Genomic DNA, 57,671 nt, shown 5'->3' with positions numbered 1-57,671 from the left:
ATTACTATTAACAGTTCGGGGTATTGGCCCTGCCTTTGCCTCCAGGATAATTCGATTTAGAGATCGGTTAGGAGGGTTTTATAAATTAGAGCAACTGAAAGAGGTATATGGCATAGACTCGCTGAAATTTTCCCAGCTACAAGGCCAGCTTTCACTAAACGCCGGACTTGTTCAAAAAATAGACCCGAATACTGCAGGCTTTGAACAATTTAGAAAACATCCCTATCTGACTTATAAACAAATGAATGCGATCATTCAATATCGAAAGCAGCATGGAAATTATCATTCAATTGAAGATTTAAAGAAAGTAGCCATCCTGAATGAAGAAATTATCCGTAAAATTGAGGCATACTTTACATTTTGACTTTATGATCAGTAAGGAACTTGATTTTGCCATTCGGGATATAGCCGACTTTCCAAAACCTGGAATAATATTTAAGGATATAACTCCCATATTAAAAGACGCTAAATTATGCACAGCCGTAATCGATGAGTTTGTTAAACAATTGGAGGGCATTGAAATAGATGTTGTTGCGGGAATTGAAAGCAGAGGTTTTTTATTTGGATTAATGCTGGCTAACAGGTTACAAATACCATTTGTGCCTATTCGGAAAAAGGGAAAACTTCCATTTACTACTGTAGAGGAACCTTGCGAATTGGAATATGGCTCTGCTATTCTTGAGCTACATGAGGATGCCATCATTCCCGGTCAACGGGTATTGATCCATGATGATCTGCTGGCTACAGGTGGTACTGTCAGTGCTGCTACCCGCCTTGTCCAAAAGCTGGATGGAGTTGTGGCCGGTTATGCTTTCGTGATAAGCCTTGATTTTCTGAATGCAAATGATAAACTCAAACAAGTATCTCAGAATATTATTTCACTTGTATCTTATAAATGATCATTATTTTGATACTTTTCACCCTCTCTGATTTCCTCATGTAATAATTGAACCCGAAACCGTTTCGTTCTGATTATTACTGATTATTTTAGTCTTCAAAACTGGCTTCCTTATTGCTATACTTGCATAAATAACCAATTATTTTATGCAATCAATTACAACTCCTGATCTAAACGGGATGAATTTTAATTTAACCGAGAATCAATCAATGATCATCGGAATGGCAAGGGATTTTGCAGAAAAGCATATCCGTCCGCATGTTATGGAATGGGATGAAGCCCAGACATTTCCAATAGAAACTTTTAAAAAATTAGGTGAACTGGGTTTGATGGGAGTCCTTGTTCCTGAAGAATATGGAGGTTCAGGATTGGGGTATTTTGAGTATGTAAGCGTTATTACAGAAATTTCAAAAGTCTGCGGATCTATCGGTTTATCTGTTGCAGCACATAACTCATTATGCACCGGTCATATTATGGCATTTGGTAATGAGGAGCAAAAGCGCCTTTGGTTGCCAAAACTGGCTACTGCTGAATGGATAGGTGCATGGGGACTGACAGAAGCCAATACTGGATCAGATGCATTGGGGATGAATACCACAGCAGTATTAGATGGAGATCATTATGTTGTGAATGGTTCAAAAAACTGGATCACTCATGGTAAATCAGGTGATGTGGCTGTAGTTATGGTCAGGACAGGAGAAAAGGGGGATTCTAAAGGAATATCAGCCCTGGTTATCGAGAAGGGAACTCCGGGTTTTACTCATGGTAAAAAGGAAAATAAGCTTGGAATGAGAGCCTCTGAAACCACTGAGCTTATATTTGATAATTGCCGTGTACCTAAAGAAAATTTATTAGGAAAAGAAGGTGAAGGATTTAAACAGGCGATGTATATTCTTGATGGCGGGCGTATTTCAATAGCTGCATTGTCGTTAGGAATGGCAAAAGGAGCGTTGATTGCTGCAATAAATTACTCAAAGGAACGGTATCAGTTTGGGCAGCCAATCTCCAGTTTTCAGGGTATTTCATTCAAAATTGCAGATATGGCAACAGAGGTTGAAGCAGCTGAACTACTAATTATGCAGGCCGCAGATTTGAAGAACAGAGGCAAAAATGTTACAAAACAATCTGCTATGGCTAAATATTTTGCTTCCGAGGTTTGTGTCAGAACTGCTACGGAAGCTGTTCAGATCTTTGGAGGCTATGGCTATACTAAGGATTTTCCTGTTGAAAAATTTTATAGAGACTCCAAGTTATGCACGATAGGGGAAGGGACATCCGAAATCCAGAAGATCGTTATCGCAAGAGAACTTTTAAAATAAATAAGATCAGAATCAGGGATGAACCATTTTTTATCCCTGATTTTAGAATTTCTATTCATAGGTCCACTCTTTCACTGATGTTAGTTATACACAGCTACATTTATTGAATTGCTCAAAATTCCTGGTTTTGAAAGAGTTATTTTGTATAAATGTATCCAAGCTTACTTTAATCCATGAAATCTGTTTATCAGGTATTTATGGTTTGTGAAGCAAAATTTTAATAAAAATTTTGCAATTTGCTTCTACAAATGAATTTTGCGAGTATTAAATCCAATCTGTTAGGGTCTGTGTTCTTAAACATTACCGATCCTATAAAAAGGGCTAGAATCCATATTCTGTTCTACATGATATTGGTTTCTATAGTGTTCTGCATTGGTTTGTTTTTTGTATATCTAAAGATTGGCCCCCCTTTTCAATTGGTTCGTATTGTCTTTATTCTTATACTTCTATTCTATGGGATATATGAATTGTGGGTCAGACAGAATTATAAACCTGCTTCCCATATTGTTCTTTCAGTACTTGTCATGCTCGTCTGGTCAAATACTTTCCTGGTCAATAACGGAATAAGCATTATAACCATACAATACATTCTGCTTGCAATAACTTGCGGTTTTTATTTACATAATGGTCGCTGGGGAATCTTTTATTCCTTTCTGGCTATTCTGGCACTTGTAATTTTATTTCTTCAGGATGGTGTTACTAAAGTAAACTTATACATTACCAACCGACAGGTCATTAATCCGGTTTTTATTGCCGTTTTAATGATTAATTTTTTTCAGCTGATATTTATTAATTATCATTTTCTGAAGTCTTTACAATCAGCAATAGCTCAACTGGGAAAGGCTCAGCGAGATGAAATAGAGTTGAATAAACAGCTGAAGATAGCGATTGAGATAGCCCAGAATTCGTCTATGGAAAAGACGGACTTTCTTTCGACCATGTCGCATGAGCTGCGTACACCCTTGAATTCTGTTATTGGTATGAGCCATGTGCTTTTGGCAGATAATCCAAGAGCAGATCAGGAAGAAAATCTAAAAGTGCTACATTTTTCTGCAGAAAGTCTGCTGGCATTGATCAATGATATTCTGGATTTCAATAAACTGGAATATAGTAAGATTGAAATGGAGAAGACCGGTTTTAAGCCTGCTGAACTGATTGCGCGAATATATGATGGACTAAAAAACCAATCTGATGAGAAGGGAATAAATTTCATTCTCAATATGGATGATCGCCTGAAAGATCTGGTGGTGATAGGTGATCCTACAAGGCTATTGCAAATACTTTTTAACCTGGTTGGAAATGCAATTAAATTTACTCCAAGAGGTGAAGTTGAATTGTCAATGCACCTATCTGAGGAAGATGATCAAAACATTTCAATTGCCTTTGCTGTAAGGGATACTGGTATTGGTATCAGTCTTGAAAAAAGAGAAATTATTTTTGAACCTTTTGCCCAGGCCTCAGTAAATATTACCAGAAGATTTGGAGGATCGGGACTCGGGCTTGCAATTACGAAACAATTATTGGATCTCCATGGAAGTCAGATAGACTTGAGGAGTGAAGAAAATGCAGGTACTACATTTAAATTCTCGATAAGTTATAAAAAGGCTTCATTAGCTGATATGCCTTCTAAAGTATTGTTTTCTGCCTTTTCAGAATCAACAGAAAATATTTCTTCCTTAAGTATTCTTGTTGCTGAAGATAATGCGATGAATATTTTATTTATGAAAAAGCTCTTTAAAAGCTGGGATATAAAGGCCGATTTCGCTGAAAACGGCAAGGTAGCTCTTGAAATGGCTGAAATAAAATTCTACGATGTTGTTCTTATGGATATTCATATGCCTGTGATGGATGGATATGAGGCATCGAGACGGATACAGAAATTTTATGATGGCAGGGAAAGGCCTGTTATGATAGCACTTACAGCATCAGTTGCCAATGATGTAATTAATAAAATAGACCATGCAGGTTTAGATGATTATATCTCTAAACCTTTTAACCCGAATGAGTTAAAGAACAAGCTGGCTACCCTGTCACGTTTGAAGTTAAGCAAGATAATCTCCTGACCTATTTCTTAGCAGATTTCTCTTTTTTAAGGTAATTATTCGTGGGTATGATCTTTACTATCCCAGTTTGATATTTTTTATTTTCGTATGTCATAAAATTAAATTTTATTGTACATTTGCAATCCAAAACCGAAAGGGGGTATCTGTATATTATGATCATTATTAATGTAAAAGACGGCGAATCACTAGATAAAGCACTTAAGCGCTTTAAAAAGAAATTCGAAAAAACCGGTGTATTGAGAGAACTTCGTAGCCGTCAGGCATACGAGAAAAAATCCATCACTCGTCGTACACAAGTTAAAAAAGCTATTTACAAGCAGGGATTAAACATCGAAACTGTTTAATTTCAATTTAGCATATAATTTCCGAAAACTATTTGTATATTCAAACTATTGGATGTGCAAATAGTTTTTGATGTTTATTGAGCGATTTATACGATACCTGCAATTCGAAAAACGGTTTTCTCCCCATACCGTAACTGCCTACAAAAAGGACCTTGATCAGTTTTCTGAATTTATAGTTTCAGTTGAACCTGAATTGCTGAAAATTACTCATCAGCATATTCGGACGTGGATAGTTAAATTGATGGATCAGGGTATTGAAGCCAGAACGATCAATCGTAAAATATCTGCTCTCCGCTCGTTTTATAAATTCCTGCAACGTGAAGAGCTTATTGAAAATAGTCCGATGATCCATGTCAGGGCTCCAAAGATACCTAAACGATTGCCGGTAGTTATAACTGAGCAGAAGATGGACATTCTGCTTGACGCGAAGGATGTATTCAGTAATGATTTTACGGGTATTCGTGATCGCCTGGTAATCGAACTCTTATACGGTACCGGAATGCGTCTTGCTGAGCTTGTAAATCTGTCAGACAATGACATAAATGTTTATGAACAGCAAATAAAGGTTTTAGGCAAGCGTAACAAGGAAAGGATCATTCCGATCAGTAACTCGCTCGCAAAATTGATCGGGGATTATAAACTTCAAAAATTAAGTCGGAATTTTGACAACAAATCATCGACTCTAATCGTTACCAATGAAGGTAAGAATGTGTACCCGAAGTTTATATACAGAACTGTTAATTTAGTTTTGTCGTTTATTTCAACTCATGATAAAAAAAGCCCTCACATATTAAGGCATAGTTTTGCAACATCATTATTAAACAGGGGAGCAGATCTGAATGCAATCAAAGAATTATTGGGCCATTCAAGTCTTGCAGCGACACAGGTATATACCCATAATTCAGTCGAAAGATTAAAATCGATTTACAAACAGGCTCATCCCAAGGCTTAACACTATTGAAAGAAAAATATTACAAATTAACTACTCAATAAGCTCCGGATTTCGGAGTGATTATATTAATTTTATACAAAAGGAGGCAATATGAAAATCAGAGTGCAATCGATCCATTTTACAGCTGACGTTAAGTTGTTGGATTTTATTCAGAAGAAAGCAGACAAGCTTGATCAATTCTTTGATCAGATCATTAGTGGTGAAGTTTACCTTAAATTGGAGAAAACAGATGATGAAGCAAATAAGATAACAGAAATAAAATTATTGATCCCCGGAAATGATCTTTTTGCAAAAGAGCAATGTAAAACTTTTGAAGAAGCAACCGACAAGGCAGTGGAGTCACTCAGGCGCCAGCTGGATAAACGTAAAGAAAAGTTGCGTTCCCATGCGAATAATCTTAAGTCACTAAGCCTGGCGGACGAAAATTTATAATTTTTTTCGATCATAAACACCTAGTAATAAGGTACTTTTTCGGCAGTCTAAATGACTGTCGAATTTTTTTTGTAAAAAATTTTGTCCAACTCCAAATTTTCGTAGATTTGCAGTCCGTTTCAGAGGGGGTTGTCTCCAAAGGATAATAATCACTGAAAGGAATGGTTCTTTTATATTTTAAAGAATAGGTTTAAAACATTTCGCCTCCTTAGCTCAGCTGGTAGAGCAACTGACTTGTAATCAGTAGGTCATTGGTTCGATCCCGATAGGAGGCTCGGAAATGTTGGGGGGGTTCCAGAGCGGTCAAATGGGACGGACTGTAAATCCGTTACTTCGGTTTCGAAGGTTCGAATCCTTCCCCCCCCACCAAATTTGCAAATTAGCAAATTTGAGAATTATCAAATTAATTCAGTGGTTCATTAGAACGGCTGAAATTTTTGATGATGATTGTTGCCTGATTTGCTAATTAGCTTATTTGCTAATTATCAAATTGATTTGCGGAAGTAGCTCAGTTGGTAGAGCGATAGCCTTCCAAGCTATAGGTCGCGAGTTCGAACCTCGTCTTCCGCTCAAAGGTTTTTTTACCATCTGTTGGTTCATTTAATGTGAATAAAAGAGAGGGTAATAAACCTGAGAGCAAATTAAAAGCCGACGTAGCTCAGCGGTAGAGCACTTCCTTGGTAAGGAAGAGGTCATGGGTTCAAGTCCCATCGTTGGCTCAGCATTGTATATAAGAATAAAACAATAATAAAATTAACCTAACAATTAGTATAAAACAAAATGGCAAAAGAAAAATTTGACCGCAGTAAGCCGCATTTAAATATCGGTACTATAGGTCACGTTGACCACGGTAAAACTACACTTACAGCAGCTATCACAAAAGTGTTAGCTGATGCAGGCTTTTCTGAAGCACGTTCATTTGATTCAATTGACTCTGCTCCGGAAGAAAAAGAAAGAGGTATCACCATCAATACTGCACACGTGGAGTATTCAACCGCTACCCGTCACTATGCTCACGTTGACTGTCCAGGTCACGCGGATTATGTGAAGAACATGGTTACAGGTGCTGCTCAAATGGATGGTGCTATTATCGTAGTTGCTGCTACTGATGGTCCGATGCCACAAACTCGTGAACACATCCTTCTTGCTCGTCAGGTAGGTGTACCTTCATTGGTTGTTTTTATGAATAAAGTTGATATGGTTGACGATCCGGAATTACTTGAATTAGTAGAGATGGAAATCCGTGAACTATTAAGCTTCTACGAATTCCCGGGTGATGATATTCCTGTTATTCAGGGATCTGCTTTGGGAGGTCTTAACGGCGATCCAAAATGGGTTGGTAAAATCATGGAGTTAATGGATGCTGTAGATAGCTATATTCCAATTCCTCCACGTTTGACTGAACTTCCTTTCCTTATGCCGGTTGAAGATGTATTCTCGATCACAGGTCGTGGTACTGTAGCAACAGGACGTATCGAAAGAGGAGTAATTAACTCAGGTGAGCAGGTTGATATTTTAGGTATGGGTGCTGAAAACTTAAAATCTGTTGTTACAGGTGTTGAGATGTTCCGTAAAATATTAGACAGAGGTGAAGCTGGTGATAACGTAGGACTATTATTACGTGGTATTGAGAAGACTGATATCCGTCGTGGTATGGTTATCTGTAAACCAGGTTCTGTTACTCCACACACTGATTTCAAAGCTGAGATCTATGTATTGTCAAAAGCTGAAGGTGGACGTCACACTCCATTCTTTAACAAATACCGTCCACAATTCTACTTCCGTACAACAGATGTTACTGGTGAGATCACTCTTGCTGAAGGTGTAGAAATGGTTATGCCAGGTGATAACGTTACAATCAGTGTAAAACTGATCAATGCGATCGCAATGGAAAAAGGACTTCGTTTTGCGATCCGTGAAGGTGGTAGAACTGTAGGTGCCGGACAGGTTACTGAAATTGTAAAATAAGCAATTTCTTATAAAGGTTAATTCGATAACATAAGTCCACTTGTGGACTTATGTTTTCTTATAATACACGGGCTTAGTTTACAATGTATATTTGTGAACTCGGTTATTTAATAAACGGGAATAGTTCAACGGTAGAATAGAGGTCTCCAAAACCTTTGATCAGGGTTCGAATCCTTGTTCCCGTGCTTACGCTAAATGTAAAATGGCTAACGTAGTAGAGTTTTTAAAAGAATCGTATACAGAAATGACCCAAAAGGTTTCTTGGCCTACCTGGGGAGAATTGCAAAATTCAGCTGTATTGGTATTAATAGCATCCATTATTATTTCACTTGTGATCTTAGCTATGGATGAAACTGCTGGTAATGCATTGAAGATGTTTTATAAATCTCTGGCATAATTAAAGCACTTATGAGCGATCAATTGAAATGGTATGTGGTAAGGGCTGTTAGTGGCAAAGAGAAAAAAGTAAAGCAATATTTAGAGGCAGAAGTTAACCGTCTGGGTATTTCACATCTTTTACCTCAGGTATTGATCCCAATGGAGAAATACTACCAGATGAAAGATGGGAAGAAAATTGCCAAGGAGCGTAATTTTTATCCTGGATATGTTCTAATTGAGGCTTCTTTAGATGGTGAGTTAGAACACGTAATTAAAGGTATCAATAGTGTTATTGGTTTCCTTGGTGATAAGGGAGGCAATGCCGTTCCAATGAGAGCTGCAGAAGTTAACCGTATCCTTGGTAAGGTTGATGAAATGGCCGAACAAGGTGAATCAATGAATGTTCCTTATTACGTTGGTGAAAATGTCAAAGTAATGGATGGGCCGTTTAACGGGTTTACCGGTGTGATTGAAGAGGTAAATGAAGAGAAAAAGAAACTTAAGGTTATGGTTAAGATCTTCGGAAGAAGAACACCACTTGAGTTGAATTATATGCAAGTTGAAAAGGAATAGTACTGAGTACTGAGTACAAAGTATTGAGATATAAAGACGTATAAAATATTATCGGTGAGTGGGTATCTATGTACTTTGTACTAAATACTTGCCAAAGACCTTAAATGTTACTTAGCTTCCACTACGAACATTGAGTTAAAAACAAATAAATAAAAATGGCAAAAGAAGTCGGTGCTTTAATAAAGTTACAGATCAAGGGCGGCGCTGCTAATCCATCTCCACCAGTTGGTCCCGCATTGGGAGCAAAAGGTGTGAATATCATGGAGTTTTGCAAGCAATTCAATGCACGTACCCAAGATAAGCCTGGTAAAGTTTTACCGGTTGTAATCACTGTCTATGTTGACAAGTCATTTGATTTTATCATTAAAACTCCTCCTGTAGCTATCCAATTACTGGATGCAACAGGTTTAAAGAGTGGTTCTGCAGAGCCTAACCGTAAAAAGGTTTCCAGTGTAAGCTGGGATCAGGTTGAAAGCATTGCCAAGGATAAAATGACCGACTTGAATGCATTTACTGTCGAGTCAGCCATGAAAATGGTTGCAGGTACAGCACGCAGTATGGGAATTACCGTTAGCGGTGATGCACCCTGGAACAATTAATTATACAAAATCAGTTTAAGAAGTGGCTAGATTAACAAAAAATCAAAAACAGGCACATTCAAAAATTGAGGCAGGTAAAGCATATACTTTAACTCAGGCTTCGGCTTTAGTTAAGGATATCACAACTACCAAATTTGATGCATCGGTTGACCTGGACATACGCTTAGGCGTAGATCCTCGTAAAGCGAATCAAATGGTAAGAGGTATTGCAACACTTCCTCATGGAACCGGTAAAACTGTCCGTGTTTTGGTACTTTGTACTCCCGATAAGGAAGCAGAGGCTAAAGCAGCAGGTGCAGATTTTGTAGGTTTGGATGAATATATTGCCAAAATAGAAGGTGGATGGACTGACGTTGATATCATTATTACCATGCCTAGCGTTATGGCAAAAGTAGGTAAACTCGGCCGTGTTTTAGGTCCGCGTAACCTTATGCCAAACCCTAAATCAGGAACTGTTACCACAGATGTTGGTAAAGCAGTTACTGATGTTAAAGGCGGTAAGATCGATTTCAAAGTTGACAAAACAGGAATCATTCATACTTCGATCGGAAAAGTATCATTTGATGCTGATAAAATTTATGAAAATGCGTTAGAAGTAATTCAAACCATTTCTAAATTAAAACCATCAGCAGCAAAGGGAACTTATTTCAAGAGTATACACATCTCTTCGACAATGAGTCCGGGAATCGAAATTGAAACTAAATCAGTAGCGGGAATCTAATCATGAGAAAAGAAGAAAAACACGAAGTTGTTCTTGCTTTAACAGAGACGATTGCTGAGTATGGTAATTTTTATATTGCCGACACCGCAAACCTGTCTGTAGCAAAAGTAAATGATATTCGCCGCAAATGTTTCGAGAACGGTATCAAAATGCAGGTAGCTAAAAATAAACTGATCAGAAAGGCAATGGAAGCCTCTGAAGGTGATTTTAGTGAGATGTTTGAAGTACTAAAAGGATCTTCATCTATTTTATTCTCAAAGTCAGCTAATGCTCCGGCTAAGCTGATCAAACAATTGAGAAGAACTGGAGATAAGCCGGTACTTAAAGCTGCATATATCGATTCATCAATTTTCATTGGCGATAATCAGTTAGATGCCCTGGTAAACCTTAAATCTAAGGAAGAATTAGTGGCAGACATCATTGCATTGCTACAATCTCCAGCTAAAAATGTTATTTCAGGCTTGCAGTCTGGTGGTAACAAACTTGCAGGAATTGTTAAAACATTACAAGAAAGAGGTTAACGGGCACCTAAAAGTTCGATTAAATTATTCAAGTACAGAAATTTTAAAATTAAAATAAAATGGCAGATTTAAAATCGTTTGCTGAGCAATTAGTAAACTTAACAGTAAAAGAAGTTAACGAATTAGCTCAAATCCTTAAAGATGAGTATGGTATTGAGCCAGCAGCAGCAGCAGTTGCAGTAGCAGCAGTTGGTGGTGGTGATGCACCAGCAGCAGCAGTAGAGCAAACTTCTTTCGATGTAATATTGAAAGAAGCAGGTGGTTCTAAGTTAGGAGTTGTTAAACTTGTAAAAGACCTTACTGGTCTAGGTTTGAAAGAAGCTAAAGATTTAGTTGATGGAGCACCGAAAGAAGTTAAAACTGGTGTTGATAAAGCAGAAGCTGAATCATTGAAAAAAGCATTAGAAGAAGCTGGAGCAACTGTTGAGATTAAGTAATTCTTAACTCATAAATTATGGTTTAGACCCCGATTTTCGTCGGGGTCTATTGCCATTTGTATAATACCCATTTAATGTCTGATCTACATTGCCGCAATATTGGCACAACAGGTCGCAGTTTATTTACTAAACTAAATTCTCAATCCCTTGGCAAACAAAATTAAGCACAACGAAAGAGTAAATTTTGCTACCAGTAAGCATGTGATGGATTATCCTGATTTTCTGGATGTTCAATTGCAATCTTTCAGGGAATTTTTTCAGCTTGAAACCACTTCAGACAACCGCCATCAGGAAGGTTTGTTTAAAGTTTTCTCCGAAAATTTTCCGATCTCTGATTCAAGAAATATATTCGTTTTAGAATTTCTTGATTACTTCATTGATCCCCCGCGCTATGATATACATGAATGTATTGAGCGTGGTTTAACGTATAGTGTTCCTCTAAAGGCTAAGCTTCGCTTATCTTGTAATGATGCGGAACACGAAGATTTTGAAACAATAGTTCAGGATGTTTATTTGGGAACCATCCCTTATATGACTCCTAAAGGAACTTTTGTGATAAATGGTGCAGAGCGTGTAATCGTTTCTCAATTACACCGTTCACCGGGAGTATTCTTCGGCCAGAGCCGTCATACAAACGGAACCAAATTATATTCAGCCCGTGTAATTCCATTTAAAGGATCCTGGATCGAGTTTGCAACTGACGTTAATAATGTCATGTATGCTTACATCGATCGTAAGAAAAAATTCCCGGTTACCACCTTATTGCGTGCTATCGGTTATGATTCTGATAAGGACATTCTTGAATTATTTGAATTAGCGGATGAAGTAAAAGTCAGCAAATCTGGTTTGAAAAAAGCCGTTGGCCGTAAACTTGCAGCAAGAGTGCTCAAGAAATGGGTTGAAGATTTTGTGGATGAAGATACAGGTGAAGTTGTTTCAATTGATCGTAATGAGATCATCATGGAACGCGAAACCGTTTTAGAAGACGAGCATATCGATATGATCATCGAAGCTGGTGTTAAGACAATTATCCTTACCAAAGAGGATGCTGTTAACAGCGGTGATTATACCATTATATATAATACTTTACAAAAAGATACTTCAAACTCCGAGAAGGAAGCGGTAGAACATATCTATCGTCAATTACGTAACGCTGAACCACCTGATGAAGAAACAGCTCGTGGTATCATCGATCGTTTATTCTTCTCTGATAAGAGATATGATCTTGGTGATGTTGGTCGTTACCGCATCAACCGTAAATTGAAATTAAGTACTCCTGTTGAAACTAAAGTTTTAACTAAGCAGGATATCATTGCCATTGTTAAGTACCTGATCAAATTGATCAACTCTAAAGCTGAGGTGGATGATATTGATCACTTGTCAAACCGTCGTGTTCGTACAGTTGGTGAACAACTTTACGCACAGTTTGGTGTAGGTCTTGCCCGTATGGCACGTACCATCCGTGAAAGGATGAACATTCGTGACAACGAAGTATTCACACCTACCGATCTGATCAATGCACGTACATTATCTTCAGTGATCAACTCGTTTTTTGGAACGAATCAGTTGTCACAGTTCATGGACCAAACTAATCCTCTTGCGGAGATCACGCACAAGCGTCGTCTTTCAGCCTTAGGCCCAGGTGGTCTTTCGCGTGAGCGTGCAGGTTTTGAGGTTCGTGACGTTCACTACACTCACTATGGCCGTTTATGTACTATTGAAACTCCTGAGGGACCGAATATCGGTTTGATATCTTCTCTTTGTGTTCATGCTAAGATCAACAACCTTGGTTTCATTGAAACTCCTTACCGTAAGGTTTCGGATGGACGTGTTGTAGTTGAAGAACCTGTAATTTACCTTTCTGCAGAAGATGAAGAAGGTAAAACTATCGGTCAGGCAAATGCAGTATACGATGATAAAGGTAATTTTGAAACTCCGCATGTAAAGGCACGTTATGAAGGTGACTTCCCGGTAATTGAGCCTAAGAAGTTAGATTTAATGGACATTGCTCCAAATCAGATCACGTCTATTGCAGCTTCATTGATTCCATTCCTGGAGCATGATGATGCTAACCGTGCATTGATGGGATCCAACATGCAACGTCAGGCTGTACCTTTGTTACGCCCTGAAGCTCCGATTGTTGGTACTGGTCTTGAAGGCCGTGTAGCACGTGATTCACGTACACTTATTAATGCTGAAGGTACAGGTGTTGTTGAGTATGTAGATGCCAATGAGATTCGTATCCGTTATGAAAGAAATGAGGATGACGTTCTTGTATCTTTTGAAGGTGAAGTTAAATCATATCGCCTGATCAAGTTCAAGAAAACTAACCAAAGCACTTGTATCAACCTGAAACCTATCGTAAGAAAAGGTCAGAAAGTTGAAAAAGGACAGGTTCTTTGCGAAGGTTATGCAACTCAGGATGGAGAATTAGCATTAGGAAGAAATCTTAAAGTTGCGTTCATGCCTTGGCAAGGATTTAACTTTGAGGATGCGATCGTTATATCTGAGCGTGTTGTTTCACAGGATATTTTCACTTCATTACATATTGAAGAATTTGAATTAGAAGTTCGTGATACAAAACGTGGTGAAGAAGAATTGACTCCTGATATTCCTAACGTTTCAGAAGAAGCTACTAAAGATCTTGACGAAAACGGAATTATCCGTGTTGGTGCTGAGATCAAAGAAGGTGATATTCTGATCGGTAAGATCACTCCGAAAGGAGAGTCTGATCCTTCACCTGAGGAAAAACTTTTACGTGCCATCTTTGGTGACAAAGCAGGTGATGTGAAGGATGCATCTTTGAAAACACCTCCATCAATTCATGGAGTAGTTATCGATACAAAATTATTCTCACGTGCTAAGAAAACAACTAAACAAGAAGAGAAAGCTCTTATTGAGAAGTTAGATACTAAGCACAATAAAGCAGTTAAGGAATTGAAAGAAACCTTAATTGAGAAATTGTTCATTATTGTGAATGGTAAAACATCACAGGGTGTATTTAATGTGTACAAAGAGCTGCTTGTAGCTAAGGGTGTAAAATTCACCCAAAAGATACTTACAGAACTTGAATACGCAAACGTTAACCCAACTAAGTGGACAACTGATGAGGACAAGAATGAACTGATCAAACAAACACTTCACAACTACAACATTAAGTTGAACGAAGAGCTTGGTGCTTACAAGCGTGATAAGTTTGCGATTAGTGTAGGTGATGAGCTTCCATCAGGAATTGTACAAATGGCTAAAGTTTATGTTGCTAAAAAACGTAAGCTTAAAGTAGGTGATAAAATGGCGGGTCGTCACGGAAATAAGGGTATTGTTGCAAGAATCGTTCGCGATGAAGACATGCCTTTCCTTGAAGACGGAACTCCAGTGGATATAGTTCTTAATCCACTTGGTGTACCATCACGTATGAACCTTGGACAGATCTATGAGACCGTTTTAGGATGGGCTGGAAAAGAACTTGGAATGAAGTTCGCAACACCAATCTTTGACGGAGCATCTCATGATGAAGTTGAAGAATGGGTTGATAAAGCTGGAATTCCTAAATCAGGAAGAACCTACTTATATAATGGTTTAACCGGAGATCGTTTTGATCAGCAGACTACAGTTGGTATCATTTATATGCTGAAACTGGGTCACATGGTTGATGATAAAATGCACGCCCGTTCAATCGGACCATATTCATTGATTACACAACAGCCATTGGGTGGTAAAGCCCAGTTTGGTGGTCAGCGTTTCGGTGAGATGGAGGTTTGGGCACTTGAAGCATTTGGTGCTGCTAACATACTTCAGGAAATACTTACTGTTAAATCTGATGATGTGGTAGGACGTGCAAAAACCTACGAAGCGATCGTTAAAGGTGAAAACCTTCCAACTCCATCAGTTCCTGAATCATTCAATGTATTGGTTCATGAATTAAGAGGTTTAGGTTTGGATATCACATTAGACTAATTAAGCAGAAAGCCGAAAGCAAAAAGCAAAAAGCGAAAATATCGCCAAAGCTTTCAACTTTCAGCTTTCAGCTTTAAACTTATAAAGAGATATGTCTTACAAGAAAGATAATAAAATCAAAAGTAATTTCACCTCAATTACCATTAGTTTGGCTTCTCCGGAATCAATTCTGGAGCGTTCAAGCGGGGAGGTGTTAAAGCCGGAAACTATCAACTACCGGACTTACAAACCTGAGCGTGATGGCTTATTCTGCGAGCGTATTTTCGGTCCTGTTAAGGATTATGAATGCCATTGCGGTAAATACAAGCGTATCCGTTATAAAGGTATTGTCTGCGACCGTTGCGGTGTTGAAGTAACTGAAAAGAAAGTGCGTCGTGAGCGTATGGGACACATTAACCTTGTGGTTCCTGTTGCACACATCTGGTATTTCCGTTCATTACCGAACAAGATCGGTTATTTGCTAGGTTTACCTACAAAAAAACTGGACCTTATCATTTATTATGAGCGTTATGTTGTAATACAGCCAGGATTAAAAGAGGCAGACGGAATTCTGAAAATGGACTTCTTAACGGAAGAAGAATATTTGGATATCCTGGATACCCTGCCAAAAGAAAATCAGTATCTTGATGATAAGGACCCTGAGAAATTCATCGCTAAGATGGGTGCTGAGGCCCTTCAGGATCTTTTGGGTCGTTTGGATCTTGATCAGCAGTCTTATGACCTTCGTCACCAGGCAGCAACTGAAACTTCACAACAACGTAAAACTGAGGCTCTAAAACGTCTTCAGGTTGTAGAAGCTTTCCGTGGTGCAAATACCCGTATTGAGAATAATCCTGAGTGGATGATCGTTAAGATCGTTCCGGTTATTCCACCTGAATTACGTCCATTAGTTCCTTTGGAAGGTGGTCGTTTTGCAACTTCCGATTTGAATGATCTTTACCGTCGTGTAATTATTCGTAATAATCGTTTGAAGCGTTTGATCGAGATCAAAGCTCCGGAAGTAATTTTACGTAACGAGAAGCGTATGCTTCAGGAGTCTGTCGATTCATTATTTGACAACTCACGTAAAGTAAATGCTGTTAAAACAGAAGGTAACCGTGCTTTAAAATCTCTTTCAGATATTTTGAAAGGAAAGCAGGGACGTTTCCGTCAGAACTTATTAGGAAAACGTGTGGATTATTCAGCACGTTCTGTAATTGTTGTTGGACCGAACCTGAAATTGCATGAGTGCGGTTTACCTAAAGATATGGCTGCTGAGCTGTTCAAACCATTTATCATTCGTAAAATGATCGAAAGAGGAGTGGTAAAAACAGTGAAATCAGCTAAAAAGATAGTAGATCGTAAAGATCCTATCGTTTGGGATATTCTTGAAAATGTATTGAAAGGTCACCCGGTATTATTAAACCGTGCTCCAACATTGCACCGTTTAGGTATACAGTCTTTCCAGCCAAAATTGGTTGAAGGTAAGGCAATTCAATTACACCCACTAGTTTGTACTGCATTCAACGCGGATTTTGACGGTGACCAGATGGCGGTGCATTTACCTTTGGGTAATGCTGCGATCCTGGAAGCCCAAATGCTGATGCTTGCTTCGCATAACATTCTTAACCCTGCAAATGGTACTCCAATCACTGTACCTTCACAGGATATGGTTTTAGGTCTTTATTATATTACTAAAGGCCGTAGAACTGACGAAGGACGTGTTGTATTAGGACAGGATCAGACCTTCTATTCCCCTGAAGAAGTTATCATCGCTTACAACGAGCGTAAAATAGATCTTCATGCATTCATTAAGGTAAAAGCCTTTGTGAAAGAAAAGGATGGAAGTATCGTAAATAAAATTATTGAAACGACTGTCGGACGTGTTCTGTTTAACCAGAGAGTTCCGGTAGAAGTTGGATATATCAATGAACTACTTACCAAGAAATCACTTCGTGATATTATTGGTGATGTAGTGAAAAACACTGGTATGGCTCGTGCAGCACAGTTTCTTGATGATATCAAGGAATTAGGTTTCCAAATGGCATTCCAGGGTGGTCTTTCCTTTAATCTTCAGGATCTTAATATTCCTGCAGAAAAGGCTCATCTGATCGATCAGGCAAGTAAGGAAGTTGAAGAAGTAATGAATAACTATAACATGGGTTTCATTACCAACAACGAACGTTACAACCAGATCATCGATATCTGGACTCGTATCAATAACCGTCTGACTGCCAATGTGATGAATCAGCTTTCAAGCGATAATCAGGGCTTCAACTCGGTTTATATGATGCTTGATTCAGGAGCCCGTGGTTCTAAAGAGCAAATTCGTCAGCTATGCGGTATGCGTGGTTTGATGGCTAAGCCTCAGAAATCAGGTTCAGGTGGAGAGATCATTGAAAACCCGATTCTTTCTAACTTTAAAGAAGGATTATCGGTATTAGAGTATTTCATCTCAACTCACGGTGCTCGTAAAGGTTTGGCTGATACGGCATTGAAGACTGCGGATGCGGGTTACTTAACCCGTCGTTTGCATGATGTTGCTCAGGATATGATCGTTGGTGAAACTGATTGTGGTACATTAAGAGGAATTTACACAACTGCATTGAAAGATAATGAAGATGTTGTTGAGCCTTTATATGACCGTATCTTAGGTAGAACCAGCTTACATGATGTTTATGATCCATTGACTAATGAACTATTAGTTTCTGCTGGTGAGGATATTGAAGAGCATGTTGCAGTTAAAATTGAGAACTCTCCGCTTGAAGGAATAGAAATTCGTTCAGTTCTTACTTGCGAAAGTAAGCGTGGTGTTTGTGCTTTATGTTACGGACGTAACCTTGCAACCGGTAAACGTGTGCAGATGGGTGAAGCTGTTGGTGTAATTGCAGCTCAGTCTATTGGTGAGCCGGGAACACAGTTGACATTACGTACATTCCACGTGGGTGGTACCGCTTCTAACATTGCTGCTGAATCTCAGATCAATGCTAAGTTTGACGGTGTAATTGAGTTTGAAAACGTTAGAACTGTGAGTCACGAAACTACTGAAGGAACTCTTGAAGTTGTTTTAGGACGTTCAGGTGAATTCCGTATCGTGGAGCCGGGTACTAATAAAATGATCATGTCGAACAACATTCCTTACGGTGCATTTTTGTATGTTAAGGATGGTGCTCAGATATCTAAAGGCGACAAGATCTGTAGCTGGGATCCATATAACGCGGTTATTATCTCTGAATTTGAAGGTAAGGCTGAATTTGAAGCGATCATTGAAGGTGTTACCTTCCGTGAAGAATCTGATGAGCAAACCGGTCACAGAGAGAAAGTTATTATTGACACCCGTGATAAAACCAAGAATCCTGTTATCCGTGTAGCGGATAAAAAGGGTAATGGTATTAAGGGATACAACATTCCTGTAGGCGCACACATTGCGGTTGAAGAGAATGAAAAAGTGAAGATCGGGCAGATCATTGCAAAGATTCCTCGCTCAACTGGTAAAACAAGGGATATTACAGGTGGTTTGCCTCGTGTAACGGAATTATTCGAAGCTCGTAATCCATCTAACCCTGCTGTTGTAACCGAAATCGATGGTGTTGTAACCTTAGGTGGTGTAAAACGTGGTAATCGCGAAATGTCAATCGAGTCGAAAGACGGACAAATTAAGAAATACCTTGTTCCATTGTCTAAACACATCCTTGTTCAGGATAATGACTTTGTAAAAGCTGGTATGCCTTTGTCGGATGGTTCAATTTCTCCTGCTGATATCTTGTCAATTAAAGGACCAGCAGCGGTTCAGGAATACCTTGTTAATGGTATTCAGGAAGTATATCGTCTGCAGGGTGTGAAGATCAATGATAAGCACTTTGAAACCATCGTTCACCAAATGATGCAGAAAGTGATGATCGAAGATGCCGGTGATACCCGTTTCCTTGAAAAGGAATTGGTTGATCGTTGGGATTTCCAACTTGAAAATGATGAGATCTACGATAAGAGAGTAGTAATCGATCCGGGAGAATCAGTAAATCTGAAACCAGGTCAGATCATTTCTGTACGTAAATTAAGAGATGAAAATTCTGTTCTTAAGCGTAAGGATATGAAGCTTGTTGAAACTCGTGATGCAATTGCAGCTACTTCAAGTCAGATGTTGCAGGGTATTACCCGTGCCTCATTAGGAACTAAATCATTCATCTCTGCAGCTTCCTTCCAGGAAACTACTAAGGTGTTGAATGAGGCAGCGATCAGTGGAAAACGTGATAATCTGTTAGGTCTGAAAGAAAATGTGATCGTAGGTCACTTGATTCCTTCAGGAACAGGATTGCGTCAATACGAACGTATCATTGTTGGTTCTCAGGATGAATATGATAAATTAATGGCTTCCAAACAGGAAGAAGTGGAGGCTTAATTCACACCATTTAATAATAAAAAAGTCCTTCTGAAAAGAAGGACTTTTTTATTAGATTAAAAAATGATTTCAGAATTTATAACTTTATAAAATGGAAGAACAAAACATTGAAAATCAATTGAATATTGAGCTTTCTGAAGAGGTTGCAGAAGGGATATATTCTAATCTTGCGGTTATAACTCATTCCAATACGGAGTTTGTGTTAGATTTTATCCGGGTTATGCCTGGAGTTCCTAAAGCGCGGGTAAAATCTAGAATTGTATTAACTCCGGAGCATGCAAAGCGATTTCTGATTGCCCTTGAAGAAAATGTTGAGAAATTTGAAGCGCTGAACGGTCGGATTAAGATCAATGAAGGTCAACCAGGTTTGCCAATGAATTTCGGAGGCCCTACGGCTCAGGCATAAGTTGAGAAAGCATTTTAATAAATTGGTGTTCGGTAGTCAGGATCCCGAGAAATTTAAAATTCCGCTCTCAACATCGCCTTTCGAACAGATCAGCAATGTGTGGAATAGCTCACATTATCAAGATTTTGGTATTGAGCGCTTAGTCAGGTTGTTTCTGGTGAGTTCAAAGGTATTCTTCCCGGGAATCTATATTGACTTTCTAACCCGAAATTTGCCAGCTCATTCGAAGAAAATTTATGGCGAGTTTTATGTTATTTTTAAAACAGTAATGCCATTTGTAATGCTTCATTACAGTCTTTGGGATCATTACTGGCTCTTTGTATTTAATATTTATTTGCTCATAGAGACTTTTTTATATGTCTTTTACAAAATATTTCTTCCGGAGCATAATTATGGAAAATTAGCCAACAGGTCTATAATCCTTCTTTTTTTCAATTTTTTTGAGGTTATAGCCTCTTTTGGGGTGATATATGCTGCGGGAAATTATCTTAATCAGCCAATTACTAGCTGGGTAGATGCCCTTTATTTCAGCTTTATAACCGGTATTACGATAGGTTACGGAGATTTTTATCCAATAAATGAAACCGGTAAAATTCTGGTAATGGTTCAGGTAATGAGTACCATTTCTTTTCTATTCTTATTCTTTAATTTTTTTGCACCCCGTGCTCAGGATATTACAGAATGGAATTCAGGTAATGAATAATTGATTCAACTTCCTCCGGTTTAAACCATTTTATATCTTCTGATTTCTTAAACCAGGTTATTTGTCTTTTGGCGAATCTTCTTGTATTCTGCTTGATCTTCTCAATAGCTTCTTCTCTGCTGCTATTCCCATCCAGGTAATTGAAGATTTCTGAATATCCGACCGTGTTTAAGGGATTTAAATGTCTGTATGGCTTCAGGTTTTCAACCTCCATAATCAATCCCTCATTTACCATTTGATCAACACGAATATTTATTCGTTCATATAACTTTTCACGGTCGGTATTAAGTCCGATCTTAACGATATTAAATGGTCTTTGCTTTTTTATATTGGTTCTTAAGGATGAAAATACTTTACCTGTACTTTCAAACACCTCTAATGCTCTAATGATGCGCTGCTGATTGAAAATATCGACTTCCTCATAGTAAACCGGGTCAACTTTTTTTAACCATTCCTGCAGGAATTCTATACCCTTTTCCTCAAAAATTTTATTTAAATGGACTCGGATTTCAACTGAAGCTACGGGGAGCTGGTCAAAACCATGGCTAACCGCATTGATAAAAAGTCCGGAGCCACCTGCCATTATTACCTGATCATGATCTAAAAATAACTTATTGATTATTTCAATTGATTCTTTCTCGAAATCTCCGGCATTGAATTGATCCAGAACGGAATGGCTATTGATTAAATGATGTTTAACTGCATCCAGCTCTGCTTCTGAGGGCTTTGCAGTACCAATGTTCATTTCCCTGTAAAATTGCCGGGAATCGGCTGAAATGATCTCAGTTTTAAAGTATTCTGCCAGACTGATAGCTAATGCTGTTTTTCCAATTGCGGTTGGGCCTGCAATAATGATCAATGTTTTGTTCATTGGCAATCCCGGATCAGAATTTAGTATTCATCCTTTTGAAGATCATCAGGATCATAACCATCATTGTCAGAAAACTCATCCATAAACTCATCCTTTTCTTCTTCATCTTCTACAATTTCCTGCTCTGTGTTAATACCCATATCGCTCATTTGTTCAAGATCTTCTGCATCTTCAGGCTGGAAGTCAAGTTCATTAAGAAAATCAAAGTCATCAGATACTTCAGCTGCAATAGGAGGGATTATTCCGGTGCCAGCCATTTTTGGTGCCTCACCCTGACTACGTGATACACATGGGTATGTTTTTCCTGCTTCTTCATTAAGAAGTATTTTGACTAGTTCAACATGAAAATCAAATGGCCTGTCAAAGTTATAGGTATAGTAAAATTTTTGATGGGGGTCATCTATGAAACTGCTTAATTTGGAATTCTCCATGGTAGCAACCCCATTATTTATTTTTCGCTGATTAGGAAGAAAGGCAATTTCTTCATTTTTTATCCATTGATCACTGCTTACATAAAAAGATGAGGATAATTCAGCATTATATCCGGTTGATTGGTGGATAGCACGATGAAGGTCTTCGAATGTCTGATTTGATTTGATGTCAATATCCCGTTCTATATCGTCATAATCCTCAAAAGAAACCTTAAATCTATATATTGCCATTTTTATTCTATTATAATTCTTTTACAAAAATACTATTTGAAAAGACGGTTAAACATTTTTTAACTATTTTTTTTGTTCTTCTATTAGCTATGTTTAACCGGGATGAGTCCTAAAGCTTTCCCCTTTTCTAACATATACTCATAAGCCTCTTCTCTTGTATTTTTAATTTCTCCTTCAAGGATAGCTTCCCGGATTTGGTTTTTGATAATGCCAACACTTTTACCTGCACTCAAATTAAATGCCAGCATGATATCTTCACCGCTAACCGGTGGCTGCCAGTTCCTCAATTGATCGCTTTCCTCAACATCCTTCAGTTTCTGCTTTACCAGGTCAAAGTTTCGTCGGTATTTTTTTACTTTATATTCATTCTTTGTTGTTACGTCTGCATTACATAACAACATCAGACTGTCTATCTCTTCACCGGCTTCAAATAATAAGCGCCTCACTGCTGAGTCGGTAACTACATCCTGCGCAAGAACTATTGGTCTCAGATGTAATTGCACCAATTTTTGTACCAGTTTCATTTTTTCATTCAAGGGAAGCTTGAGCTGAGCGAAGATTTTGGGTACCATGCGGGCACCACGGTCTTCATGACCATGAAATGTCCATCCATGGCCAGGTTCAAAACGTTTTGTGGCAGGCTTAGCAATATCATGCAGAATAGCTGCCCATCTTAGCCAGAGGTCATTGGTATTTTCCGAAAGATTGTCAAGCACCTGAAGTGTATGATAAAAATTGTCTTTATGTCCTTTACCATCCACTACTTCAACTCCATGCAGATCTGCCATTTGAGGAAAAATTACACGCAGTAGGCCCGTGTCAAATAAGTAAATAAATCCTGTTGATGGCTTAGGTGCGAGTATGATCTTATTTAATTCATCAGTAATTCTTTCGGGAGAGACGATCCTGATCCTCTCACAGTTCTTTTTGATTGCATCAATAGCATCAGGATGTATATTGAAATTGAGCTGAGTGGCAAACCGTATGGCTCTTAACATTCTTAAAGGATCGTCAGAAAACGTCTCTGCCGGATTGAGAGGTGTACGTATAAGTTTATTTTCAAGGTCTTGAATGCCTTCAAATGGATCTAATAAAGTTCCGAAATTTGAAACATTTAAACCCAAAGCCATCGCATTTATATTAAAATCACGGCGTTTCTGATCATCTTCAAGAGTGCCGTTCTCTACAATAGGCTTTCGGGATTCAGATCGGTATGATTCTTTTCTAGCCCCTACAAATTCTATTTCAAGATCCCCATGCTTAAGCATTGCGGTGCCGAAATTCTTAAACACTGAAACTTTGGTGTGTAAAAGTTTACCGGCAGCTTCAGCAAATTTAATTCCATTACCGATAACCAGAATGTCGATGTCTTTGGATGGCCGGTTGAGAAAAAGATCTCTGACAAACCCCCCTATAACATATATTTCTGTATTTGATTCCTCGGCCAGTTTACTGAGTTTTTTGAATATAGGATGTTGTAAATGTTCTTTCATATAAAATCAGATCGGATCTCAATTAGAGGAGATGGGGATCATCAAACCTGATCTGGGCAGGTAATAATTTATCCGCAAAGGACAACATATTATTGCACTTTTTCAAGTGATTGATTAACATTCAACTCTAAACGTATAGCTTTTTTATTCTTATTTTCGAATGAATGAAAACAGTCCGCCTGGTTCAAGCTTCATGATAGTAGACGCTTTCTTTATTGAAGTATCATCCTGCTCCCAGTTGACAACATAATCAACTCCCTGTTTTATCTCTTCACTGATATCATTAAAGCAGGAAGGGGATGGCTGCCCACTTAAATTGGCTGAAGTGGATATGATCGGCTTTCTGAATCTCTGCAGTACTTGCTCACAGAATTGATGTTTTACGATCCGTATGCCTATACTTCCATCCTTTGCAATTGCATTCTTAGCCAGATTTTTTGCACCTGAATAAATAATGGTCATTGGATTTTCTGCATATTCAATCAGATCGTAAGCGACCTCCGGTACCTCATTCACATAGCTTTGAAGTTTATTGACACTATCTAATAAAACGATCAGACTTTTTTCCTCCGATCTTCCTTTTAGCTTGAAGACCTTTTCTACTGCTTCTTCGTTTGTTGCATCGCATCCAATACCCCAAATAGTATCGGTTGGGTAAAGAATCAGGCCTCCATTCTTTAATACTTCAAAAGCCTTATTTACTTCATCTCTTAGCATTTAGATTAGGTTTTGGTAAAGTTTGAATAATTTATCTGCAATTTTTTGATTTGAAAAATTAATAATGTGTTCAAATCCGGAACGTATCATTAACTCTCTTTTTTTGGTGTTGTTGATAACCAGGTTGATCTGGTCTGCAAGTTCATCGCTGTCATTTGGATCTACATATATGCTGCCTTTACCACCTGCTTCTTCAAGACAGGATCCTTTAGCTGCAATTACAGGTACTCCCGAACTTAAAGCTTCTACAACAGGTATCCCGAACCCTTCGAATTCTGATGGATATATGAATATCCTGGCCTGTTGGTATATCCCTGGAAGGTCCTGGAAAGAGACGTTCTTTAGAAAATGAACCCTGCTCATCAGGTTATTGTTAGAAATAAAATCTTTTACTACTTGTGTGTACAGAGTTTCTTTTCCAATTATGACCAGATGAATATTGGCCTTTAGCTTTTTTAGGGCTTTTACGATAAGAAGTGAATTTTTTCGGGTTTCTATCGTGCCCACATTCAGCAGGAATTCTTCAGGCAAATTATAGGCGGATCTGATCCTGGTCTTTTCCTGCTCTGATACTTCTGACATGAAGATAGGGTCACAATTTTGGTAGATCACCTCAATTCGCGATTCATCAACATTGAAAAAGTTGATCAGATCAGATTTCGTTTGTTCACTGACAGCAATTATCTTATCGGCATGTTCAGAAGCATAACGAACCTTAAACTCGTAGATCTTTCTATCTAAAAAGGGGTAGTATTTGGGGTATCTGTAAAATATCAGATCATGGATGGTTACTACGGATGGGATTCCGGCCTTTTTCAGCCCAAAAGGAATTTCGTTACTTAGTCCGTGAAAAAGCTCGATCTTTTCCTTTCTTAGATCCTTTACAATTCCTGCACTCCTCCAATAGTTTTTTATTAATTGATTTTTCGGAAAATGAAAGTGTATTGAAGGATATTCCGGAAAGTATGAGGAATTATGATTGGCTTTAGAAACAAAGACAGTATATTGATTTTCAGGGTAATATTCAGCTAATATTTTAAGCACATACCGGCTGTAGTTTCCTAAACCAGTAAAATTTTGGGTTACGCGCTTACCGTCAAAGCCTATTTTCATGTTTATGCTATAAAACTAAAAAGGATGAATCAATTCATCCTTTTTAATTAAAAAAGCTGCTGTGTCAGTATTAAACTGCCACATTATTCTCTCTTAGTGCATCGTTAAGAGATGTTTTTTTATCTGTTGATTCTTTTCTTTGTCCGATGATCAATGCGCAAGGCACCTGATATTCGCCGGCAGGGAATTTTTTCGCATACGATCCAGGTATAACAACAGAACGCGCAGGTACAAATCCTTTATATTCAACAGGTTCATCACCTGTTACATCGATGATCTTTGTAGATGCTGTGAGTACAACATTCGCCCCAAGAACAGCTTCTCTCTCAACGTGAACACCTTCAACTACGATAGCTCTGGAGCCGATAAAGCAATTATCTTCAATGATTACCGGAGATGCCTGGATTGGTTCTAATACGCCGCCAATACCTACACCGCCACTTAAATGAACATGTTTTCCAATCTGAGCGCATGAACCAACCGTTGCCCATGTGTCTACCATTGTGCCTTCATCAACATAAGCTCCAATATTGACATATGACGGCATCATGATTACTCCCCTTGCAAGAAATGCTCCGTAACGGGCAATCCCATGAGGAACTACTCTGACACCCATTTCTTTGTAATCTGTTTTCAATTTCATTTTGTCATGGAACACAAATGGTCCCACTTCAATTTCCTTCATTTCTCTGATAGGAAAATATAGGATAACTGCTTTCTTGATCCAGTCGTTTACATGCCAGCGATTTCCGATTTGTTCAGCAACTCTGATCTCGCCTTTGTCAAGATGTAAAATTACCCGTTCAATGGCATCTCTGTATTCTTTAAAATTGATGAGATTACGATCCTCCCATGCAGTTTCAATCAGTTTTTTTAATTCGGTAGTCATACTTTTAATTTAAAGCAAATTAAAGGAATTTTCTGTCAATTTTTGTATCAATCAATCAATTGTTGCGTAATTTTGGACTATGCAGGAATCAGAGAAATTGCGTATCGATAAATATTTATGGGCAATACGTGCTTTTAAAACCCGTAGTATTTCTACCGAAGCTTGTAAAGCCGGAAGAATAAAATTAAACGGACAAAACCTGAAAGCTTCTCATGTTGTGAAAATAGGAGAGGTGTATACCGTTCAAAAGGGAAGCGATAAAAAGATAATTCAGGTTGTTGGTTTGCTGGATCGCAGAGTGGATGCAAAAACTGCTGTGAACTTTTATGAAGATCTGACACCGGTTGAAGATACGCCGGCATATAAGTCAATGTTTCAAAGTCCAACCTTAAGCAGGGATAGAGGTGCCGGAAGGCCTACAAAAAGAGATCGCAGAGAAATTGATGATCTGCAGGAAGGCTGGTTTGATTAGGATTTTTTAGAAAAAATACAGGTAAGAGCTGCTCTAATTTGGCAATTATGCTTTAAAATTAAAGATCGATACTTCGGCGCGTGATCCAAGTCTCATGGGTATCCCGCTCGTTCCGATTCCTCTGGAAACATACATATGAGGTAATTCATCTTTGTACCATCCGGCTATATATCTGCCACTTCCCATTGGTCTGAAAGGTGCATAGCCCAAAATGTTAACCTGTCCCCCATGTGTATGACCTGAAAGTATAAGGTCAATAGGAATATCAGTCATTTGCTCCTGAATAATATCCCTGTGTTGCGGACAATGGGTCATGATGATGTGATACGTTGATTTCTCATAAAACTCCATCGCCATTTTGTAATCGGCTTTCCCGGCGATCAGGTCATCCATCCCGGAAACGGAAACCGAAGTATTTCCAAATTCATACCTGAATGAATGGTTGACAATAAGTTCGCATTGATGTTTTTGATAAATCTTCAGTAATTCTCTGGGATGTACCTCCCAGCATTCCCAGTTTCCCAGAATTGCAGTTTTTTGAATGGATGGGTCGAACATAGCCAGAAATTTGTCCAGTTTTCCAAGATTTTTGTTTCGGTCAATTACGTCACCGGTGAACATGATCAATTCAGGTTTGAGTTGATTGATGGTCTTAACAAGTTCAAGATGTTTGGATCTTATAGATCTTAAATGAAGGTCAGAGATTTGAACAACCTTAATGTTCCTTGTTTTAGGACCTGCATTTCCAATGTAAAATTCATTCAGCTCAATGAATAATTTCTCATACCAAAAGGAGTTGATACCTATGGATGCAGTGATAATTCCAATGCCACCCCAAATGAATTTACGTCTACTAATCATTAATATTCGATCTTCATTACCGACTCATCCCAAAGCTTGAATGAATTTATTGCTTCCTTTCTCATGATCTGGTGAAAAGGTAATTTCCTTTTCTTATAAGGAAGAGCGATCTCATCGTAAATAAATTGATCGTCGAATCCAATGTTTGCAGCGTCTTCTTTTGTGTTGGCATAATAAACCTCATCCAGATGTGCCCAGTAAATAGCACTTAAGCACATTGGGCATGGTTCGCAACTGGTGTAGATCACACAACCCTGGAGGTCGAATGTGTCAAGCTTTTTGCAGGCAATTCTGATGGCTGAGACCTCTGCATGAGCCGTAGGGTCTTTCTTAAGAGTTACCTTATTAGAACTTTTGGCGATAACCTTGCCATCTTTTACTATAATAGCACCGAATGGTCCGCCGATTGCCTTTTTTACATTTTGTTCTGCAAGGCGGATTGCAATTCGCATGAATTTTTGATGTTGCTCAATTCCTGACATATGTCTTCAATATCTATAAAATCAAGTCATTGCCAAAATAAACATGAAAATAAAAAACCCCGGTGGTTCCGGGGTTCTTCAATTGGTATTTAAAAGAAATTTATTTCTTGTCTTTTTTATACTCTGCATTCAAACCTGCTACTACTTCTTTTGTAATATCAAGGCTTTGATCAGCATATAAAACTGCTGGATTTGACTTAGAATAAGTCAATACAATTTTATATCCTTTTGCTTTAGCGTGAACCTTTAAAAAATCTGAAACCTTGTTATATAATTTCTCATTTTCTACAGCTTCTTCATTTGAAAGTGCATTTCCTGCATTTTGATTGTAGGTAGCCAGTTCTTGTTGTTTTCTTGCAAGACGTTCCTCTGTCGAAGCACGCTGGTCTGCGCTTAAACTACCTGCATTTTGCTGGTAAGCAGCAACTTCACGTTGAAAAGCTGCACCTTTTGCAGTCAGATCAGCCTGAGCTTTTTTAGATTTTTCCTGAAAAGTAACCTGAACTGCTTTAAAATATTCATAATTAGTCAACAGGGAGTCTGAATTTACATAGACTACAGGTTCTGAATTGTTTGCAGTTGTGCCTGTTGCAGTGCCCGCAGTTTTAGGTTGTTCTTTGTTGCATGAGACAACAATTGCTGCTATAGCGAAAATGGCTGCAATTTTACTTATGCCTGTTATTAATTTCTTCATATTTTTTTATAAAAATTTAGACAAATATAAACTTTCAAACCATTATCTCAACCATTTAATTTCCTCCGGATTGCCGGTAAAGGAATGTAGTGTTATTTTATCCACAATGCAACTTATTCCATCTGAAATGGTTATTTTTGGTACTTGTTGTTATAAGAAAATATGAGCGAAGAAACAGAAGACAGATCTAATTATTCGGCGGATAATATACAGGTTTTAGAAGGCCTGGAAGCGGTAAGAAAGCGCCCATCAATGTATATTGGTGATACCGGGTTTAAAGGATTGCATCACTTAGTATATGAGGTAGTTGATAATTCAATTGATGAGGCTCTTGCCGGTTATTGTTCTGATATTAAAGTAACCATACACAAGGGAAATTCAGTCACTGTTGAAGATAATGGCCGTGGAATTCCTACTGCCATGCATACCAAGGAAAAACGGTCTGCACTGGAAGTGGTAATGACTGTACTTCATGCCGGTGGTAAATTTGACAAGGATACTTATAAAGTGTCTGGTGGTTTGCACGGTGTTGGGGTAAGTTGTGTGAATGCTCTTTCAATTCTTCTAAAGGTTGAGGTTCAGCGTGAAGGTAAAATATTCGCACAGGAATATTCATGTGGTAAACCTCAGTACGATGTTAAAGTAATTGGTGAAAGTGATAAAACTGGTACAACAGTTACCTTTCAGCCAGATCCCGAAATATTTACGCTAACCACCGATTATAAATTTGATACACTTGCTGCACGTTTGCGTGAATTAGCATACCTGAATAAAGGTATTCGCCTATCACTAACGGATGAGCGGGAAACTACCGATGATGGTTCATTTCTTTTTGAAGAATTCTTTTCAGAAGGTGGATTAAAGGAGTTTGTCAAATATCTTGACGCAATGCGTACTTCAATAATTCCTGAACCGATTTATGTAGAAGGAATTAAGCAAGGAATACCTGTTGAACTGGCTCTTCAGTATAATGATACCTATACTGAGAATGTCCATTCCTATGTAAATAATATTAATACCCATGAAGGTGGTACCCATGTTGCCGGATTTCGTCGTGGATTAACCCGGACGCTGAAGGCTTATGCTGAAAAATCCGGAATGTTGAAAAACATGAAGATCGAAATTACCGGAGATGATTTCAGGGAAGGACTTACAGCAATTATATCTGTAAAAGTTCAGGAACCACAGTTCGAAGGACAAACCAAGACCAAATTAGGTAATAATGAGGTTATGGGAGCTGTCGACATCGCAGTTGGTGAGATTCTGGGCAATTATCTTGAAGAAAATCCGAAGGAAGCCAGGATGATCGTCAATAAGGTGATCCTTGCTGCCACTGCCAGAGCCGCGGCTCGTAAAGCACGCGAAATGGTTCAGCGTAAAACTGTTATGGGAGGTTCAGGTTTACCTGGCAAGCTTGCAGATTGTGCGAATAATGATCCTGCCGCATGTGAACTATACCTTGTCGAGGGAGATTCGGCAGGTGGAACTGCAAAACAAGGCAGGGATCGTAATTTTCAGGCAATTCTTCCTTTAAAAGGAAAGATCCTGAATGTTGAAAAGGCAATGGAACATAAGATCTATGAAAATGATGAGATCAAGAATATGTTCACTGCAATGGGTGTGAGTATTGGGACTGCAGAAGATGCCAAGGCGCTTAATATGGAGAAATTACGTTACCACAGGATCATAATTATGACCGATGCTGACGTGGATGGTTCTCACATTACTACCCTGATCCTAACATTCTTCTTTAGATACATGAAGGCGTTGATTGAGTTTGGTTATATCTATATCGCAGCACCGCCACTTTATATGGTGAAAAAAGGCAAGGAATTTCAATATGCCTGGACCGATGAGCAGCGTGATGCAGCCGTACAGGCATTGAAAGGTGCAGGTAAAGAGGAAAGTGTAAATATTCAGCGTTATAAAGGTCTTGGAGAGATGAACGCAGAACAATTGTGGGATACCACCTTGAACCCTGAAACTCGTACTTTAAGAAAAGTAACCATTGAAAATGCAGCTGAATGTGATCATATATTTTCAATGCTAATGGGCGATGAAGTTGGTCCAAGACGTGATTTTATAGAGAAAAATGCAAAATATGCCCGGATTGATATCTAATTCAATCCTTAAATAGTAAAATCAAGCCCTTCAATTCGTTTGAAGGGCTTTTTTGTTTTGGAATTTGCCATAAATCATTTTTGAGAATTATATCTTAAATATATTGTCGCAGATTTTTCTTTATCTGATACGATCATGATCCGGTGTCTGCTGTCTCCATCAACAAGAATTAACTCAGAGGTGTTCGGAGGCACCAGTCCCAGATTTTCGGCGTAAAGTAAAACTTCATGAAGCTCCATGCGTGTATCCAATTTGAAATTTATTACTGTGGGTCTTTTTGTCACTCTGATATTTTTTACTAATAAGTCCCGATTCAAATAAACAGAGACCGTATCATTATCAACTTTCATATAATCTAAAAGCAGGATCTGCAGATCTGAATGATAAACCTTTATTTCTGTTACCTTTTTGGGTATGGTTTTCAGAAACTCAGTTGTAAAGTTTAAAATTGGAGGTTCGGGACTTTGATAAGCAATTTGTTCGGTATTGATTATAGAATCTTTAAGTTCCGATAGGAGTAGATTCAGCCCTGATACAGATCTCGATAAGATCACACGGCCCGGTATACAAGCATTCTCAGGATTATTTTTACTTACACCCGTCCATGTTCCTTCCAGATATTCAAAGTTGCCATCCTTTCTGTAGGCAAGGTTGTACTTCTTAATGCAAGCAACCCATTTCCATGGAACGATATCTTCCTGGATCATGTCTATGGTCTCAGCCAATCTTATGCTATCTGCGACTATTCGGCCAGAAAGTCCTATCCTGATTTTATTTGCATTTCCGTATGAAGCGAGGGATTCGCCCCAAATATATTTTTTTTGATTTAGGTTAAGTTCAAGATCAAACAGATCGTTATAACCTCCAGGCCCCTGTGTTAATTTACCATACCACTTTCCACTGATCTCCTGGGAGAATACATTATTTAGAAGGGATGTTAATAGAATAAACAGAAGCCATTTCATACATCTTATTTTAAATCAATTTACTGATTTTAATAGATATGAGTGACCTTTATTTGACCAGTTTTAGACGTAATTTCTTGTAATTTATGATAGCCTGATGGCTGAACAAAATATCGCCACCCAAAACGCCAATGACAGGAGGCAGGTTAAGAGTAGAATATGCCTGATTTATTGTAGAAAGATCAAGAACTGCTGCTTCAAAATTTTTCAATTTCAGCTTTCCGATCTTCAATTGAGGTAAAATGATGGTATGGCTTTCCATGGTATTAGTCCCCAGACCGGTAGAAAGCTTGTCTGAGGCCATCAGATCACCATCCTTCATGAGTTTCTCTACTGTTCCTTTGTCAAAAACTGTTTTTGAGGCACCAGTATCGAGTACTGCATGAAAGGATTGCCCAAAAACAACAACTTCCACCAATAGGTGGAAGCCGTCGTCGTTTAAATTTATTAGTTCCAGCGGAACTATGGTATTTGCCATTTCTATAAAAGCAATATATTTAGATATGGTTAGATTCTTTCAAAACCTGATTCATAGCTCTAACTGCATCGGCGCTTTTGTTAAATTCGGCCTGTTCAGAATCAGATAATTTAAAATCAAGGATTTTTTCCCATCCGTTCTTTCCGATAATTACCGGAACAACCAGAGAGATATCTTTTTGACCATATTCGCCATCTAATGCAACTCCGCAAGAGATCAGTTTCTTTTCATCGCGAACAATGCTTTCAACCATGGCTGCCGTGCCTGCTCCAGGAGCGTACCATGCAGATGTTCCAATTAATTTAGTTAAAGTAGCACCACCAACCATTGTTGAAGAAACTACCCTGTCCTGCTGCTCTTTAGTAAGAAGCTGCGTAACGGGAATGCTGTTCCATGTAGCATGATTAATAAGCGGGATCATGGTTGTGTCACCGTGTCCGCCAATAACCACAGCGTTAAGATCAGCTGGAGAACAGCCAAGCTCAACACTCAGATAATATTTAAATCTTGCTGAATCCAATGCTCCACCCATACCCAGGATCTTGTTCTTAGGTAGTCCGGAAGTTTTTAGGGTCAGGTAGTTCATGGTATCCATTGGATTTGAAACCACGATAATGATAGTGTTTGGAGAGTATTTAAGGATATTCTCAGTAACACTTTTTACAATGTTTGCATTGGTACCGATCAGTTCTTCGCGGGTCATTCCCGGTTTGCGCGGTAATCCTGAAGTAATAACAACAACCTCTGAATCTGCAGTAGCAGCATAATCATTGGTTACACCTTTGATTTTAGTGTCAAAACCCAGTAATGCAGAAGTCTGCATCATATCAATAGCTTTGCCTTCAGCAAAACCTTCTCTGATGTCTAACAAAATAAGTTCTTCAGCTAACTCTTTTCTGGCGATGTTATCAGCACAGGTTGCTCCTACGGCACCGGCTCCTACAACTGTAATTTTCATTTTATGATTTATTTAAATTTGAGATCGGATCATTCTGTGATTTAATGAATGCCATTTCTGCACAGTGTATTTCATCTGTTCCAATGATTTCAGGAACTGATCAAATTATAAGCCGAAGATAGAAAATTCAATCTTTTTTATGAAATTCTTTAACAGATTCCTGTAAGATTTTTGTTTCATTTTTAACTAAGGTATTGGAGTGTTAGCAGGTGTTGAAGCATTATTTTTTCCACCGACATTAATGACCAGGCCAACACTTAGAACTGAACTTCCTGCAGTTAAAAATTTCCTGTTCTTAAGACCGAAATTACTTCCGCTTGTATATTGCAGCTGTACCGTTCTACTGATCGCCATACGGGTAAAAAATACAGGTTCTACAAAAATATTGTCTTCCTTTACCTGTGCCAGATCATTGATTGTGAACTTATTCATTTTTACATGACTAATTCGCAATGCAGTGCCGTAGTTCAATGGGAAACGTGCTCCAAACAGATTAAGGGTTTTCATTCTCTTTGAACTATAGTTTACCTGAAGAAATGTTTTTCCGAAACTGGTTTCCTGACGTTCTTCGATGAGTGTACCTGAATCCTGTTTGTAAATCCTTTCGCTGTTTCCCTTTCCAAAACCTCCGTATATCTCCAGAATCCGGTTTTTATCGGGACCCAGTGTTGTGAAATAGCCAGCACCGGTCTCCAGTAAATTATGACTAAAATCCTTTCGGTTTTTGTCATTGTTCATAATTGAGCCATTCAAAAGAATCGCAAAATGATCTGAAACAGCATAAGCAGAATTGAAGGAGGTATTGCCTTTGAGACTGATGTGAGCAGCCGCATGCAGCTCATTTTTTGAACTCAGCATAGGGGTGTTTGGAACGTTGGGCATATAAAGGGAGGAGCAACTACTTAGTATAAAAAGTGAGAGTGAGATAATGATAGTGCTTTTGTTCATCGACAGGATTCAATTATTGTATGGACTAAAATTTGTACAACCAGGATGTGAATTATTTGTGTAATGTGATTAAGCAAATAGGATGCCCTTATTTTGCTTATGCAGCAAATTTCATCTCCTTAAAATTTAAATTTTACTTTTCAACACTACTGCACCCGGCTCAAAAGATTCGTAAATTTGTGACTCATCCCAATAAAATTTTATGCCTGATTTTTCGCACCTCCACGTACATACTCAATTTTCACTTTTGGATGGTGCCGCTGATATTTCGCGCCTTTTCAAAAAAGCAAAAGCTGATGGAATGAAGGCAATGGCTATCACCGACCATGGAAATATGTTCGGTGTATTTAAGTTTGTTGCGGAGGCAGGTAAACACGGGGTAAAGCCAATTGTTGGCTGTGAGTTCTATGTGGTTAATGACAGGCATATAAAACAATTTACCAAAGAAAAGCGTGATATCCGTTATCACCAGTTGCTACTCGCAAAAAATGCCACAGGATATAAAAATCTGGTTAAACTTTGCTCTCTTGGATATATTGAAGGATTATACAGTAAATGGCCACGAATTGATAAGGAACTAATTCTTCAATATCATGAGGGATTAATTGCTACTACCTGTTGTCTGGGTGCATCTGTGCCTCAAACAATCCTGAAAAAAGGAGAGGAAGAGGCGGAAATTGAATTCAGATGGTGGCTCGACCTTTTTGGCGAGGACTTCTATATTGAACTACAGCGACATGATATACCTGAACAGGAAACTGTGAATGCAGTTTTACTGAAGTTTGCAAAAAAATATAATGTCAAGGTCATTTGTTCAAATGATTCGCATTATGTTGATCAACAGGATGCAAATGCACATGATATTTTGTTATGTGTAAATACCGGAGATATGAAAAGTACTCCGATCGCTACAGATGAAGAAAGTGGTAAAGGCTATCGTTTTGGTTTTCCAAATGATCAGTTCTTTTTCAAAAGTCAGGCAGAAATGGGGCAGGTATTTCATGATCTTCCTGAATCTTTAGATAATACCAATGAAATTGTGGATAAGGTTGAGCACCTCCAGCTTAAGCGTGATATCATGCTTCCTAATTTTCCTATTCCTCAGGAGTTTAAAATTCATTCCGGACCCGAATCTGAAAATCTCAACCAATGGGAATACCTGAAAGATCTGACTTTTAAAGGTGCAAAGGACAGATATCGGGATATATCACCGGAAGTTGAAGAACGACTGAATTTTGAGCTCTTCACTATCCGTACGATGGGATTTGCAGGCTATTTCCTTATCGTAGCAGATTTTATCCGGGCAGGACGTGATTTGGGAGTGTTTATTGGCCCCGGAAGGGGATCTGCTGCAGGCTCAGTAGTTGCCTACTGCATTGGAATTACCAATATAGATCCGATTAAATATAATCTGCTTTTTGAGCGTTTCCTGAATCCTGACCGTAAGTCAATGCCCGATATTGATACGGATTTTGATGATGCAGGAAGGCAAAAGGTTATTGACTATGTGGTTGATAAATATGGAAAAAATCAGGTAGCACAGATCATCACCTACGGATCTATGGCTGCCAAATCAAGTATTAAGGATGTTGCACGTGTATTAGATCTGCCACTGTCGGAATCCAATATGCTGGCAAAGCTGGTTCCGGACAGACCGGGCACAAACCTGGTGCAGGTGATGACGGCGCCAATTGAAACCGTAAAAAAGGAGCAAAATCCGGAGGATTTTGAGAATATTAAGACACTGCGTAAAATTCTTGATGATGGTAAGACCCTTCAGGCGGAAGTTTTAAGAGAAGCGATGATCCTGGAAGGTTCTGTAAGGAATGTTGGAGTACATGCTGCAGGAATTATCATTGCTCCTTATGATTTAACTGATATCATACCTGTTGCAACCTCTAAGGAATCTGATCTGCTTGTTACCCAGTTTGACGGAAGGGTTATTGAAGATGCGGGCGTAATCAAGATGGACTTTCTGGGACTTAAAACTCTGACCATTATCAAGGATGCTTTGCGTTTGATCAAGCAGAATCATAATGTTGACATTGACATTGATTATATTTCTCTTGAAGATCAAAAGACCTTTGAGCTTTACCAGCGTGGAGATACAAATGGAACCTTCCAGTTTGAGAGTGATGGGATGCAAATGTATCTGCGAGATCTGAAACCGGACAAGTTTGAGGATCTTATCGCTATGAATGCCCTTTATCGTCCGGGACCGATCGAATATATCCCGAAATTTATTTCCCGTAAACATGGGCGGGAAGAGGTTAGTTATGACTTGCAGGATATGCAGGAACACCTCGAAGAAACCTACGGTATTACTGTTTATCAGGAACAGGTGATGCTTCTTTCACAAAAACTTGCCGGCTTTAGCAAGGGCGATGCGGATGTATTGAGAAAGGCAATGGGTAAGAAGCAGATCGAAGTACTGAATAAAATGAAAGCCCAGTTCATGGAGGGCTGTAAAACGAATGGGCATGATTCTAAAGTTGCAGAAAAGGTCTGGACAGATTGGGAAGCTTTTGCGCAATATGCCTTTAACAAATCACACTCCACATGTTATGCCTTTGTAGCCTATCAGACAGCTTATTTAAAGGCAAATTATCCATCTGAGTACATGGCTGCGGTACTCAATAACCAGAATAACATCGAAAAGATATCCTTCTTTATGGAAGAATGTAAACAGATGGGGATTTCTGTATTGGGGCCTGATATAAATGAGTCGGAACTGAGTTTTACTGTAAATAAAAAGGGTGAGGTTCGTTTTGGTATGTCAGGAATGAAAGGCGTAGGAGAGAAGGCTGTAGAAAGTATTGTTGAAGAACGTACTGAAAATGGACTTTATCAAAGCATTTATGATTTTGCAAGACGTACCAATTCCCGGTCTGTCAGTAAAAAGGTTTATGAAAACCTTGTTTACGGAGGAGCATTTGATTGCTTTGGACATAACAGGTCACAATTCTTTTTCAAGCCTGACGGAGGTTTTTATAATGGAATCGAGCGACTGATAAAATATACTAATGATTTTCAGAATAATCTGAACTCTTCCCAGGCTTCCTTGTTTGGGGGGACGAATGATGCTGAAATTTCAGAGCCTCAAATGCCTGAATGTGAAGAATGGGGATTGATCGAAAAATTGAAGTATGAGAAGGAATCGATCGGTATCTATCTCACCGGACATCCCTTAGACAATTATAAGTTTGAGCTTGATAATTTCTGCTCACATCAGGTTAAACACCTCAGCCTGGTCAATAGAATGAAAGGCACAGAGATCCTGCCTGAAGACCAGGAGGAGTTCAAAAAAATAAGTAACCGGGATCTGGTCATTGGCGGACTGGTTTCTGCTTGCAGGCACGGTACGACAAAAACAGGTAAACCTTTTGGATCTTTCATGTTCGAAGATTATGGTGAGACATTTGAAATAGCTCTTTTTGGTGAAGATTATATTAAGCTAAAACAATATTTAGATGTTGGTCTGTTTCTTCAGGTTAGAGGTATTGTTACAGAGCGCTTTAAACAAAAGGATAACTGGGAGTTTAAGGTAAATAGTATAGTTCTGTTATCAGAATTGCGGGATAAAATGTCAAAATGTCTGACAATACAGTTGCCACTTACTGAACTTTCTGAAACTTTTATGAATAAGATGGATGAAATTGTCAGGATCAATTCTGATCAAAATGAAAGCAGAAATTGTCAGTTAAAATTCATGATCATGGATTATGATGAGGAAACGACACTGGAGATGCCATCAAAATCAGTAAGGATCAATCCAAGTAATGAGTTTTTAGAAGAAATTTCTAAATTGCTTGGAGTTCGCTATAAGTTGAATTAATGTCACATTAGCAGGGTAAATTTGTGGCAGGAATATTGAATACTATCTTTGAATTATAAACACGAAAATCTTATTATTATGGCATTAGAATTAACAGATGCAAACTTTGACGAATTAGTCCTTAAATCTGATAAACCTGTCCTGGTTGATTTTTGGGCAGAATGGTGTGGTCCATGCCGTATGGTAGGCCCGGTTGTTGAAGAACTTGCAAAAGAATACGAAGGAAAAGCGGTGGTTGGAAAAGTTAACGTAGATAACAATCCAGGTATTTCAATGAAATTCGGAATTCGGAATATTCCTGCTCTTTTGTTCTTTAAAGACGGTGAAATTGTAGATAAACAAATTGGTGCAGTGCCTAAATCAGTTCTTGCAGAAAAACTAAGCAAGCAATTGGCATAAGCAGTATAAATATCAATTAACAAAGAAGCTCCTGCAGTAAATCTGCAGGAGCTTCTTTGTTTTTAATCATCTGATTTTTTTTTATTTCCAGTACTCTAAATATTCTGCGGGTACTGGTTTTTGAAGCATGTTCATATAGATATAGCGCACATTTTCCTGATTGCTATGCCTTGATTTCGCTCCACCCCAGCCGTGACGTTCACCCGGATAAAGCATAAATTCGAAATGTTTATTAAGATCCTGCAGTTTGTTGATCAGTTGAATACTATTCTGCATGTGAACATTGTCATCCATCGTGCCATGCACGATACGCAGGCTTCCTTTTAGCTTATCTGCATAGGTGAGAGGGGATGTGATCTTATATCCTTCAGAGTTATTCTTAGGGGTTCCCATAAACCGTTCAGTGTAATGAGTATCGTACAGTGCCCAGTCAGTTACAGAGTAATTGGCAATACCATGAGTAAATACATCAGAACCGTAGGTTAGTGCCATTGTGGTAATGTAACCACCAAAGCTGCCACCAGTAATTCCGATCTTTGTGCCATCAACATAAGGTTTAGATTTTAACAGAATGGCTGCATCCATATAATCTTCAATCTCATATTTCCCCATTTTACGGTAAATGAAATCCATTCCTGTCTTTCCCAGATGCCCTGAACTTCTGTTGTCAATTGCTACCTGTATTACACCTTCCTTTGCCCACCAGTAGTTAAGTCCCAGAGGACTTTTCCATCTGTCGTAAACTGTTCCGGCATCCGGACCGCCATAAACTGAGATCCAGACAGGATATTTTTTGGCCGGATCGAAATTTATAGGTAAAGTAATGGTCATTGGAAGTTCAAGCCCATCGCGGGTCTTGTAATAGCTAAGTTCTGTTTTAGGAAGTTTATAGGAATCAAACGCTGAGCCTTTTGAATCGGCAAGCTCACGAATGACCTTGCCTTTATTATCCAGCAACGCTGATTTTGGTGCACTTGTTAAATTAGAATAGGTAGTTAGAAAATATTTACCATCAGGTGAAAGACTTATCTGATGGTCATAATTCCCAAATGTTAACCTCACAGGTTCTTCATTGCCCTTTAAACTAACCCGGTAAAGGTCGATTCTCGCTGAATTTTCCTGTCTGGCTGTGAAAAATATTTCCTGATCTTTCTCATCAACCAGTAATAACTGGTTTACTCGCCAGTATCCTGAGGTTAATTGTTTCTTCAGGTTTCCTTCCAGATCATAAAAATAATAATGACCCCAACCGCTCTTGTCGCTTTTCAGGATAAAACCCTGTCCGTTTTTAAGAAAATACATGCCGTCAAACCAGTCGACCCATGTTTTTTGTGTTTCCTCATGAATAACTCTTTTGCTACCATTCATAGGATTTACACTATAAATAATAAGGTTATTCTGATCGCGGTTCATCCATTGCATCCATAGCGTTTTGCTATCGGCCATCCAGAAAGGAGTCCCAAAATACTGATCGTTTTTCGCATCAAAATCTGCCCATACTATTCCTTTTGTACCCCGGTTAACAAGTCCCATTTTGACTTCAGGATTTTTATCACCTGCTTTAGGATACCTAGTGTTTTCAAGAAAGCCATGCTGCCCGCTTGAGTTGTAAATAGGAAATACTGGAACTTTTGAATCGTCAAAACGCATAAATGCGATCCGTTTACTATCCGGACTCCACCAGAAAGCCTTATATCGTGTTGCTCTGCCAAGGATCTCTTCATAATATACCCATGAGGCCCATCCATTATAGATCACATCAGAGCCGTCGGTCGTATATCTCGTCTCAGCACCTGAATTGATATCGATTGAAAAGAGATCATTGTTTCTTGTAAATGCAACTTGTGTTCCATCAGGAGATAGTGTCGGATTTTTTTCCGGGATACTATCTCTGGTTAATTGTTTCTCTGTTCCCAAAGCATCCTTGTAAAAAACATCTTTGTTTTTTATTGTTACAGAAGCCTCATTTACCTGTGCAGGTGCCGATTGAACAGCTTCGCCTGTGCGTACATCAACCGTGTAAGGCTTGCTTTGTTGTCCTTCCATGCGGTATTCAATGTAATGGGTATTATCTGCCCAGCCCCTGAAAACCGGAATCGGATTAATAATATCTTTTACCGGGTTGGTAAAGACTTCTTTGAAGCTCAAGTCTTTGAGTTGCGCCTGGGAAGAAATTGATAAAATCAGTAGAGCTGAAATTAGAGTATATCTGAATTTAATAATCATCATTGGTTTGTTGATTTTCTTTTATTAAAATAATTGGGCTTGTTAGATTGATTCAGAGGCTTACCGGTTAATAGCAAAACCTAATTCCGAAGGTAAATCTTTTTTGATAATTCACCTGCAGGGAAGGTGTATTTATTCTTACACACCTGTTTTTTCTTTGCCAGTTTTAAAAATAAGCGATCATTACCCTGAATTTGTTTTATTTTAGAGCATGGAACCGAATCTGTCAAACTATAAAGATCTTCAGGATTTCGGGAATCTTGAGTTGCTTTCCCAACAGGTTGTAGAAGGTTTTATAACGGGGCTTCATAAAAGTCCGTTCCATGGTTTTTCAGTTGAATTTGCAGAGCATCGTCTTTATAATACCGGCGACTCCGTAAGGAATGTTGATTGGAAATTATATGGTCGCACTGATAAGCTTTTTGTTAAGAGATTTGAGGAAGAAACAAACCTGAGGTGTCAGATAGTGATTGATGTTTCTTCATCCATGTATTACCCGGAGAAAGATTTTAATAAGCTATTGTTTTCTGTATATGCCTCAGCTTCATTGATGTATCTGTTTAAAAAGCAGCGGGATGCATTTGGATTAAGTTTTTTCTCAGATAAATTGGAACTGACAACTGCAGCCAAGTCTACCACTGCACATCAAAAATATTTATTTTCAGAGTTGGAAAAACTGATGAATAAAAAAGGAAGTGGTGATAAAACAGATGTTGCTTCAGCATTGCATCAGATCGCTGAGCAGATCCATAAGCGTTCCCTTGTTATTATTTTCAGCGATATGCTTGAGGGTGAATCAACAGAGGGACTCAATGAAATTTTTGCAGCCCTGCAGCATTTAAAGCATAATAAACACGAGATAATTATATTTAATGTTTTAGATCATAAAATGGAGCTCGGCTTTGAGTTTGATAATCGTCCCTATCATTTTATAGATATCGAAAGTGGTGAGGATCTCAAGATTCATCCCAATAATGTCAGGGAATCTTACCTTGAGGCAGTAAGTTTATATCATAAAGAACTGAAGTTAAAATGTGCGCAATACAAGATCGACTTCGTTGATGCAGATATTCATTCAGGCTTTTATCAGGTTTTACATTCTTATCTGATAAAGAGGGCAAAAATGGTATAATATATGATTATTCAATATTGACCGATTACAAATTATTTATATGAGATTATCTATAGAACGCAGTGCGGTTAAACTTTACCCTGATTCTAAGCGTGTAATTGCCCGTTTCTTTTTTACTCAGGATGAACGCGCCAAAGAACTGATAAAACGGGTGATGGAATTGTCTGATGTTGAAGTATTCAGTGTAATTTCCCCGATTTTACAGGAGTATTCGAAACGCCATCGTAATATTACCCGGATCTTAAACCGACATTGTGAAAGAGTGAAAAGGCTGATTGTTGATCTTGGTATTGACTTTGACACTATCCCCCAATTCAGGAAATTGCTGTTAGGTTCTTATTTTACTCATGAATATTCTATTGAATCGGCGGCCTTCTTTAATCCCTCGATCGTAGAGGATCCTGATCAGACTGAGCTGGTTCAGGGCCAGAAAAGGATGATCATCAGCTTTAGGGCTGTTGGTGAAGGTCACATATCCTCCATAGTTTTCCGCAGGGCTATTGTTGACAATAACGGAGATCTTACTGTTATGCCATCTGGAAATTATGTTGATGAAGCAGAGCTTATAAGGAATGCAGTTTATGTTAAAACACTGTTCTTCAAGAAAGCTGCTGATAATCATATCGATAATAGTATTCTGGAACAGATTAAAGACAAATTGGGTGATGAATTTGAATATCATGAACTTCAGAGGGTGATCCTGGATCTGAGGGACAAGGAGCAAAATATTAATTTGAAGCTTGAATTCAAAAAGGTTCTCTGGCTTTCTGATTCATTTCATGATATCAGTTTTTCAATGGATACAGATATTTCAGACCGGGTTATTTTTCCTATCTCCCAATTTGAAAGAAAAGGCATTGAAGATGCCCGTTTTGTACGCTTTCTCAATGATGACGGGTCTGTGATATATTATGCTACATATACTGCATTTGACGGACATTTGATCATGCCAAAATTATTGCAGACCACAGATTTTTATAATTTTAAAGTCTGCCCGCTTTATGGTGAAGGCGCTCAGAATAAAAATCTGGCTCTCTTTCCACGTAAAATAAACGGGAAATATGCTATGATGTCGAGGATAGACGGTTGGAATAATTATATTATGTATTCTGATAAAATACAGATATGGGAACACCCTGTTCTGCTTCAGAAGCCTCATTCAACCTGGGAATATATACAGATCGGAAACTGTGGTTCACCAATCGAAACTGAAGACGGCTGGTTAATTATTACACATGGGGTAGGGCCGATGAGACGGTACTGTCTTGGAGCGAGCTTATTAAAGCTTGATGATCCAACGGTGGAGATCGGAAGGCTTTCAGAACCTCTTATAATTCCTAATAAGGAGGAAAGGGAAGGATATGTGCCGAATGTCCTGTATTCATGCGGATCAATTATTCATAATGATACACTGATTATCCCTTATGGATTGTCTGATTATTGCTCTTCATTTGCCTATGTTAATGTTCATGATCTTCTGGACAGGCTTAAGAGTAAAGCATCCGCATTGTAGGATTTAAGATACATGTAAAAGGTTGTCAGTTACTGTATTTACATTGGGCAAATTTTTATAGCCAGGGAAGAGCAATCCGGAGCAGTAGAACTCCTTATTGATCTAATTCCTTAAGGCTTTATGTATACATTACGTGCAAAAGCCGGTTTTTTCCTGACAGGAGGTATGATCTTGCTTTCGTCTCTTTTAACAGCTTCAGAATAGGTCATCCCCTTTACTAACTTACGTTTTTTATCATCGCCATACACGGATTCTAACTCAATCCCTTTCAGTACTGTCAGGTGAGAGATCAGGTAGGCAAGCGTACTTTCTGCTCCCTGGTTTCGGTTAAGTCCTCCTGCCTGCAAACCATCGCAACAGCCTTTGGTTTCATGGTCATAGAGTGTTAATCGAAGCGTGTTTTCTCCCAGAAACCACTGATAGCATAAATACATTTTACTCAGGTATTCTTTGTCGGCAGTTATCTCATAGGCTTTGAAATACATCAGAACCATCGCCATACTTTCGATAGCCTGCTGATCAAAGATAGCCATCGTGCTATTTTTGTAATACCAGCCTTCACTTCCTACCGGGCTCAGATAGCCTTTACTTAAGGTGATTTTATCCAGGAACCTGATTGCATCCAAAGCTGCTTCCCTTACTGTTAAATTGCCTGTGATTTCTGAAGAGTATAGAAGAGCCATAGGGAGGATGGCATTATCATAGCTAAGCTTATCTTCAAACCAATGCCACTCCTCGTTACTGTGGTCCTTAAATGCTTTCATCAGCGGTTCGGTCAGTTCAATGAGTTCATTGGTCATGGTCTCGTTGAAAGGATGTACAGAAAGATAATAAGAGAGTCCAATTATTGTATCTGCAATTCCCCTTAAATGGTGGAGCGCCTTGAAATGTGGAATTGAACGTCTAAATAGTTCCTCCGCAAATTCCCTGTATGAATTATTTGGAGCTGAAGCGACCAAATAACCCAGGGACCAAATGGTGCGGCCAAAAGAATCTTCAGATCCAACTTCATCGAGATATTCTCTCCTGAAACTTAAAAAATTTCTGAAATTTCCGTCGTCCTGCTGCATATATTGAATATAGCTCAGATAAATTGGCAGGAGCTGAAGCGCATCCTTGCTTTTAGTCTGCTCATAGGCCATCAGAGCCATTATAAGGGCTCTTGCATTATCATCAAGGCAATAACCTTCCTTTAGGTTGGGGATGCCGTATTTTGCATGCTGTACAATCCCTGTATCATCAGTCAGCCTTCTTACATGCGACAGGTTAAACGAAGGGATCATGTCAGGATCGATTATATGACGGGATTTGTCCTTTAAGACAGGTGGTTTTCCGACGGCTTCAATCAATACAGCCATATACTCCAGGCCAATTGCAGGCCACCTGAGCTTTAATCCATAGTTATAGGCTTTATTCTTAAGCTCTTTTAGTTCTTCAGGATGATCAAGAAGGTAGTTCACTGAGGCTGCAAGGGCATCTGAATCCTTAAAGTCAAAAAGTATTCCGCGTCCCTTTTCTAATAGTTCCTGAGCATGCCAGTATGGTGTTGATAATACAGCGGCTCCTGCTCCAACAGCATAGGATAGGGTTCCGCTGGTTATCTGGGCTTCATTTAAATAAGGGGTAATGTATATTTTGGCCGCTGTCAGGTAGTTGAAAAGCTCTTCCTCTGAAACGAACTGATTGATAAAGGTTAAATGCTTATCAACATTCAAATTTGTTGCCAATCGTTTCAGGCTGTCCCGATATTCTTCCCCTGAATTTTTCCGGACTCCAGGATGGGTATTCCCCAAAACCACATACATCAGGTCCGGATGATTTTTAACAATTTCGGGCAAAGCACGTATAACTGTTTCAAGTCCTTTATTCCTGCTGATCAATCCAAATGTAAACAGTACGGTTTTATTCCGGAAAGGCAGTAATGAATTTACCGGGTTTGATGCCTTAGGTTCCAGGTCCGGAACTCCATGTTCGATCCTTTGAATCTTCTCTTCCTGAATTTGATAGATTTTTATTAAAAAATCAACTGCCCGGTGACTCATGACAATAATTTTGGCAGACTGGGCTGCAATTTCTTTAATGATGGTCTGCTGGATGAAAGAAGGCTCTTTCAGAACGGTATGTAAAATGGTTATTAAGGGCTTTTCCAGGCGATGGATCAGGGGAAGTATATATACCCCGCTTTCACCCCCGAAGATGCCGAATTCATGTTCCAGGATACAAACATCCGCATCGCTGTTATTTATAAATTCAGTAGCTTTAATATAATCTTCCTGATATTCCTGTCTGATCTCGAATTTAACTTCTTCGGGATAGTCATACTGTTTCTGATCATCCGAATCGCTCATGGCCACCACAAAACCCTTCAGGGAACCTGGAGTTCCGGCATTAATTGCTTTGACCAGGTTGTAATTAAAGGTAGCAATTCCGCATTCCCGGGGGGGGTAGGTTGACAGATAAGCAATTTTCATTATTTCGGGAATTAAATTTTTAGTTAAGATATTTCTCAGACCCTCTTAAAAATGTAACCGAATTTTTGCTCAGAATGTTCTTAAAATGAAAAGCTATGGTAATGGGCACCTGCTTATATATTTAGTGCTGGTTTTCCCCTTTTTATAACATTTATTTTTTTCTGAGGATTTGTTCAGTTTTATTTTTAGCTTGAGTGAATTATTTTAATTGATTTTCTAATACTATTTAATTATTCAACCCATGAGAGATATATATTGTTTGACCTTATTCCTTTTATTTTTGGTCATGTCAGGAATGCAGGTTCAAAAAAAGGAAAAGGTTATATTTTTTGGTGATTCAATCACCAATGCAGGAGTTAAACCCGGAGGCTATATCACACTAATGCAAGAAAAAATCAAGAAGGATGGTGGACCGGATTATGAACTGATTGGTGCCGGGATAGGCGGGAACAAGGTTTATGACCTCTATCTCAGGTTTCAGGAGGATGTTTTAGATAAAAAGCCAGATGTAGTTGTCATTTACATTGGAGTGAATGATGTTTGGCATAAACAAAGCAATCAGACGGGCACAGATCCTGATAAATTTGTTGCCTTTTATACTGCAATGATCAAAAAGCTTCAGGCTTCAGGGATTAGGGTAATTGTTTGTACTCCAGCAGTAATAGGCGAAAGAACTGATTTTAGTAATTCACAGGATGGTGATCTTAATCGTTATAGTCAAATGATACGTGACCTGGCAGCTAAATATGGATGCGGCCTGGTTGATCTGCGAAAGGCATTTTTAGAGTATAATCTGGCAAATAATCCAGGTAATAAGGAATCTGGTATACTCACAACAGATAGGGTGCATTTAAACCCTACAGGAAATCAGCTGGTTGCTGATCTGATGTTTAAAGGATTATCCACTAAATAAAAAATGCTCCGGATATTGGTTCCGGAGCATTTTCTCTTTATTCTTTCTATCTTCTTTTATTGCCAAATCGCCTGTTCGGACTTCCGCTCATTGGAGCACTTCCGGATGCTGGGTTTGCTTTTTTAGCGGATCCGCCCTTCTTTTTGGTTGACTTGCTCATAATAAAAGATGCTCCACGCATGTGATAAGGTTGATCTTCAATAACAGGAATTTCCCTCCCGATCAGTTTCTGTATATCTTTAAGATATTCCATTTCCTCTTCATCACAAAAAGAATAGGCAATACCGCTTGAACCTGCACGACCTGTTCTGCCGATACGGTGAACATAGGTTTCAGGAATGTTAGGCAATTCAAAATTGATCACGTGTGAAAGCTCATCAATATCTATTCCCCTTGCTGCGATATCAGTTGCAATTAAAGCCTTTATTTGTCCGCTTTTAAAATTAGACAATGCTTTTTGCCTGGCATTCTGAGACTTATTTCCGTGAATAGCTTCGGTCTTAATTCCGGCTTTAACAAGATCCTTTGTTATTTTATCAGCGCCATGTTTAGTCCGGCTGAAGATCAGTGCAGATTTAATACTCTTATCATTAAGGATATGAATAAGCAATTTTTTCTTGTCGTTTTTCTCAACAAAGAATAATGACTGATCAATGGTATCAGCAGTACTGGATACTGGCGTTACTTCTACTTTTTCAGGATTAACCAAAATGGTGTTTGCCAGTTTCTGTATTTCATCAGGCATAGTTGCTGAGAAGAACAAAGTCTGACGTTTCTGTGGAATCTTGGTTATGATCTTCTTTACATCATGAATAAAACCCATGTCAAGCATGCGGTCGGCTTCATCAAGTACGAATATCTTCAGATAATGTAAATGAACAAATTTTTGATTGATCAGATCAAGTAATCTTCCGGGAGTTGCAATAAGGATATCAACCCCTGATTTTAAAGCTGAGACCTGTGAGCCCTGTGAAACACCTCCAAAAATAACAGCATGCTTCATTCCTGTATGACGTCCGTAGGCTGCGAAGCTTTCACCAATTTGTATGGCTAGCTCACGGGTTGGAGTTAAGATCAGGCATTTGATTGCTCTTGGTCCTTTATCGTATATTTTTCCACCCTCGAGGATCTGAAGTATTGGAATGGCGAACGCTGCGGTTTTTCCTGTACCGGTTTGTGCGCAGCCTAAAAGGTCTTTACGTTCTAATATGATTGGTATTGATTGCTCCTGAATAGGAGTAGGGGTAGTATAACCTTCTGTTTTTAAAGCCTTTAAAATAGGCTCAATTAAGTTTAAATTTTCGAATGACATGTATTGATTTTACATCGCTGTTAAAAATACCAGCGATTTTATATTTGTGCAAAGGTACGGCTTTAAAATGAAAATGTGCTGCTTAAGAATTATATGGATTATCCGGCCCGGTAGAAATCCAGTGCTTCAATGATCGTTGCACATGCTTTATGTATCTCATTATCAGTAATGATCAAAGGAGGAGCAATTCGCATTGCGGTATCGCAGTGTAAGAACCAATCGATAATTATCCCATTTTCTACACAACGCCTGCTCACATTCTCTACCTGTTCAAAACTGCTTAACTGTATGCAGAGCATCAATCCCATTCCTCTGATCTCTTTGATCTCCGGATGCTGGAGGCACTCCCTGAAGAGAGATTCTTTTGATGCGACATCTTTAAATAGATTTTCTTCAATGATCACATCCAGATTGGCCAGGCCTGCAGCACAACTTACCGGGTGACCACCAAACGTAGTTATATGTCCGAGGATTGGATTTTCCTTGAGAACACTCATGATCTTATTACTGGAGATGAAAGCACCAATTGGCATTCCTCCACCCATTCCTTTTGCCAGCAACAGAATATCAGGACTTATACCAAAGTGTTCGAAAGCGAATAATTTACCGGTACGGCCGAACCCTGTTTGAATTTCATCCAGAATTAATAAAGTACCTGTCTCATTACAGCGTTTTTTCAAACTCTGCATATAATTAAAATCTGGTACTCTTACACCAGCTTCGCCCTGAATCGTCTCCATTATTACGGCTGCAGTATCTGTACTGATCAGGTCAAGATCAAAAGGATTATTGAATTCGATGAAACGAATCCCCGGAAGCAGTGGTCTGTAAGCTTGTTTATAATGTTCATTGCCCATTACACTGAGTGCACCCTGGGTACTCCCATGATAAGAATTTTTAAATGCTATAATTTCAGATCGTCCGGTAAAGCGTTTTGCAAGCTTCATGGCTCCTTCAGTGGCCTCGGCACCTGAATTAACGAAATAGACTGAACTTAAGGAATCTGGTAAGATAGAAGATAATTTGCCTGCAAACTTTACCTGTGGCGACTGTATGAACTCGCCATAGACTGTTAGATGAAGATATTTATCCACCTGGTCTTTAATTGCCTGAACGACTTTTGGATGCCTGTGACCCGTATTACTCACTGCAAAGCCGGAAACAAGATCCATATAACTATTTCCATCATAGTCATATAAATACATACCCTCTGCACTTTCAATTTCCAGAAGACGTGGGGATGGGGATGTTTGAGCGGTATTAAGAAGGAAAAGCTGTCGCGGACTTAGCATTTGCAAAAATACACAATTTGGAAGCTTGTTTGAAATCAGCTATAAAATATATGTACTTCCTGCCTGATCCTAATTAATTACTTGATTTGCGGCGATGGTTTAATTGCTTGATCAGGTGCTCCCTGAATTCGCGTTCAGCCTGGTATAAAAGAAGGATCTTTTCAGCAGGAATAGCCCTGGAATAAAGTTTTTTATATTTCTTTTTCAGATCCAGCATTTTGCTTTCGTAAGCAAGATCTGCATTTATTTTATCATTCGGAGCGATGTCAGCCTTCTGCCTGTCCTCTCTTCGCTTTTTCATCAGCTCCATCAATTCCTTCTGGTAATTATTGTAAACCGGCCAGAATTTCTGTGCTTCATCCGTTGTGAGATCTAGTTTCTTGGTAATAAAAGCGACTTTTATGGCCTCAATCTGTTCATAGCGTTCACGGTGATCCTGTGCAAATAATGATGCACTAAGAGTCATGCAGAAAATAATACTCCATATCCCTTTCTTTAGCTTTCCGTTCATAATGTTGTACTATTAATGTATTGTTCTATTTCTTGTGATGATACATCGGAAGTCACTTGCTGCATTCCTTCAACGCTTAAGTTTTCAATGATGTATTGGTTATCACCGACTGTACTGTGAATTTGCAGGTAGTTAATGATCTCCTGGTCAGGAACTTCTGATAGATCTCTGCCAATTGTATAACCTGTGGAGTTAAAATAAAGCGCAGTACCCAGAACCAGTGTAATACATGCAGCTGCTGAGTAACTGATCCACGAGTTAAAAATATTTCTCTTCTTTTCGGGTCTCTGTTCAGCTATTTTAGATTGAATTCGTTCACTAAGCTCTGAAAAATAGGACTCAGGAACGCTAAAACCCAGGGAAGGAACCAAAGATTGAATATTTTCTATTGCAAGTCTTTCCTCAATTCTTGAGGGTAGTTGTTCAAAGTAATTATCAGGGATATTAAACTCCTCGGTACTTTCAAAACGGGCTGATTCGATCAGCACTCTTGCATGTATGTCTTCAGATAAAGATTCGAAATATCCGGAAGGCACAACAAAAGGATTCACTCTCTTGATTGCTGCAAGAGTTGGCGCTTCCTTTTCCCATTCCATATCTGAATCTCTTAATTCCATATTCCTTTGATACTTTTCAAATTAAAAGGTTTAATCTGAATTTAATAATATATGTTCGATCTTCTTTACTGCAATATGAAAGGAGGCTTTCAGTGCTCCCACACTTGTGCCTAATATTTCAGAGATCTCTTCATATTTGAGATCGTCAAAGTATTTCATGTTAAACACCAGTCTTTGTTTTTCAGGTAGTGTAAGCAAGGCCTGTTGAAGTTTCATTTGAGCTTTGTCACCATCAAAATAGGGGCTTTCTGCAAGAGTTTCGATCAGATCCTTTCCCGCAGACTCGTCCAGAGAAACACTATTCCTTAATTTTTTCCGGTTTAAAAAAGTAATACTTTCATTTGTTGCTATCCGGTAAAGCCAGGTAAAGAGTTGAGAATCACTTCTGAAGTTGGAGAGGCTTTTCCATACTTTTATAAAAACATCCTGTACAAGGTCATCTGTATCATCATGATCGATGACCATTCTTCTGATGTGCCAGTATATTTTTTGTTGATACTTATTCAGTAACAAACTAAAAGCTTCTTCGCGGGTGTTTTCCTGCGCGAATTTTTCTAATATCTCTGAATCCTCAACCTGCATATTTTTTATTAATGGTCTGGATCCCGTGCTTTTTTATTTTACTTGCGTTTGATAACCTTTTTTACTGCCTTTATTATATCTTCAGTATCCAATCCGTACTTTTTCATTAACTGATCCGGAGTTCCGCTTTCACCGAAGCTGTCGTTCACTGCCACATATTCCTGAGGAACCGGATTGTTTGTCGCTAAAAGCTGGGCAATACTGTCTCCTAATCCACCAATTCGGTTATGCTCTTCTGCAGTAACTACACATCCAGTTTTAGCTACTGATTTTAAGACTGCTTCTTCATCCAAAGGTTTAATGGTATGAATATTTATAATTTCAACATTGATTCCTTCCTCAGCAAGTATTTCTCCTGCTTCAATAGCTTTCCAGACCATATGTCCGGTAGCGAAAATACTTACATCAGTACCTTCATTGACCATCCATGCTTTTCCAATTTCGAATTTCTGATCCGGATCTGTAAATACTGGCACTGTTGGTCTTCCGAATCTTAAGTAAACCGGACCATGATAATCGGCAATAGCCATAGTCGCTGCTTTCGTTTGATTATAATCACATGGGTTGATCACAACCATTCCGGGAAGCATTTTCATCATTCCGATATCTTCAAGGATCTGGTGAGTTGCTCCATCTTCTCCTAATGTAAGTCCGGCATGGGAAGCACAGATCTTTACGTTTTTGTCGGAATAGGCGATTGATTGTCTTATCTGATCATACACACGGCCAGTTGAGAAATTCGCAAATGTGCCTGTAAATGGAATTTTACCTCCGATTGTTAATCCTGCAGCAATTCCCATCATATTTGCTTCCGCAATCCCGATCTGGAAAAATCGTTCAGGAAATTCCTTAATAAAAGCATCCATTTTTAATGAGCCGATCAAATCTGCACATAGGGCAACAACCTGATCATTCTTTTTACCGGCTTCTAATAAACCAGCTCCAAAACCTGAACGAGTATCTTTTTTCTCAGTGTATGTGTATTTCTTCATATAACAAAACAAGTTCCTGATCTGGATCAGGTATAAATAAATTTAAGGTATCTTCTGATTTTCTGATCTTTTATCAGGAATTATTAATAATCACCAAGCGTTTCTTCCAATTGCCCCAGGGCAGCAGCAAGCTGTTCATCATTTGGAGCGGTACCATGCCATTTATGGGTGTGCATCATGAAATCAACTCCGTTACCCATCATCGTTTGCATTAATATCATGATCGGTTTTCCTTTTGATGTTTTAGATATAGCGAGATCAAGTACACGAACTACATCTGTCATATCATTTCCGCTCATTTCAAGGACTTCCCATCCAAAAGCTTCCCATTTGGCTCTTAAATTACCTAATGAAAGGATTAAATCGGTTGGTCCATCAATTTGCTGACCGTTAACATCGATAGTTGAAATTAGGTTGTCTACTTTATTATGGCTGGCATACATTGCTGCTTCCCAAACCTGGCCTTCCTGCAATTCTCCATCCCCATGTAATGAAAAGACAAGGCGACTGTCATTATTTAATTTTTTAGCTACTGCAGCACCGATCGCAACAGACATTCCCTGTCCTAAAGAACCTGAAGCAATACGTACTCCAGGTAAATTTTCATGTGTTGTAGGATGTCCCTGTAATCTGGTATTGATCTTTCTGAATGTGACAAGTTCAGATGCCTCAAAATAACCCGAGCGCGCTAATACACTGTACCAAACGGGCGAAATATGTCCATTGGATAAAAAGAACAGGTCTTCACCATGTCCGTCCATATCAAATTTGGTATTATGCTTAAGCGTGTGGAAATACAGGGCTACTAAATAATCAGCACAGCCAAGTGAACCACCCGGGTGACCTGACTGGCAGGCATGTACCATTCTAACTATATCCCTGCGAACCTGAGAGGCAACTTTTGTTAATTTATCAATATCTGGAGTCATATTAAATGCTTAATGGCTCTGCGAAAATAGCCATGATTTTTGAATAGATGAGGTGATTTTATAATTTATTGAACTGTAATATTTTAACGATTTTATTTTAATGCTTCTAAAACCTGTGCTGAGGAGTTTTTAGTATCAACCTTTTCAATGATTTTCCGGATCATACCATTTTTATCAATAATGAATGTTTTGCGTGCTACACCCATGTATTTTTTGCCGTACATATTCTTCTCAACCCAAACTCCGTAAGCTTCAACAATTTTCTTTTCAGTATCAGCGATAAGCGAGAATGGTAAATTATGTTTGCTGATAAATTTCAGATGTGATTTTTCATCGTCTGTACTTACTCCCAAAACTTCAAAGCCTTCTGTCAATAAGGATTCATAATTATCTCTGAAGCTGCATGCTTCTGCAGTACAGCCTGGAGTATCATCTTTGGGATAGAAGTAAAGAATAATATTCTTTCCCGCAAGATCACTGAGTCTGACAGGCTTCCCATTCTGATCATTTGCTGAAAAATCCGGAGCTTTTTGTCCTTCACTTAATTCATTCATTCAAATGCGTTTTTGATGCCCTAAAATTAGTAAAATAAATATTGTGAAGGGAATATTTCTACCTACTTGTAAAATACCGCATGGTACATTGCTGTATTGTTTTTCCTGTCGTTTACAATGAGTTGAAAATCGTGTTTCCCTTTGCTTAGAGAATCGTCCATACGATGCCATAAAGAGCCTGATTTGGAATCATATTCCATCAATACCCAGCGCCCGTCCAATAGTGCGGAAAAACTTTCGATCCCTGATAAATTATCAGATATCCGGAATTGAATTCTTGAAGCCGAAGCCAGGCTTATTCCGTCCCTGATATTCACCGGGATAATTTTGGGAGCAACAGTATCCAGCGTAATATAAAAGCTGTCGAAGGTTTTTAATTCAGCTTTTACATATCCATTTTCATAAAAACCGCCCTGGGCATTTTTTCGGGTATTCACGATCAATGTTTTACTTCGCAAATTTGTCGGGAGATCTTCATCCGTTTTTATTAACAAATTGTATGATCCGTTTAAAGGTATTAAACGATTATGAACATGATGGATAGCAGAATATCCCCCAACTGGCCTGGGTGATCTGCTGTAAACAAAATTAAGTTCGCTGTACAGAGTTTTTAGAGGAAATGTAATACTTAGTCCGGTGGTATCGAACTTGTTGATCTGGTTAAATGCCATTGTTTTTCCTTGAACCTGCTTCATTGATTTTTTTAATGCTGGATCAAACCTTAGCCTGAAGTTCAATACACTTTCATTTCCGGCGATATCTTTCACCACATACTTTGCATCATGAATGTTTTGATCGCTAATATTTATCAATCCGCTATTGACCACATTTTTATAAATATTCAAGGCATTCCCGGGTTCAGTGAAGCTTTTTTGAATTCGCCTGCCCGTTGAAATCAATGCTGGATAATCAATATGGGAATTTATACCGCGCGAGTACTCGAAGGAAAATTTTTCCCAAACAGAAGAATGTATAAGGCGGTCATCAATGAACAATTCAATAGAATATGCTCCGTTTAGGTTGTCTGATGCAGAGTTTTTGTCAGAAGCTACAATTCCAAAGCCAGATTCTCCTCCAAGATTAACAATGGTTTGGGCTGATAACTGGTATTTTCCTGCCGCTCCGTTAACCGGATAAAGTTGCTTAGGCGTGTGCTCACTAAAAGGATTTCCATACAGATTGTAGAGGTATAAGCCTGTTATCGTTGGTTTAATCCTATCTGGAATGGTAATACCAAAGAGTTGCGGGTTAATAGTTTCTTCGGTTTTAGTATCGCGCAGTTCAAAATGCAGGTGAGGACCACTTGACCCTCCTGTATTTCCTGAAAAAGCAATGATTTCACCTTTTTTAACTGGAATTTCAACAGAAAGAAGCGGAAAATCTACGTCGAATTTTTCTGCTCTGTACTGATACATCTTCAGTGCCTGGCTTATTCGGTCATTGTAGTTTCTTAAATGCATATAAACGGAAGTGAATCCATTAGGATGGCTTACATAAACTGCATTTCCACCTCCACCTATCTGAACTCTTATCCTTGAAATGAAACCATCCGCAACGGCAAAAACGGGGTACCCCTCACGCTGATTAGTTTTGAAATCGAGCCCTGAATGAAAATGATTAGATCGTATTTCTCCAAAATTACCTGCAATGATAGGAGGGAGGTCAAGTGGAGGTCTGAAATAGTTTAAAGGGTAGGTGGTCTGTCCAACCTGGCTGTATGCCAGATTGGACGTTAACAGTAAAACTATAGATAGGATTTTTTTTAACATTTGAAAGGATTATTACCGGACATAAAAATCCAGTAATTTCTCATCTTCCAAATAGCCTGCCAAATGATCGCCGACATTTACTTTTCCAACTCCCTGAGGAGTACCAGTGAAGATAAGGTCTCCTTTTTTAAGCGTTATATATCTGGATACAAAGGCAATAATATATTCATAGGAAAATAGCAGGTCTCTTGTATTTCCGCTTTGAACAGTATTCCCATTAAGATCCAGTTTGATGTTCAGATTAGTTAAATCCTTGAAATTTGATTTAGGAATAAATTTGCTTACCGGAGCAGAATTGTCAAATGCTTTGGCCAATTCCCAGGGCAGACCTTTTTCCTTATGTTTTTGTTGTATATCTCTTGCGGTAAAATCAACTCCAAGGCCTATTTCATCAAAATAATTGCTTGCAAATTTTTCAGCTATATGTTTTCCCTCTTTAGATATTTTTAAAACGAGTTCTATTTCATGATGAATGTCGTTTGAAAATTCAGGGTGGTAAAATGGTTTATTATCCTTTAATACTGCAGTATCTGGTTTCATGAATATCACAGGCACAGTTGGTACTGGATTGTTCAATTCTTTGGCATGTTCGGCGTAATTACGTCCAATAGCTATTATTTTCATACAGCGAATATATAAATACTGAATAAAAAGAAGATGAAATTTTGATTAAAGAACTGAGATTCGTTTTGTAATGATCTCAGACCCGACGCTAACGCGAATGAAATAGAACCCGCTGGTGATGCGGGAAGCGATGATGAAGGGTTTTGTCTGATCCCCGGCTGCAACTCTTTCAGAAAGCAGAGTAGTGATCTCATTTCCAAGCACATCCATTATTTTGACTGTAACAGTAGCATCTTTACTCATGTTAAAGCTTAAATTCAATTGATCAGAAATCGGGTTAGGATATACTTTGACATTGTTCAATACCTTGTCATTCTCGACCGGTTTTGGAGCACCCATGACCTTAGTGTTTCCAAAAAAGCTGTCTTTTGCAGGTTTAAAAGGTATGAAATTCACCTTAACACCGTTTTTTAAATAGGCTGGTTTATTGATCCTGGTATCAGTTATTTTTGTAGAAACCTTTGCTTTTACCTTTGACGTATCTGGCCTGGAACCCTGTGATAAATTATATGCATAGGTATTGCCCACCATTATTATGGTTGACACTATGGATATAATAAAAATTCGCAGGTAGACGTTTATCATACGCAATTCTGATAAAAAAATAAATATAAGGCATTTTAAAATATACCTACAGGGTTTTGAGTCTTTTTTAACAAATTTTAACTAAAACTAATATTTATACGTCTGAAAACCTTCAGATGTTGGAATAAATTTAAAAAAAAATGATTGAAAATCAATGTATTATTTCTACAGTTGTGATATTGTTTTTAAGATGTACTTTTGTCGCATAATTTAATTGAAGTGTCAAATATAAAAAATCTCCACAAGCTATCTGCTGCAGGTTTATTGATTAGTTTAGGTATCATATACGGTGATATAGGAACATCTCCATTATATGTATTTAAAGCTATAATTGCAGACCGTATCATAACGACTGACCTTATTTTGGGAGGATTGTCCTGTATATTTTGGACGCTGACCTTGCAGACCACAATAAAGTATGTGATAATTACGTTACGCGCTGACAATAAAGGTGAGGGTGGGATACTATCGCTTTACTCTTTGGTTAAGAAAAAGGGGAAATGGCTGGTCATTCCAGCTATGGTTGGTGGATCGGCGTTGCTTGCTGATGGGATGATCACTCCACCTATTACAGTTTCTGCTGCCATAGAGGGATTAAGAATCTTTTACAAAGACATTCCAACGGTTCCAATTGTAATTGTCATCATCTCACTGCTGTTTTTAATACAGCAGTTCGGGACTTTCATCGTAGGTAAGGCATTTGGCCCGATCATGTTTGTATGGTTCACCATGATGGCAATTTTGGGCAGTTTTTATCTTGCACAGTTTCCTGAAATTCTCAAAGCAATTAGTCCATACTATGCCTATGTTTTACTATCAACTAACCCAAGTGCCTTATTTATACTTGGTGCGGTCTTTCTTTGTACCACAGGAGCAGAGGCACTGTATTCTGATCTGGGGCATTGCGGACGATCAAATATCCGGATAAGTTGGATATATGTTAAGTTATGCCTTTTATTGAACTATTTTGGTCAGGGTGTATGGCTATGGCAGCATCAGGGAAGTACTTTAAGCCCGGGTGACAATCCATTCTTCAGCATTA

At 38.6% G+C, this 57,671-nt stretch carries 52 protein-coding genes and 5 tRNA genes (2 of these 57 cut by a window edge); 31 read left to right on the top strand and 26 right to left on the bottom strand.

All coding sequences use genetic code 11. The features are described 5' to 3' along the window. From BLR27_RS04560 to BLR27_RS04450, 23 genes are all read left to right on the top strand, one after another. Nucleotides 1-364 carry the 3' portion of a helix-hairpin-helix domain-containing protein gene (locus tag BLR27_RS04560; protein WP_090700895.1) on the top strand. The gene continues 542 nt to the left of window position 1, outside the view, so only the last 364 of its 906 coding nucleotides appear in the window; the start codon falls outside the window, past its left edge; its stop codon occupies nt 362-364. A 4-nt stretch (nt 365-368) separates the two neighbouring features. Next, nucleotides 369-899, top strand: coding sequence for an adenine phosphoribosyltransferase (locus tag BLR27_RS04555; protein ID WP_090700890.1), 531 nt, complete (start codon nt 369-371; stop codon nt 897-899). A gap of 145 nt (nt 900-1,044) precedes the next feature. Continuing rightward, nucleotides 1,045-2,217, top strand: coding sequence for an acyl-CoA dehydrogenase (locus BLR27_RS04550; RefSeq protein WP_317040434.1), 1,173 nt, complete (start codon nt 1,045-1,047; stop codon nt 2,215-2,217). A gap of 344 nt (nt 2,218-2,561) precedes the next feature. Next, on the top strand, nt 2,562-4,280 hold the full coding sequence (locus tag BLR27_RS04545; protein ID WP_176767608.1) for an ATP-binding protein: 1,719 nt from the start codon (nt 2,562-2,564) through the stop codon (nt 4,278-4,280). A gap of 152 nt (nt 4,281-4,432) precedes the next feature. Next, on the top strand, nt 4,433-4,624 hold the full coding sequence (gene rpsU / locus BLR27_RS04540) for a 30S ribosomal protein S21 (protein ID WP_090700886.1): 192 nt from the start codon (nt 4,433-4,435) through the stop codon (nt 4,622-4,624). Nucleotides 4,625-4,694: 70 nt separating this feature from the next. Further along, nucleotides 4,695-5,576, top strand: coding sequence for a tyrosine-type recombinase/integrase (locus BLR27_RS04535; protein ID WP_090700883.1), 882 nt, complete (start codon nt 4,695-4,697; stop codon nt 5,574-5,576). A 90-nt stretch (nt 5,577-5,666) separates the two neighbouring features. Continuing rightward, a complete protein-coding gene (gene hpf / locus BLR27_RS04530) occupies nt 5,667-6,008 on the top strand; it encodes a ribosome hibernation-promoting factor, HPF/YfiA family (RefSeq protein ID WP_090700881.1) in 342 nt (113 codons plus the stop codon). A gap of 202 nt (nt 6,009-6,210) precedes the next feature. Continuing rightward, a tRNA-Thr gene (locus BLR27_RS04525) sits at nt 6,211-6,283 on the top strand. Nucleotides 6,284-6,293: 10 nt separating this feature from the next. Continuing rightward, a tRNA-Tyr gene (locus tag BLR27_RS04520) sits at nt 6,294-6,377 on the top strand. Between the two features lie 128 nt (nt 6,378-6,505). Further along, a tRNA-Gly gene (locus BLR27_RS04515) sits at nt 6,506-6,578 on the top strand. Between the two features lie 77 nt (nt 6,579-6,655). After that, nucleotides 6,656-6,727: transfer RNA gene (locus tag BLR27_RS04510), tRNA-Thr, on the top strand. Between the two features lie 61 nt (nt 6,728-6,788). Then, a complete protein-coding gene (tuf, locus tag BLR27_RS04505) occupies nt 6,789-7,976 on the top strand; it encodes an elongation factor Tu (protein ID WP_090700879.1) in 1,188 nt (395 codons plus the stop codon). A gap of 114 nt (nt 7,977-8,090) precedes the next feature. Further along, a tRNA-Trp gene (locus BLR27_RS04500) sits at nt 8,091-8,161 on the top strand. Between the two features lie 17 nt (nt 8,162-8,178). Next, entirely contained in the window at nt 8,179-8,373 is a 195-nt protein-coding gene (gene secE, locus BLR27_RS04495) for a preprotein translocase subunit SecE (protein WP_090700877.1), read from the top strand. 11 nt (nt 8,374-8,384) lie between these two features. After that, nucleotides 8,385-8,927, top strand: a complete 543-nt coding sequence (gene nusG / locus BLR27_RS04490) for a transcription termination/antitermination protein NusG (protein ID WP_090700875.1) — start codon at nt 8,385-8,387, stop codon at nt 8,925-8,927. A gap of 155 nt (nt 8,928-9,082) precedes the next feature. After that, nucleotides 9,083-9,526 (top strand): 50S ribosomal protein L11, encoded by a 444-nt coding sequence (gene rplK, locus BLR27_RS04485; RefSeq protein ID WP_090700873.1) that lies wholly within the window; start codon nt 9,083-9,085, stop codon nt 9,524-9,526. 22 nt (nt 9,527-9,548) lie between these two features. After that, nucleotides 9,549-10,247, top strand: a complete 699-nt coding sequence (gene rplA, locus BLR27_RS04480) for a 50S ribosomal protein L1 (RefSeq protein WP_090700871.1) — start codon at nt 9,549-9,551, stop codon at nt 10,245-10,247. Nucleotides 10,248-10,249: 2 nt separating this feature from the next. Then, nucleotides 10,250-10,768, top strand: a complete 519-nt coding sequence (rplJ, locus tag BLR27_RS04475) for a 50S ribosomal protein L10 (RefSeq protein ID WP_090700870.1) — start codon at nt 10,250-10,252, stop codon at nt 10,766-10,768. Between the two features lie 59 nt (nt 10,769-10,827). Beyond that, the gene (rplL, locus tag BLR27_RS04470; RefSeq protein ID WP_090700867.1) at nt 10,828-11,205 is read left to right on the top strand and encodes a 50S ribosomal protein L7/L12; all 378 of its coding nucleotides are present in this window, start codon (nt 10,828-10,830) and stop codon (nt 11,203-11,205) included. 147 nt (nt 11,206-11,352) lie between these two features. After that, the gene (rpoB, locus tag BLR27_RS04465; RefSeq protein ID WP_090700865.1) at nt 11,353-15,162 is read left to right on the top strand and encodes a DNA-directed RNA polymerase subunit beta; all 3,810 of its coding nucleotides are present in this window, start codon (nt 11,353-11,355) and stop codon (nt 15,160-15,162) included. A gap of 91 nt (nt 15,163-15,253) precedes the next feature. Then, nucleotides 15,254-19,540 (top strand): DNA-directed RNA polymerase subunit beta', encoded by a 4,287-nt coding sequence (gene rpoC, locus BLR27_RS04460; protein ID WP_090700863.1) that lies wholly within the window; start codon nt 15,254-15,256, stop codon nt 19,538-19,540. A gap of 91 nt (nt 19,541-19,631) precedes the next feature. Continuing rightward, nucleotides 19,632-19,946 (top strand): DUF3467 domain-containing protein, encoded by a 315-nt coding sequence (locus BLR27_RS04455; protein ID WP_090700860.1) that lies wholly within the window; start codon nt 19,632-19,634, stop codon nt 19,944-19,946. Nucleotides 19,947-19,971: 25 nt separating this feature from the next. Next, complete coding sequence (locus BLR27_RS04450; RefSeq protein ID WP_143007695.1) at nt 19,972-20,649, top strand: ion channel; 678 nt, start codon at nt 19,972-19,974, stop codon at nt 20,647-20,649. Here BLR27_RS04450 and miaA read toward each other — a convergent pair. From miaA to BLR27_RS04420, 6 genes are all read right to left on the bottom strand, one after another. Then, nucleotides 20,621-21,520, bottom strand: a complete 900-nt coding sequence (gene miaA / locus BLR27_RS04445) for a tRNA (adenosine(37)-N6)-dimethylallyltransferase MiaA (protein ID WP_090700854.1) — start codon at nt 21,518-21,520, stop codon at nt 20,621-20,623. The genes BLR27_RS04450 and miaA overlap by 29 nt on opposite strands. Nucleotides 21,521-21,540: 20 nt before the next feature. Continuing rightward, nucleotides 21,541-22,182: an IS1096 element passenger TnpR family protein gene (locus BLR27_RS04440; RefSeq protein ID WP_090700850.1), complete on the bottom strand. Its 642-nt coding sequence runs from the start codon at nt 22,180-22,182 to the stop codon at nt 21,541-21,543. An 83-nt stretch (nt 22,183-22,265) separates the two neighbouring features. Then, complete coding sequence (locus BLR27_RS04435; RefSeq protein ID WP_090700847.1) at nt 22,266-23,675, bottom strand: CCA tRNA nucleotidyltransferase; 1,410 nt, start codon at nt 23,673-23,675, stop codon at nt 22,266-22,268. Between the two features lie 150 nt (nt 23,676-23,825). Further along, nucleotides 23,826-24,392 (bottom strand): L-threonylcarbamoyladenylate synthase, encoded by a 567-nt coding sequence (locus BLR27_RS04430; protein ID WP_090700844.1) that lies wholly within the window; start codon nt 24,390-24,392, stop codon nt 23,826-23,828. Beyond that, the gene (locus tag BLR27_RS04425) at nt 24,393-25,505 is read right to left on the bottom strand and encodes a glycosyltransferase family 4 protein (protein WP_090700840.1); all 1,113 of its coding nucleotides are present in this window, start codon (nt 25,503-25,505) and stop codon (nt 24,393-24,395) included. A 70-nt stretch (nt 25,506-25,575) separates the two neighbouring features. After that, entirely contained in the window at nt 25,576-26,394 is an 819-nt protein-coding gene (locus BLR27_RS04420; RefSeq protein WP_090700837.1) for a 2,3,4,5-tetrahydropyridine-2,6-dicarboxylate N-succinyltransferase, read from the bottom strand. A gap of 79 nt (nt 26,395-26,473) precedes the next feature. Between BLR27_RS04420 and BLR27_RS04415 the strand changes: the two genes are divergently transcribed. Then, a complete protein-coding gene (locus tag BLR27_RS04415) occupies nt 26,474-26,866 on the top strand; it encodes an RNA-binding S4 domain-containing protein (RefSeq protein ID WP_090700831.1) in 393 nt (130 codons plus the stop codon). 45 nt (nt 26,867-26,911) lie between these two features. On the opposite strand, the gene BLR27_RS04410 is transcribed toward BLR27_RS04415, so the two are convergent. The 3 genes from BLR27_RS04410 to BLR27_RS04400 form a co-directional block, all read right to left on the bottom strand. Beyond that, nucleotides 26,912-27,727: a metallophosphoesterase gene (locus BLR27_RS04410; protein ID WP_090700827.1), complete on the bottom strand. Its 816-nt coding sequence runs from the start codon at nt 27,725-27,727 to the stop codon at nt 26,912-26,914. Then, a complete protein-coding gene (locus BLR27_RS04405) occupies nt 27,727-28,209 on the bottom strand; it encodes a nucleoside deaminase (RefSeq protein ID WP_090700823.1) in 483 nt (160 codons plus the stop codon). Before BLR27_RS04405 ends, BLR27_RS04410 begins: the two co-directional genes overlap by 1 nt. 100 nt (nt 28,210-28,309) lie before the next feature. After that, nucleotides 28,310-28,903, bottom strand: coding sequence for an OmpH family outer membrane protein (locus BLR27_RS04400; protein WP_090700819.1), 594 nt, complete (start codon nt 28,901-28,903; stop codon nt 28,310-28,312). Between the two features lie 162 nt (nt 28,904-29,065). Between BLR27_RS04400 and gyrB the strand changes: the two genes are divergently transcribed. Beyond that, complete coding sequence (gene gyrB, locus BLR27_RS04395) at nt 29,066-31,024, top strand: DNA topoisomerase (ATP-hydrolyzing) subunit B (RefSeq protein ID WP_090700815.1); 1,959 nt, start codon at nt 29,066-29,068, stop codon at nt 31,022-31,024. Between the two features lie 74 nt (nt 31,025-31,098). Here the strand turns inward: gyrB and BLR27_RS04390 are convergent, their stop codons facing one another. From BLR27_RS04390 to BLR27_RS04375, 4 genes are all read right to left on the bottom strand, one after another. Further along, nucleotides 31,099-31,989: a hypothetical protein gene (locus BLR27_RS04390; protein ID WP_090700811.1), complete on the bottom strand. Its 891-nt coding sequence runs from the start codon at nt 31,987-31,989 to the stop codon at nt 31,099-31,101. A gap of 49 nt (nt 31,990-32,038) precedes the next feature. Next, the gene (locus BLR27_RS04385; protein WP_090700808.1) at nt 32,039-32,467 is read right to left on the bottom strand and encodes a retropepsin-like aspartic protease; all 429 of its coding nucleotides are present in this window, start codon (nt 32,465-32,467) and stop codon (nt 32,039-32,041) included. 19 nt (nt 32,468-32,486) lie between these two features. After that, entirely contained in the window at nt 32,487-33,425 is a 939-nt protein-coding gene (gene mdh / locus BLR27_RS04380; RefSeq protein WP_090700804.1) for a malate dehydrogenase, read from the bottom strand. A 186-nt stretch (nt 33,426-33,611) separates the two neighbouring features. Next, the gene (locus BLR27_RS04375) at nt 33,612-34,283 is read right to left on the bottom strand and encodes a hypothetical protein (protein ID WP_245704430.1); all 672 of its coding nucleotides are present in this window, start codon (nt 34,281-34,283) and stop codon (nt 33,612-33,614) included. A gap of 292 nt (nt 34,284-34,575) precedes the next feature. Here BLR27_RS04375 and dnaE point away from each other — a divergent pair, with 292 nt between their 5' ends. After that, nucleotides 34,576-38,208, top strand: a complete 3,633-nt coding sequence (gene dnaE / locus BLR27_RS04370) for a DNA polymerase III subunit alpha (RefSeq protein WP_090700797.1) — start codon at nt 34,576-34,578, stop codon at nt 38,206-38,208. A gap of 78 nt (nt 38,209-38,286) precedes the next feature. After that, entirely contained in the window at nt 38,287-38,607 is a 321-nt protein-coding gene (gene trxA / locus BLR27_RS04365) for a thioredoxin (RefSeq protein ID WP_090700793.1), read from the top strand. A gap of 81 nt (nt 38,608-38,688) precedes the next feature. Here trxA and BLR27_RS04360 read toward each other — a convergent pair whose 3' ends face one another. Then, the gene (locus BLR27_RS04360; protein ID WP_245704428.1) at nt 38,689-40,836 is read right to left on the bottom strand and encodes a S9 family peptidase; all 2,148 of its coding nucleotides are present in this window, start codon (nt 40,834-40,836) and stop codon (nt 38,689-38,691) included. Between the two features lie 208 nt (nt 40,837-41,044). Between BLR27_RS04360 and BLR27_RS04355 the strand changes: the two genes are divergently transcribed. Beyond that, nucleotides 41,045-41,965 (top strand): DUF58 domain-containing protein, encoded by a 921-nt coding sequence (locus tag BLR27_RS04355; RefSeq protein WP_090700789.1) that lies wholly within the window; start codon nt 41,045-41,047, stop codon nt 41,963-41,965. A gap of 40 nt (nt 41,966-42,005) precedes the next feature. After that, on the top strand, nt 42,006-43,478 hold the full coding sequence (locus BLR27_RS04350) for a glycoside hydrolase family 130 protein (RefSeq protein WP_090700784.1): 1,473 nt from the start codon (nt 42,006-42,008) through the stop codon (nt 43,476-43,478). Between the two features lie 110 nt (nt 43,479-43,588). Here BLR27_RS04350 and BLR27_RS04345 read toward each other — a convergent pair whose 3' ends face one another. Next, nucleotides 43,589-45,949: a glycosyltransferase family 4 protein gene (locus BLR27_RS04345; protein ID WP_090700780.1), complete on the bottom strand. Its 2,361-nt coding sequence runs from the start codon at nt 45,947-45,949 to the stop codon at nt 43,589-43,591. A gap of 241 nt (nt 45,950-46,190) precedes the next feature. Between BLR27_RS04345 and BLR27_RS04340 the strand changes: the two genes are divergently transcribed. Next, nucleotides 46,191-46,862: an SGNH/GDSL hydrolase family protein gene (locus BLR27_RS04340; RefSeq protein WP_090700776.1), complete on the top strand. Its 672-nt coding sequence runs from the start codon at nt 46,191-46,193 to the stop codon at nt 46,860-46,862. Nucleotides 46,863-46,908: 46 nt separating this feature from the next. Here the strand turns inward: BLR27_RS04340 and BLR27_RS04335 are convergent, their stop codons facing one another. From BLR27_RS04335 to BLR27_RS04285, 11 genes are all read right to left on the bottom strand, one after another. After that, nucleotides 46,909-48,174 carry a DEAD/DEAH box helicase gene (locus tag BLR27_RS04335; protein WP_090700773.1) on the bottom strand — a complete coding sequence of 422 codons (1,266 nt, stop codon included), beginning with the start codon at nt 48,172-48,174 and terminating at the stop codon, nt 46,909-46,911. A gap of 98 nt (nt 48,175-48,272) precedes the next feature. After that, on the bottom strand, nt 48,273-49,466 hold the full coding sequence (locus BLR27_RS04330; RefSeq protein WP_090700769.1) for an aspartate aminotransferase family protein: 1,194 nt from the start codon (nt 49,464-49,466) through the stop codon (nt 48,273-48,275). A gap of 73 nt (nt 49,467-49,539) precedes the next feature. Beyond that, the gene (locus BLR27_RS04325) at nt 49,540-49,977 is read right to left on the bottom strand and encodes a hypothetical protein (RefSeq protein WP_143007694.1); all 438 of its coding nucleotides are present in this window, start codon (nt 49,975-49,977) and stop codon (nt 49,540-49,542) included. Further along, complete coding sequence (locus BLR27_RS04320) at nt 49,974-50,594, bottom strand: hypothetical protein (protein WP_090700762.1); 621 nt, start codon at nt 50,592-50,594, stop codon at nt 49,974-49,976. The genes BLR27_RS04325 and BLR27_RS04320 overlap by 4 nt, the downstream gene beginning before the upstream one ends. Nucleotides 50,595-50,624: 30 nt before the next feature. Beyond that, the gene (locus tag BLR27_RS04315) at nt 50,625-51,176 is read right to left on the bottom strand and encodes an RNA polymerase sigma factor (RefSeq protein WP_090700759.1); all 552 of its coding nucleotides are present in this window, start codon (nt 51,174-51,176) and stop codon (nt 50,625-50,627) included. Between the two features lie 38 nt (nt 51,177-51,214). Next, nucleotides 51,215-52,168, bottom strand: a complete 954-nt coding sequence (locus tag BLR27_RS04310; RefSeq protein WP_090700755.1) for a transketolase family protein — start codon at nt 52,166-52,168, stop codon at nt 51,215-51,217. Nucleotides 52,169-52,251: 83 nt separating this feature from the next. Beyond that, a complete protein-coding gene (locus BLR27_RS04305) occupies nt 52,252-53,097 on the bottom strand; it encodes a transketolase (protein WP_090700752.1) in 846 nt (281 codons plus the stop codon). Between the two features lie 92 nt (nt 53,098-53,189). Further along, nucleotides 53,190-53,651: a thioredoxin-dependent thiol peroxidase gene (bcp, locus tag BLR27_RS04300; protein WP_090700747.1), complete on the bottom strand. Its 462-nt coding sequence runs from the start codon at nt 53,649-53,651 to the stop codon at nt 53,190-53,192. Nucleotides 53,652-53,713: 62 nt separating this feature from the next. Beyond that, entirely contained in the window at nt 53,714-55,420 is a 1,707-nt protein-coding gene (locus BLR27_RS04295) for a M23 family metallopeptidase (RefSeq protein ID WP_090700744.1), read from the bottom strand. 12 nt (nt 55,421-55,432) lie between these two features. Further along, complete coding sequence (locus tag BLR27_RS04290; RefSeq protein ID WP_090700741.1) at nt 55,433-56,044, bottom strand: fumarylacetoacetate hydrolase family protein; 612 nt, start codon at nt 56,042-56,044, stop codon at nt 55,433-55,435. 45 nt (nt 56,045-56,089) lie between these two features. Continuing rightward, the gene (locus BLR27_RS04285; protein WP_176767607.1) at nt 56,090-56,590 is read right to left on the bottom strand and encodes a T9SS type A sorting domain-containing protein; all 501 of its coding nucleotides are present in this window, start codon (nt 56,588-56,590) and stop codon (nt 56,090-56,092) included. 258 nt (nt 56,591-56,848) lie between these two features. Here BLR27_RS04285 and BLR27_RS04280 point away from each other — a divergent pair, with 258 nt between their 5' ends. Next, nucleotides 56,849-57,671, top strand: partial view of a KUP/HAK/KT family potassium transporter gene (locus tag BLR27_RS04280; protein ID WP_090700733.1) — the 5' portion only. The gene runs 1,118 nt beyond the window's last position; 823 of the gene's 1,941 nt are visible here — the first part of the coding sequence; its start codon is at nt 56,849-56,851; its stop codon lies off the right edge, out of view.

The organism is Daejeonella rubra, from assembly GCF_900103545.1.
Taxonomy (GTDB): Bacteria; Bacteroidota; Bacteroidia; order Sphingobacteriales; family Sphingobacteriaceae; genus Daejeonella; species Daejeonella rubra.
Note: the sequence above shows the minus strand (reverse complement) of the source record. Positions and strands in the feature narration are given on the sequence as shown.

Bases quoted from the DNA above. Each gene is read 5' to 3' on its own strand.
- BLR27_RS04555 (WP_090700890.1), top strand. From the start codon at position 369: ATGATCAGTAAGGAACTTGATTTTGCCATTCGGGATATAGCCGACTTT.
- BLR27_RS04550 (WP_317040434.1), top strand. From the start codon at position 1,045: ATGCAATCAATTACAACTCCTGATCTAAACGGGATGAATTTTAATTTA.
- BLR27_RS04545 (WP_176767608.1), top strand. From the start codon at position 2,562: ATGATATTGGTTTCTATAGTGTTCTGCATTGGTTTGTTTTTTGTATAT.
- rpsU (WP_090700886.1), top strand. From the start codon at position 4,433: ATGATCATTATTAATGTAAAAGACGGCGAATCACTAGATAAAGCACTT.
- BLR27_RS04535 (WP_090700883.1), top strand. From the start codon at position 4,695: ATGTTTATTGAGCGATTTATACGATACCTGCAATTCGAAAAACGGTTT.
- hpf (WP_090700881.1), top strand. From the start codon at position 5,667: ATGAAAATCAGAGTGCAATCGATCCATTTTACAGCTGACGTTAAGTTG.
- tuf (WP_090700879.1), top strand. From the start codon at position 6,789: ATGGCAAAAGAAAAATTTGACCGCAGTAAGCCGCATTTAAATATCGGT.
- secE (WP_090700877.1), top strand. From the start codon at position 8,179: ATGGCTAACGTAGTAGAGTTTTTAAAAGAATCGTATACAGAAATGACC.
- nusG (WP_090700875.1), top strand. From the start codon at position 8,385: ATGAGCGATCAATTGAAATGGTATGTGGTAAGGGCTGTTAGTGGCAAA.
- rplK (WP_090700873.1), top strand. From the start codon at position 9,083: ATGGCAAAAGAAGTCGGTGCTTTAATAAAGTTACAGATCAAGGGCGGC.
- rplJ (WP_090700870.1), top strand. From the start codon at position 10,250: ATGAGAAAAGAAGAAAAACACGAAGTTGTTCTTGCTTTAACAGAGACG.
- rplL (WP_090700867.1), top strand. From the start codon at position 10,828: ATGGCAGATTTAAAATCGTTTGCTGAGCAATTAGTAAACTTAACAGTA.
- rpoC (WP_090700863.1), top strand. From the start codon at position 15,254: ATGTCTTACAAGAAAGATAATAAAATCAAAAGTAATTTCACCTCAATT.
- BLR27_RS04455 (WP_090700860.1), top strand. From the start codon at position 19,632: ATGGAAGAACAAAACATTGAAAATCAATTGAATATTGAGCTTTCTGAA.
- miaA (WP_090700854.1), bottom strand. From the start codon at position 21,520: ATGAACAAAACATTGATCATTATTGCAGGCCCAACCGCAATTGGAAAA.
- BLR27_RS04440 (WP_090700850.1), bottom strand. From the start codon at position 22,182: ATGGCAATATATAGATTTAAGGTTTCTTTTGAGGATTATGACGATATA.
- BLR27_RS04435 (WP_090700847.1), bottom strand. From the start codon at position 23,675: ATGAAAGAACATTTACAACATCCTATATTCAAAAAACTCAGTAAACTG.
- BLR27_RS04430 (WP_090700844.1), bottom strand. From the start codon at position 24,392: ATGCTAAGAGATGAAGTAAATAAGGCTTTTGAAGTATTAAAGAATGGA.
- BLR27_RS04425 (WP_090700840.1), bottom strand. From the start codon at position 25,505: ATGAAAATAGGCTTTGACGGTAAGCGCGTAACCCAAAATTTTACTGGT.
- BLR27_RS04420 (WP_090700837.1), bottom strand. From the start codon at position 26,394: ATGACTACCGAATTAAAAAAACTGATTGAAACTGCATGGGAGGATCGT.
- BLR27_RS04415 (WP_090700831.1), top strand. From the start codon at position 26,474: ATGCAGGAATCAGAGAAATTGCGTATCGATAAATATTTATGGGCAATA.
- BLR27_RS04410 (WP_090700827.1), bottom strand. From the start codon at position 27,727: ATGATTAGTAGACGTAAATTCATTTGGGGTGGCATTGGAATTATCACT.
- BLR27_RS04405 (WP_090700823.1), bottom strand. From the start codon at position 28,209: ATGTCAGGAATTGAGCAACATCAAAAATTCATGCGAATTGCAATCCGC.
- BLR27_RS04400 (WP_090700819.1), bottom strand. From the start codon at position 28,903: ATGAAGAAATTAATAACAGGCATAAGTAAAATTGCAGCCATTTTCGCT.
- gyrB (WP_090700815.1), top strand. From the start codon at position 29,066: ATGAGCGAAGAAACAGAAGACAGATCTAATTATTCGGCGGATAATATA.
- BLR27_RS04390 (WP_090700811.1), bottom strand. From the start codon at position 31,989: ATGAAATGGCTTCTGTTTATTCTATTAACATCCCTTCTAAATAATGTA.
- BLR27_RS04385 (WP_090700808.1), bottom strand. From the start codon at position 32,467: ATGGCAAATACCATAGTTCCGCTGGAACTAATAAATTTAAACGACGAC.
- mdh (WP_090700804.1), bottom strand. From the start codon at position 33,425: ATGAAAATTACAGTTGTAGGAGCCGGTGCCGTAGGAGCAACCTGTGCT.
- BLR27_RS04375 (WP_245704430.1), bottom strand. From the start codon at position 34,283: ATGCTGAGTTCAAAAAATGAGCTGCATGCGGCTGCTCACATCAGTCTC.
- dnaE (WP_090700797.1), top strand. From the start codon at position 34,576: ATGCCTGATTTTTCGCACCTCCACGTACATACTCAATTTTCACTTTTG.
- trxA (WP_090700793.1), top strand. From the start codon at position 38,287: ATGGCATTAGAATTAACAGATGCAAACTTTGACGAATTAGTCCTTAAA.
- BLR27_RS04360 (WP_245704428.1), bottom strand. From the start codon at position 40,836: ATGATGATTATTAAATTCAGATATACTCTAATTTCAGCTCTACTGATT.
- BLR27_RS04355 (WP_090700789.1), top strand. From the start codon at position 41,045: ATGGAACCGAATCTGTCAAACTATAAAGATCTTCAGGATTTCGGGAAT.
- BLR27_RS04350 (WP_090700784.1), top strand. From the start codon at position 42,006: ATGAGATTATCTATAGAACGCAGTGCGGTTAAACTTTACCCTGATTCT.
- BLR27_RS04345 (WP_090700780.1), bottom strand. From the start codon at position 45,949: ATGAAAATTGCTTATCTGTCAACCTACCCCCCCCGGGAATGCGGAATT.
- BLR27_RS04340 (WP_090700776.1), top strand. From the start codon at position 46,191: ATGAGAGATATATATTGTTTGACCTTATTCCTTTTATTTTTGGTCATG.
- BLR27_RS04335 (WP_090700773.1), bottom strand. From the start codon at position 48,174: ATGTCATTCGAAAATTTAAACTTAATTGAGCCTATTTTAAAGGCTTTA.
- BLR27_RS04330 (WP_090700769.1), bottom strand. From the start codon at position 49,466: ATGCTAAGTCCGCGACAGCTTTTCCTTCTTAATACCGCTCAAACATCC.
- BLR27_RS04325 (WP_143007694.1), bottom strand. From the start codon at position 49,977: ATGAACGGAAAGCTAAAGAAAGGGATATGGAGTATTATTTTCTGCATG.
- BLR27_RS04320 (WP_090700762.1), bottom strand. From the start codon at position 50,594: ATGGAATTAAGAGATTCAGATATGGAATGGGAAAAGGAAGCGCCAACT.
- BLR27_RS04315 (WP_090700759.1), bottom strand. From the start codon at position 51,176: ATGCAGGTTGAGGATTCAGAGATATTAGAAAAATTCGCGCAGGAAAAC.
- BLR27_RS04310 (WP_090700755.1), bottom strand. From the start codon at position 52,168: ATGAAGAAATACACATACACTGAGAAAAAAGATACTCGTTCAGGTTTT.
- BLR27_RS04305 (WP_090700752.1), bottom strand. From the start codon at position 53,097: ATGACTCCAGATATTGATAAATTAACAAAAGTTGCCTCTCAGGTTCGC.
- bcp (WP_090700747.1), bottom strand. From the start codon at position 53,651: ATGAATGAATTAAGTGAAGGACAAAAAGCTCCGGATTTTTCAGCAAAT.
- BLR27_RS04295 (WP_090700744.1), bottom strand. From the start codon at position 55,420: ATGTTAAAAAAAATCCTATCTATAGTTTTACTGTTAACGTCCAATCTG.
- BLR27_RS04290 (WP_090700741.1), bottom strand. From the start codon at position 56,044: ATGAAAATAATAGCTATTGGACGTAATTACGCCGAACATGCCAAAGAA.